At 67.7% G+C, this 55,187-nt stretch carries 48 protein-coding genes (1 of these 48 only partly in view); 17 read left to right on the top strand and 31 right to left on the bottom strand.

Annotated features, from left to right (window positions below):
* Nucleotides 1-72 precede the first annotated feature (72 nt).
* Nucleotides 73-822, bottom strand: a complete 750-nt coding sequence (locus IFT58_RS14690; RefSeq protein ID WP_192095736.1) for an FAD-binding oxidoreductase — start codon at nucleotides 820-822, stop codon at nucleotides 73-75.
* A gap of 103 nt (nucleotides 823-925) precedes the next feature.
* On the opposite strand from IFT58_RS14690, the gene IFT58_RS14685 reads away from it, so the two are divergent.
* Together IFT58_RS14685 and IFT58_RS14680 are read left to right on the top strand one after the other, a co-directional pair.
* Nucleotides 926-1,873 carry an ABC transporter ATP-binding protein gene (locus tag IFT58_RS14685; protein ID WP_192082394.1) on the top strand — a complete coding sequence of 316 codons (948 nt, stop codon included), beginning with the start codon at nucleotides 926-928 and terminating at the stop codon, nucleotides 1,871-1,873.
* A complete protein-coding gene (locus IFT58_RS14680; protein ID WP_188325377.1) occupies nucleotides 1,870-2,670 on the top strand; it encodes an ABC transporter permease in 801 nt (266 codons plus the stop codon). The genes IFT58_RS14685 and IFT58_RS14680 overlap by 4 nt, the downstream gene beginning before the upstream one ends.
* A gap of 105 nt (nucleotides 2,671-2,775) precedes the next feature.
* On the opposite strand, the gene IFT58_RS14675 is transcribed toward IFT58_RS14680, so the two are convergent.
* The gene (locus tag IFT58_RS14675) at nucleotides 2,776-3,216 is read right to left on the bottom strand and encodes a hypothetical protein (protein ID WP_192095734.1); all 441 of its coding nucleotides are present in this window, start codon (nucleotides 3,214-3,216) and stop codon (nucleotides 2,776-2,778) included.
* Nucleotides 3,217-3,513: 297 nt separating this feature from the next.
* Here IFT58_RS14675 and panE point away from each other — a divergent pair, with 297 nt between their 5' ends.
* Together panE and IFT58_RS14665 are read left to right on the top strand one after the other, a co-directional pair.
* Entirely contained in the window at nucleotides 3,514-4,452 is a 939-nt protein-coding gene (gene panE, locus IFT58_RS14670; RefSeq protein ID WP_192095732.1) for a 2-dehydropantoate 2-reductase, read from the top strand.
* 5 nt (nucleotides 4,453-4,457) lie between these two features.
* A complete protein-coding gene (locus IFT58_RS14665) occupies nucleotides 4,458-5,351 on the top strand; it encodes an NAD-dependent epimerase/dehydratase family protein (RefSeq protein ID WP_192095730.1) in 894 nt (297 codons plus the stop codon).
* Between the two features lie 31 nt (nucleotides 5,352-5,382).
* Here IFT58_RS14665 and IFT58_RS14660 read toward each other — a convergent pair whose 3' ends face one another.
* Nucleotides 5,383-6,192 carry a TatD family hydrolase gene (locus IFT58_RS14660; RefSeq protein WP_192095728.1) on the bottom strand — a complete coding sequence of 270 codons (810 nt, stop codon included), beginning with the start codon at nucleotides 6,190-6,192 and terminating at the stop codon, nucleotides 5,383-5,385.
* A gap of 67 nt (nucleotides 6,193-6,259) precedes the next feature.
* Here IFT58_RS14660 and hrpB point away from each other — a divergent pair, with 67 nt between their 5' ends.
* Both hrpB and IFT58_RS14650 read left to right on the top strand, forming a co-directional pair.
* Nucleotides 6,260-8,767, top strand: a complete 2,508-nt coding sequence (hrpB, locus tag IFT58_RS14655; protein WP_192095725.1) for an ATP-dependent helicase HrpB — start codon at nucleotides 6,260-6,262, stop codon at nucleotides 8,765-8,767.
* Nucleotides 8,768-8,895: 128 nt separating this feature from the next.
* Nucleotides 8,896-9,297: a hypothetical protein gene (locus IFT58_RS14650; protein ID WP_188325382.1), complete on the top strand. Its 402-nt coding sequence runs from the start codon at nucleotides 8,896-8,898 to the stop codon at nucleotides 9,295-9,297.
* A 94-nt stretch (nucleotides 9,298-9,391) separates the two neighbouring features.
* Here IFT58_RS14650 and IFT58_RS14645 read toward each other — a convergent pair whose 3' ends face one another.
* A complete protein-coding gene (locus IFT58_RS14645; RefSeq protein ID WP_192095723.1) occupies nucleotides 9,392-9,931 on the bottom strand; it encodes a pseudouridine synthase in 540 nt (179 codons plus the stop codon).
* Between the two features lie 186 nt (nucleotides 9,932-10,117).
* Nucleotides 10,118-10,936, bottom strand: a complete 819-nt coding sequence (locus tag IFT58_RS14640) for a methyltransferase (RefSeq protein WP_249405720.1) — start codon at nucleotides 10,934-10,936, stop codon at nucleotides 10,118-10,120.
* A gap of 214 nt (nucleotides 10,937-11,150) precedes the next feature.
* On the opposite strand from IFT58_RS14640, the gene IFT58_RS14635 reads away from it, so the two are divergent.
* Nucleotides 11,151-12,107, top strand: coding sequence for an aldo/keto reductase (locus IFT58_RS14635; RefSeq protein ID WP_192095719.1), 957 nt, complete (start codon nucleotides 11,151-11,153; stop codon nucleotides 12,105-12,107).
* A 99-nt stretch (nucleotides 12,108-12,206) separates the two neighbouring features.
* Here the strand turns inward: IFT58_RS14635 and IFT58_RS14630 are convergent, their stop codons facing one another.
* From IFT58_RS14630 to IFT58_RS14620, 3 genes are all read right to left on the bottom strand, one after another.
* A complete protein-coding gene (locus tag IFT58_RS14630; RefSeq protein WP_192095717.1) occupies nucleotides 12,207-14,900 on the bottom strand; it encodes a hypothetical protein in 2,694 nt (897 codons plus the stop codon).
* 77 nt (nucleotides 14,901-14,977) lie between these two features.
* Nucleotides 14,978-15,895, bottom strand: coding sequence for an NAD(P)/FAD-dependent oxidoreductase (locus IFT58_RS14625; RefSeq protein ID WP_192095715.1), 918 nt, complete (start codon nucleotides 15,893-15,895; stop codon nucleotides 14,978-14,980).
* Entirely contained in the window at nucleotides 15,885-16,337 is a 453-nt protein-coding gene (locus tag IFT58_RS14620) for an Rrf2 family transcriptional regulator (protein ID WP_192095713.1), read from the bottom strand. Before IFT58_RS14620 ends, IFT58_RS14625 begins: the two co-directional genes overlap by 11 nt.
* 183 nt (nucleotides 16,338-16,520) lie before the next feature.
* On the opposite strand from IFT58_RS14620, the gene IFT58_RS14615 reads away from it, so the two are divergent.
* Nucleotides 16,521-18,644 (top strand): methyl-accepting chemotaxis protein, encoded by a 2,124-nt coding sequence (locus IFT58_RS14615; RefSeq protein WP_192095711.1) that lies wholly within the window; start codon nucleotides 16,521-16,523, stop codon nucleotides 18,642-18,644.
* 32 nt (nucleotides 18,645-18,676) lie between these two features.
* Here the strand turns inward: IFT58_RS14615 and IFT58_RS14610 are convergent, their stop codons facing one another.
* On the bottom strand, nucleotides 18,677-19,585 hold the full coding sequence (locus IFT58_RS14610; RefSeq protein ID WP_192095709.1) for a LysR substrate-binding domain-containing protein: 909 nt from the start codon (nucleotides 19,583-19,585) through the stop codon (nucleotides 18,677-18,679).
* Nucleotides 19,586-19,690: 105 nt separating this feature from the next.
* Between IFT58_RS14610 and IFT58_RS14605 the strand changes: the two genes are divergently transcribed.
* A complete protein-coding gene (locus IFT58_RS14605) occupies nucleotides 19,691-20,905 on the top strand; it encodes an MFS transporter (RefSeq protein WP_192082366.1) in 1,215 nt (404 codons plus the stop codon).
* A gap of 89 nt (nucleotides 20,906-20,994) precedes the next feature.
* Nucleotides 20,995-21,798 carry a 2,5-didehydrogluconate reductase DkgB gene (gene dkgB, locus IFT58_RS14600; protein ID WP_192082364.1) on the top strand — a complete coding sequence of 268 codons (804 nt, stop codon included), beginning with the start codon at nucleotides 20,995-20,997 and terminating at the stop codon, nucleotides 21,796-21,798.
* A gap of 66 nt (nucleotides 21,799-21,864) precedes the next feature.
* Here dkgB and IFT58_RS14595 read toward each other — a convergent pair whose 3' ends face one another.
* From IFT58_RS14595 to mgtE, 3 genes are all read right to left on the bottom strand, one after another.
* A complete protein-coding gene (locus IFT58_RS14595) occupies nucleotides 21,865-22,566 on the bottom strand; it encodes an alpha/beta hydrolase (RefSeq protein ID WP_192095708.1) in 702 nt (233 codons plus the stop codon).
* A 25-nt stretch (nucleotides 22,567-22,591) separates the two neighbouring features.
* Complete coding sequence (locus tag IFT58_RS14590; protein WP_188325394.1) at nucleotides 22,592-25,306, bottom strand: bifunctional acetate--CoA ligase family protein/GNAT family N-acetyltransferase; 2,715 nt, start codon at nucleotides 25,304-25,306, stop codon at nucleotides 22,592-22,594.
* 99 nt (nucleotides 25,307-25,405) lie between these two features.
* Nucleotides 25,406-26,776: a magnesium transporter gene (gene mgtE, locus IFT58_RS14585; RefSeq protein ID WP_192082360.1), complete on the bottom strand. Its 1,371-nt coding sequence runs from the start codon at nucleotides 26,774-26,776 to the stop codon at nucleotides 25,406-25,408.
* Nucleotides 26,777-27,103: 327 nt separating this feature from the next.
* Between mgtE and IFT58_RS14580 the strand changes: the two genes are divergently transcribed.
* A complete protein-coding gene (locus tag IFT58_RS14580; protein WP_192095706.1) occupies nucleotides 27,104-28,900 on the top strand; it encodes a monovalent cation:proton antiporter-2 (CPA2) family protein in 1,797 nt (598 codons plus the stop codon).
* 46 nt (nucleotides 28,901-28,946) lie between these two features.
* Here IFT58_RS14580 and IFT58_RS14575 read toward each other — a convergent pair whose 3' ends face one another.
* The 19 genes from IFT58_RS14575 to IFT58_RS14485 all read right to left on the bottom strand — a co-directional run bounded on the left by IFT58_RS14575 (nucleotide 28,947) and on the right by IFT58_RS14485 (nucleotide 47,822).
* Complete coding sequence (locus tag IFT58_RS14575; RefSeq protein ID WP_192095704.1) at nucleotides 28,947-32,282, bottom strand: ankyrin repeat domain-containing protein; 3,336 nt, start codon at nucleotides 32,280-32,282, stop codon at nucleotides 28,947-28,949.
* The gene (locus IFT58_RS14570) at nucleotides 32,275-32,535 is read right to left on the bottom strand and encodes a YcgL domain-containing protein (RefSeq protein ID WP_188325398.1); all 261 of its coding nucleotides are present in this window, start codon (nucleotides 32,533-32,535) and stop codon (nucleotides 32,275-32,277) included. Before IFT58_RS14570 ends, IFT58_RS14575 begins: the two co-directional genes overlap by 8 nt.
* Nucleotides 32,536-32,663: 128 nt before the next feature.
* Nucleotides 32,664-33,914, bottom strand: a complete 1,251-nt coding sequence (locus IFT58_RS14565) for a beta-ketoacyl-ACP synthase (RefSeq protein ID WP_192082354.1) — start codon at nucleotides 33,912-33,914, stop codon at nucleotides 32,664-32,666.
* Nucleotides 33,914-34,645 (bottom strand): 3-ketoacyl-ACP reductase FabG2, encoded by a 732-nt coding sequence (locus IFT58_RS14560; protein WP_192082352.1) that lies wholly within the window; start codon nucleotides 34,643-34,645, stop codon nucleotides 33,914-33,916. Before IFT58_RS14560 ends, IFT58_RS14565 begins: the two co-directional genes overlap by 1 nt.
* Nucleotides 34,642-35,094, bottom strand: a complete 453-nt coding sequence (locus IFT58_RS14555) for a hotdog family protein (protein ID WP_192095702.1) — start codon at nucleotides 35,092-35,094, stop codon at nucleotides 34,642-34,644. Before IFT58_RS14555 ends, IFT58_RS14560 begins: the two co-directional genes overlap by 4 nt.
* Nucleotides 35,091-36,284: a beta-ketoacyl-ACP synthase gene (locus IFT58_RS14550; RefSeq protein WP_192095700.1), complete on the bottom strand. Its 1,194-nt coding sequence runs from the start codon at nucleotides 36,282-36,284 to the stop codon at nucleotides 35,091-35,093. The genes IFT58_RS14555 and IFT58_RS14550 overlap by 4 nt, the downstream gene beginning before the upstream one ends.
* On the bottom strand, nucleotides 36,281-36,871 hold the full coding sequence (locus tag IFT58_RS14545) for a DUF3261 domain-containing protein (protein WP_249405714.1): 591 nt from the start codon (nucleotides 36,869-36,871) through the stop codon (nucleotides 36,281-36,283). Before IFT58_RS14545 ends, IFT58_RS14550 begins: the two co-directional genes overlap by 4 nt.
* On the bottom strand, nucleotides 36,871-39,222 hold the full coding sequence (locus tag IFT58_RS14540) for an MMPL family transporter (protein WP_192095746.1): 2,352 nt from the start codon (nucleotides 39,220-39,222) through the stop codon (nucleotides 36,871-36,873). Before IFT58_RS14540 ends, IFT58_RS14545 begins: the two co-directional genes overlap by 1 nt.
* 1 nt (nucleotide 39,223) lies before the next feature.
* The gene (locus IFT58_RS14535; RefSeq protein WP_192095698.1) at nucleotides 39,224-39,850 is read right to left on the bottom strand and encodes an outer membrane lipoprotein carrier protein LolA; all 627 of its coding nucleotides are present in this window, start codon (nucleotides 39,848-39,850) and stop codon (nucleotides 39,224-39,226) included.
* On the bottom strand, nucleotides 39,847-40,269 hold the full coding sequence (locus tag IFT58_RS14530; protein WP_192095696.1) for an acyl-CoA thioesterase: 423 nt from the start codon (nucleotides 40,267-40,269) through the stop codon (nucleotides 39,847-39,849). Before IFT58_RS14530 ends, IFT58_RS14535 begins: the two co-directional genes overlap by 4 nt.
* Entirely contained in the window at nucleotides 40,256-41,806 is a 1,551-nt protein-coding gene (locus IFT58_RS14525; protein ID WP_192095694.1) for an aromatic amino acid ammonia-lyase, read from the bottom strand. The genes IFT58_RS14530 and IFT58_RS14525 overlap by 14 nt, the downstream gene beginning before the upstream one ends.
* Entirely contained in the window at nucleotides 41,796-42,737 is a 942-nt protein-coding gene (locus IFT58_RS14520) for an acyltransferase (RefSeq protein ID WP_192082404.1), read from the bottom strand. Before IFT58_RS14520 ends, IFT58_RS14525 begins: the two co-directional genes overlap by 11 nt.
* Nucleotides 42,734-43,504, bottom strand: a complete 771-nt coding sequence (locus IFT58_RS14515) for a glycosyltransferase family 2 protein (protein ID WP_192095692.1) — start codon at nucleotides 43,502-43,504, stop codon at nucleotides 42,734-42,736. The genes IFT58_RS14520 and IFT58_RS14515 overlap by 4 nt, the downstream gene beginning before the upstream one ends.
* A complete protein-coding gene (locus IFT58_RS14510) occupies nucleotides 43,494-45,200 on the bottom strand; it encodes an AMP-binding protein (RefSeq protein ID WP_192095691.1) in 1,707 nt (568 codons plus the stop codon). Before IFT58_RS14510 ends, IFT58_RS14515 begins: the two co-directional genes overlap by 11 nt.
* Nucleotides 45,193-45,744, bottom strand: a complete 552-nt coding sequence (locus IFT58_RS14505; RefSeq protein WP_342029568.1) for a hypothetical protein — start codon at nucleotides 45,742-45,744, stop codon at nucleotides 45,193-45,195. The genes IFT58_RS14510 and IFT58_RS14505 overlap by 8 nt, the downstream gene beginning before the upstream one ends.
* Before the next feature lie 22 nt (nucleotides 45,745-45,766).
* On the bottom strand, nucleotides 45,767-46,024 hold the full coding sequence (locus IFT58_RS14500; RefSeq protein WP_188325408.1) for an acyl carrier protein: 258 nt from the start codon (nucleotides 46,022-46,024) through the stop codon (nucleotides 45,767-45,769).
* Between the two features lie 17 nt (nucleotides 46,025-46,041).
* Nucleotides 46,042-46,299, bottom strand: coding sequence for a phosphopantetheine-binding protein (locus tag IFT58_RS18840; protein ID WP_188325409.1), 258 nt, complete (start codon nucleotides 46,297-46,299; stop codon nucleotides 46,042-46,044).
* Nucleotides 46,286-47,092, bottom strand: coding sequence for a lysophospholipid acyltransferase family protein (locus IFT58_RS18835; protein WP_342029567.1), 807 nt, complete (start codon nucleotides 47,090-47,092; stop codon nucleotides 46,286-46,288). The genes IFT58_RS18840 and IFT58_RS18835 overlap by 14 nt, the downstream gene beginning before the upstream one ends.
* Nucleotides 47,082-47,822 carry a beta-ketoacyl synthase chain length factor gene (locus IFT58_RS14485; protein ID WP_188325411.1) on the bottom strand — a complete coding sequence of 247 codons (741 nt, stop codon included), beginning with the start codon at nucleotides 47,820-47,822 and terminating at the stop codon, nucleotides 47,082-47,084. The genes IFT58_RS18835 and IFT58_RS14485 overlap by 11 nt, the downstream gene beginning before the upstream one ends.
* A gap of 363 nt (nucleotides 47,823-48,185) precedes the next feature.
* Here IFT58_RS14485 and IFT58_RS14480 point away from each other — a divergent pair, with 363 nt between their 5' ends.
* The 6 genes from IFT58_RS14480 to IFT58_RS14455 form a co-directional block, all read left to right on the top strand.
* Nucleotides 48,186-49,583 carry a cytochrome ubiquinol oxidase subunit I gene (locus IFT58_RS14480; protein ID WP_192095687.1) on the top strand — a complete coding sequence of 466 codons (1,398 nt, stop codon included), beginning with the start codon at nucleotides 48,186-48,188 and terminating at the stop codon, nucleotides 49,581-49,583.
* Nucleotide 49,584: 1 nt separating this feature from the next.
* Complete coding sequence (cydB, locus tag IFT58_RS14475) at nucleotides 49,585-50,598, top strand: cytochrome d ubiquinol oxidase subunit II (RefSeq protein WP_188325413.1); 1,014 nt, start codon at nucleotides 49,585-49,587, stop codon at nucleotides 50,596-50,598.
* Nucleotides 50,599-50,888: 290 nt separating this feature from the next.
* Nucleotides 50,889-53,258 (top strand): S9 family peptidase, encoded by a 2,370-nt coding sequence (locus IFT58_RS14470; protein WP_192095685.1) that lies wholly within the window; start codon nucleotides 50,889-50,891, stop codon nucleotides 53,256-53,258.
* Entirely contained in the window at nucleotides 53,255-53,674 is a 420-nt protein-coding gene (locus IFT58_RS14465; protein ID WP_192095684.1) for an NUDIX domain-containing protein, read from the top strand. Before IFT58_RS14470 ends, IFT58_RS14465 begins: the two co-directional genes overlap by 4 nt.
* A gap of 32 nt (nucleotides 53,675-53,706) precedes the next feature.
* Nucleotides 53,707-54,267, top strand: coding sequence for a hypothetical protein (locus tag IFT58_RS14460; protein ID WP_192082330.1), 561 nt, complete (start codon nucleotides 53,707-53,709; stop codon nucleotides 54,265-54,267).
* 48 nt (nucleotides 54,268-54,315) lie between these two features.
* Nucleotides 54,316-55,187, top strand: the 5' portion of a protein-coding gene (locus tag IFT58_RS14455) for a hypothetical protein (protein WP_192095683.1). 412 nt of this gene lie beyond the right edge of the window; only the first 872 of its 1,284 coding nucleotides appear in the window; the start codon lies at nucleotides 54,316-54,318; its stop codon lies beyond the right edge, outside the window.

The raw sequence follows: 55,187 nt of genomic DNA, 5'->3' as shown, positions 1-55,187 counted from the left end.
CCGCCCGGCCCCCAACACGTAATCCGCTTTTCGCAGCAGCCACCCGCGAGGGGGTCTCACCCGTTCGCCGACCTACTTGCTGGAAACGTATTTCTCGCGGCGGATCTGCGGGTTGCCCAGGCCGGCTGCCTTCAGCGCGTCGACACAGGTGTCCACCATGTCCGGGTTGCCGCACAGATAGGCGATGTCCGTGGCCGCATCCGGCGCGATGTCCGCCAGCTGCTGCTGCACATAGCCATGGCGCACGTCCGGCCCCGGCGCAGCCGGCAACTCGCGCGACAGGCACGGCACATAGCGGAAGTTCGGGTGCGCCGCCGCGAAGGCTTCGAAATCCTCGCTGTACAACAGCTCGGCCGGCGTCCGCGCACCCTGCAGCAGCACGACCTTCACCCCGCGCTCGGCCATCGCCGTTGCCAGCAGGGGCAGCATGGAGCGGTACGGGGTGACGCCGGTGCCGGTGGCGATCAGCAGGTAGCGGCCGTTATGGTCACCCGGCTGCAGGCAGAACCGGCCGTATGGGCCGCTGGCACTGAGCTGGCCGCCGATATCCAGGCCCTCGAACAGGGCCGTGGCGGCCCCGCCGGGCACGAAACTCACCGCGATATCCACCGCCTCGCCCGGCCCGAGGGCATGGTCGTGGATCGTCGCCAGCGAGTAGCTGCGCTTGGTCTCGGTGCCATCGGCGTACTGGAAGTGGACCTGGATGAACTGGCCGGGCTGGAAATCCAGCGGCTGGCCGTCATCGCGGAGGAACTGGTAATGGCCGACGGTGGGCGCCAGCATGCGGCGGTCGACCAGCTTGATGGGAAATTGGACAGGCACGGCGATGGGAACAGTGTGTAGCCGGGGCGAGCCCGTGGGGGGATCTATAATAGCCCCCCCTGAACCCCTCCATGCGCCACCTGCCGGCGCAAAGGCTTCGAGCTTGGCTTCCCTGAACAACAACGCGCCCGCCCTGCGCGTGCGCGACCTGCGCAAGACCTACGACAACGGCACCGTGGCGCTGAAGGGCGTTTCCCTGGAAGTGGCCCCGGGCGACTTCTTCGCCCTGTTGGGCCCGAACGGCGCCGGCAAGTCGACCCTGATCGGCATCGTCAGCTCACTGGTGAACCTCAGCGATGGCCAGGTGGAGGTGTTCGGCACCGACCTGGTGCGTGAGCGCAGTGCCTCGATGCGGTTGATCGGCCTGGTCCCGCAGGAGATCAACTTCAACCTGTTCGAAAAGCCGTTCGACATCCTGGTGAACTACGCCGGCTTCTACGGCGTGGACCGGGCCGAAGCGGAAAAGCGCGCCGAGGAAGAGCTCAAGCGCGCCCATCTGTGGGGCAAGGCACAGGTGATGAGCCGCACCCTGTCCGGCGGCATGAAGCGCAGGCTGATGATCGCCCGCGCGATGATGACCCGCCCGCGCCTGCTGATCCTGGATGAGCCGACCGCCGGCGTGGACATCGAGATCCGCCGCGACATGTGGCGGGTGCTGCAGGAGATCAACGTCGCCGGTACCACCATCATCCTCACCACCCACTATCTGGAAGAAGCCGAGCACCTGTGCCGCAACCTGGCCATCATCAACCACGGCCAGATCGTCACCCAGGGCCCGATGCGTGAGCTGCTGGCCAAGCTGGACGTGGAAGGCTTCCTGTTCGACATCGACGGCGTGCTGCCGGCGGAGCTGCCGCAGATCGAGGGTGCGACGCTGACCGCCACCGACGGCCACACGCTGGACATCGACATGCCACGGGCGATGGACCTCAACCGCGTGTTCGCCGCACTCAATGCGTCGGGTATCCGCGTGCGATCCATGCGCACCAAGAGCAACCGCCTGGAGGAGCTGTTCGTACGGCTCACCGGCAACCAGGAGAACGTGGCATGAGCACCACCCCGACCCCCGTACTGACCGACGGGCAACGCAACCGCATCGCGCTGGCCACCGTGGTCCGCCGCGAAGTGGCGCGCATCCTGCGCATCTGGGGTCAGACCCTGGTGCCGCCGGCAATCACCATGACCCTGTACTTCCTGATCTTCGGCGGCCTGATCGGCTCGCGCGTCGGGGAGATGGGCGGCTACAGCTACATGCAGTTCATCGTGCCAGGCCTGGTGATGATGAGCGTGATCCAGAACAGCTACGGCAACATCAGCTCGTCGTTCTTCGGGGCCAAGTTCGGCCGCCACGTGGAAGAGCTGCTGGTCAGTCCAATGCCGAACTGGGTGATCCTGTGGGGCTATGTGGCCGGTGCGGTGCTGCGCGGACTGATGGTGGGCGTGATCGTGCTGATCATCGCCATGTTCTTCACCCCCGTGCGTATCCCGCACCCGCTGGTGACGCTGACCACAGTGCTGTTGGGCGCGACGATCTTCTCGCTGGCCGGCTTCATCAATGCCGTGTACGCGAAGAAGTTCGATGACGTGGCCATCGTGCCGACCTTCATCCTGACCCCGCTGACCTACCTGGGTGGCGTGTTCTATTCGGTGAAGCTGCTGCCGGGCTGGGCCGAAGCCGCCACGCATGCCAACCCGATCTTCTACATGGTCAACGCGTTCCGCTATGGCCTGCTGGGCACCAGCGATGTGCCGCTGTGGGTGGCCTATGCGTTGATGATCGGCTTCGTGGTGGCGCTGACCTTCGTGGCCCTGTGGCTGCTGCGCCGGGGCGTCGGCCTGCGGAGCTGACGTGATGCGGTTCAGCGAACCGCATCGTATTCGATGATGAGCGTGGCGATCACGGCAGGGACAGCATGGATGACGGGTACCCGTTGTTCGTGCTGTCCTGTTGTCCTAAACGTGTCGTATGAGGATGCTCGCTACAGACAGGCTGTTGATCGCGATGTGGTGAACTACCGATATCCAGTAGCCCTCAGACCTTGTCTGTGGGGAAAGCGCCAACATTGACATGACAAAGAATCCAGGAATTACCGCTGCATAGGCTATTTGCCCCGAAAGCAACATGTGAGCTGAGGCAGCCAAGAGTGCGGTAATCAAGGAGGCCATCACGTCGCTGACGACCAGCCTCTTCACGACAAGCAGTGCGCCAAGGAGAAGCAGATTCTCCAATAGAGGAGCTGCTGTAAGCCCATAAATCATTGCGCCTACAGTGATACCGTCTTCCACGCTGCGCCACCCCCCTTCGGGAAGCGTGTGCGCGAACAGAAATTCAATTGCAGAAACTATTCCACTTGAGACTGCAAAAGAAATCGGCGCCAAAAGAATAGCGATCAATACCAATCTCCGGATGTCCCGTCTCGCAGCCAAGTGCTCGCGCCCCGCAATTGCAAAAGAAGGATGATTACAGCGACTTCTGCCATAGCTACCAAGCTCGACCGCAATGCAGAAGTCCGCTACACAGGCTACGGTCTCAAATCCTTCCCGTGAAAAACAAAAGGCCCCAGCGAATCCGCCGAGGCCCAATGCCGACCGGGAATCCCCGATCCAGGCTTCATCATAGCAACACGGCTGCGTGCACAATAGGCCAGCCAATAACATTTTCATGTTTCCCGAACCTGGAGTGACCTGCAGATGCGCATCCTGATCCTCGGCGCCGGTGGTACGGGCGGCTATTTCGGCGGACGCCTGGCCCAGGCCGGCGTGGACGTCACCTTCCTGGTGCGCCCGGCGCGTGCGGCCCAACTGCAGCGCGACGGGCTGGTGATCCGCAGCCCGCTGGGCGATGCCGCGTTCCCGGTACAGCACGTCACCGCCGAGACCCTGCCGGCGCTGGTCGCCGAGCGCCCCTTCGACCTGGTGGTGCTGAGCTGCAAGGCCTACGATCTGGACAGTGCGATCGAGGCCATCGCGCCGGCGGTCGGCACGCGCGCCAGCGTGCTGCCGATTCTCAACGGCCTGCGCCATTACGCCGCGTTGGATGCACGCTTCGGCCGCGATGCGGTGCTGGGCGGCCTGTGCTTCATCAGCGCCACCAAGGATGAAGACGGCGCCATACGGCACCTGGCCAAGGCCGCAAAGCTGACCTTCGGCGAGCGCGACGACGTCGGGCTCAGTGCGCGCGTGCTGGCGCTGGCGGCGGCCTGTGTGCAGGCCGACGTAGACCATGTCGCGAGCGAGGATATCGCCCAGGAGCAGTGGATCAAGTACACCTTCCTGACCGCGTTGGCGGCGGCCACCTGCCTGCGGCGCGCCGACATCGGCACGATCGTGGCCGGCGATGGCGGCGATGCGTTTCTGCGTGGCCTGTACGCCGAGTGCGTGGCGGTCGCCGAGGCGTCGGGTGAGCCGATCCCGGCCGCCGCGCAGGAGACCGCACTGGGCGCGTTGACCCAGCCGGGCTCCGCCCTGAAGGCGTCGATGCTGCGTGACCTGGAAGCCGGACAGCAGGTGGAAGCCGATCACATCGTGGGCGACATGGTGGCGCGTGCTCAGGCCTTCGGCCAGCCCGCGCCCCTGCTGGCAGAGGCGTACGCGCAACTGCAGGCCTATCAGGCAGAGCGCGCAGGCTGACGGCGATGCACCACGTGCGCGCCCTGCCCCGCCGGGTGCTGATCCTGGGCATGGGCTACAGCGGGCGGTTGCTGGCCACCCGGCTGCAGTCGCTTGGGGTACAGGTCAGCGGCACGGTGCGCGATCCTGCCGCCGCGCCGCTGGACGGGTTGACCCGCCATGCGCTGGTCGCTGGCCGTGATCCGGACGCGGCGCTGTTGGCCGCCGTGGATCAGGCCGACGCCGTGCTGAGCAGCGTGCCGCCCGATGCCGACGGCGACCCGGCGCTGCGCGTGCTCCACGATGCCCTGCAGGCCAGTTCGGCCCTGCGCTGGGTCGGTTATCTGTCATCGACGGGCGTGTATGCCAACCGCGATGGCGGCTGGGTCGACGCGCGGTCCGAGGCCGATGGCCGCAGCAGCGCTGCGCTGCACCGACTGCGTGCTGAAGCGCAGTGGCAGGCGTTGGCCACCGCGCGCACGCTCGATTCGGCGGTATTCCGCCTGCCTGCGTTGTATGGGCGCGGCCGCAATGCACTGGTCCAGCTGGCCGAAGGCCGCGCACGGCAGGTGCTGCGACCGGGGCTGGTGTTCAACCGCCTGCACATCGAAGATCTGGCCGCCGTCATCATCGCAGCGTTGCGGCAGCCAAGCGGGCATACGCTGTACCTGCCTGCAGACGATGAACCTTCCCCACCCCAGGACGTGCTGGCCTACGCCGCACGTCTGAGCGGGCGGTCCATGCCGCCGGCGCAGGCGTGGGACGATGCCTCGGTCAGCCCGACACTGCGCCGCTTCTACGAAAGCAACAAGCGCATCGACAGCCGCGAAACGCGTGCCCTGCTGCAGTGGCAACCCCGTTTCCCCAGCTACCGGGAAGGGCTGCGGGACGCCTGGGCACATGGCGACGGGCGTCAGTAACGCCCCGCCACGCTCGGCGGAACCTCCGCCATCACCCCGGCAGGCGGAAGAACGCCCGCGCGGCCGCCGTGGCATTCGCTGCGACGACCTCCACCGCTTCACCGCGATCCCGCGCAAGCTCTTCGACGATGTGGGCCAGATACATCGGCTCGTTGCGACGGTCCTTCGGCAACGGCTTCAGTGAACGCGGCAGAAGGTAGGGCGCGTCGGTTTCAATCATCAAGCGATTGGCCGGGATGTGCTTGACCAGATCGCGCAGGTGCGCGCCACGGCGCTCGTCGCACAGCCAGCCGGTGATGCCGATGTACCAGTCCTGGTCCAGGTAGTCGAACATTTCCTGGCGTTCGCCGGTGAAGCAATGCACTACCGCCGCGCCGATGCGGCCCTCGAAGTTCTTCATCTGCGCCATGAAATCGTCGTGCGCATCACGCTGATGCAGGAACAGCGGCTTGCGTCCGCCGTCCGCAGCGCTGACCTCCGAGGCCAGCTGCAGCTGCCGCTCGAAGGCGCGGTGCTGGGCCGGGCGCGGGGCGAAATCGCGGAAGTAATCCAGCCCGCACTCGCCCACGGCTACGACCTCGGCGTACGCGTGCAGCGCGCGCATCTCGGCATCGCATTCGTCGGTGTATTCCACCGCATGGTGGGGATGCACGCCGGCCGTGGCGTACAGGAAACCGGGATGCTGGCGGGCCAGCTGCAGGGCCAGCGGCGAGTGCTCGCGGCTGGCACCGGTGATGACCATCTGTGCCACGCCCGCCTCGCGCGCACGCGCCAGCACGGCATCGCGGTCACGGTCGAAGGAGTCATGGGTCAGGTTGGCGCCGATATCGATCAGTTGCATGGTCATCGCTGTGGGGAAAACGCCGCGCCATTGTACCCATGGCCCCGTGCGCCCTTATCCTTGCAGGATGAGTACCCCGCACTTCCCGATTTCGTCGCTGTTGCCGCAGGTGCTGGATGCGCTGGCGGCGCACCCCCGGCTGGTGCTGGAGGCCCCCCCCGGGGCCGGCAAGACCACCCAGGTACCGCTGGCGCTGCTTGATGCCCCGTGGCTGCAGGGCAGGAAGATCATCCTGCTGGAGCCGCGCCGCGTCGCGGCGCGCAGTGCCGCGCAGTTCATGGCGCGCCAACGCGGCGAGGACGTCGGTGACACGGTGGGCTACCGCATCCGCTTCGACAACAAAGTGTCGGCGCGGACGCGCATCGAGGTGGTGACCGAGGGCATCCTGACCCGCATGCTGCAGGACGACCCGATGCTGGAGGGCGTCGGCGCGATCCTGTTCGACGAATTTCATGAGCGGCATCTCAGTGGTGACCTGGGCCTGGCGCTGGCGCTGGATGTGCAGGCACAGCTGCGCGAAGACCTGCGCCTGGTGGTGATGTCGGCAACGCTGGATGGCGAACGGCTTGCCCAGTTCCTCGATGCGCCGCGTCTGTCCAGCGAGGGGCGCAGCTTTCCGGTGGAGGTCAGCCATTTCCCGGCACGCCGCGACGAACTGCTGGAACTGCAGGTCCGCCGCGCGGTGCAGCAGGCGTTGGCCAGCCATCCCGGCGATGTGCTGGTGTTCCTGCCCGGACAGCGCGAAATCCAGCGCGTACTGGCGGGTCTGCAGGACAGCGTGGACAACGGCACCGAGGTGCTGCCGCTGCACGGTGAGCTGCCGGTGGAACAACAAGGGCGCGTGCTGCAGCCCGCCACCGATGGCCGACGACGCGTGGTGCTGGCCACCAACGTAGCCGAATCATCGGTCACCCTGCCCGGGGTGCGCGTGGTGATCGACAGCGGCCTCGCACGCGAGCCGCAGTACGATCCCAACAGCGGCTTCACCCGTCTGGACGTGGTGCACATCGCGCAGGCCTCGGCCGATCAGCGCGCCGGTCGCGCCGGTCGCGTCGCCAGCGGCTGGGCGTGGCGGCTGTGGCCGCAGTCGCAGCGGCTGGAGCCCCAGCGCCGGGCAGAGATCGAACAGGTGGAACTGGCCGGCCTGGCGCTGGAGCTGGCGGCGTGGGGCAGCAGCGACCTGCGCTTCGTCGACGCGCCGCCGGCCGGACCGTTGGCCGCCGCGCGGGAGCTGCTGCAGCGCCTGGGGGCGTTGTCGTCCGGCAACGCGATCACGGCGCAGGGCCGTCGCATCCTGGCATTGGGCACACACCCGCGATTGGCCTCGATGCTGCTGGCGGCCGATACGGCAGGCGAGCAGGCGCTGGCTGCCGACGTCGCCGCGCTGCTGGAGGCGCGCGATCCGCTGCGCCAGGGCGGTGACGGGCTGGCCGCGCGCTGGCGTGCCTTGGCCGCATTCCGCGCCGGCCGCGCGCCCCACGACGCGAACCGCAGTGGGCTGGCCGCCATCGATGCGGCCGCGAAGCAATGGCGCCGACGCCTGCGCTGCAATGCCGTGCCGCCCACCAGCATCGAAGCGCATCAACTGGGCGACCTGCTGGCCCATGCGTTCCCCGACCGCATCGCGTACCGACATCCCAACGACCCGCTGCGTTACCTGCTGGCCAACGGCCGCAGCGCGCGCCTGCACGAACTCAGCGACCTGCGCGGCGAGCCGTGGCTGGTGGCCAGCGAGCTGCGCTTCGAGGCACGCGGTGATGCGTTGCTGCTGCGCGCTGCACCGGTGGATGAGCAGTACCTGCGCCGCGCATTTCCGGCGGGCTTCGTCACCGAGGACATCGTGCGCTGGGACGCCGATCGACGCGCGCTGGTCGCGCTGCGGGAAAGCCGTTTCGACCGCATCGTCTTCGACAGCCGGTCGGCGGGGCGCGTCGATCCCGCCCATGCCGCCGCCGCGCTGACCGAGGCAGTTGCCGAACTCGGGCTGCAGGCCCTGCCGTGGACCGACGGCCTGCGCCAATGGCAGGCGCGCGTGCAGGGGCTGCGCCGCTGGATGCCCGAACTCGGCTTGCCGGATGTCGGCGATGCCGCGCTGCTGGCCAGTCGCGCCACGTGGCTGCAGCCTGCCTTTCGCGGTAAGACCCGGCTGGATGCTCTGGATGAGGCCAGCTTTGGCGAGGCACTGAAAACGCCGATGGACTGGTCGCAGCGCCAGCTGGTGGAGCGCCATGCACCGACCCGCATCCGTGTGCCGTCCGGGCAGGAGCGCGCGATCAGCTACACCCTGGACAGCGAGACCGGTGAACCCGTGCCCCCGGTGCTGGCGGTGAAGCTGCAGGAGCTGTTCGGCTTGGCAGATACGCCACGGATGGCCGACAACCGTGTCGCCCTTACCTTGCATCTGCTGTCGCCGGGCGGACGTCCGCTGCAGGTCACCCAGGATCTGCGCAACTTCTGGGCGAACACCTATGCGGAGGTGAAAAAGGAGATGAAGGGACGGTATCCCCGGCATCCCTGGCCGGAGGACCCGTGGACGGCCACGGCAACGCACCGCGCCAAACCCCGCGGAACGTAACCCAGTCATCAGGAGGTGCGGGATTCCTGAATGGCGGCCATGGAGTCACGCCATCGGCCCGCTTGCCTGACATGCCGTTTACAGCGACCGCGCGACACTGGAGTCCGACCCGAGGCAAAGGACCCTACATGAGCAGACTGACCGTAATCACCGACCGTGCACTGGAACGCGCCCTTGACCTGGCCCACAGCGCCGGCGACGGCATCAAGCACGCAGGCGGCAACCTGGGCGGCAGCCTGCGTCATTTCGGGCCGACCGCTGCAGATTGGCTGAAGACCGGCGCCGCGCTGGGTGCCGTAAAGACCGGTGGCCGGATCGCGACCAAGGCCGTGCGCCGTAACCCCGCGGTGACGATCGCGGCAGCAGCGGTGGGCGTGGGCCTGCTGGGCTATGCGCTGTACCGCAAGCAGCAGAAGAAGAAGCTGGAAGGCGGTCATGTCGTCAACAGCCAGGCCAAGCGCGTGGCCGCCCGTGACCGTCGTGCCAACACGGTGGTAGACGAGCACAGCGATATCGGCAGCGATGCCTGAGCCGACGGGGTGGATCGATGATCCGCCTCCCGTTGTCCGCAACATCGCAGTGACGAAGGGCGTGGTGAAAACCGCGCCCTTCGTCATTTGCGCGTCAGTCCACCTGCCGCCATTGGCCAGGCTGCAGGTCATCCAGCCGATACGGCCCAATAGCCGCCCGCACCAGCCGCAGGGTCGGCAGACCGACCGCTGCGGTCATCCGACGAACCTGACGGTTGCGCCCTTCGCGCAGGGTCACGGCCAGCCACGCGTCGGGCACGCTCTTGCGGAAACGTACCGGCGGATCGCGCGGCCACAGGGCGGGGGTGGGTATGGATACGGCGCTGGCAGGTAGCGACGGGCCATCATTGAGCACCACGCCACGCCGCAACTGGTCGAGCTGGTCGTCGGTCGGCTCCCCTTCCACCTGCACCCAGTAGGTCTTGTCGGCCTTGTGCCGTGGGTCGGTCAACCGATGCGCCAGGCCACCATCGTCGGTCAGCAGCAGCAGGCCTTCACTGTCATGGTCCAGGCGACCGGCGGCATATACCTGCGGCGGCAGGCCGAACCCGGCGAGGGTCGGGCGCGGCGGTACGCTGCGGTCAGTGAACTGGCAGAGCACGTTGAAAGGTTTGTTGAAAAGGATCAGGGCCATCGGTGCAGGGCTCGGTCCTGGCCGGCAGTGCGATGCGTGCCCGGACGGACAGCACATCCACCGGGCAGGCGTGGCAGGAGGAAAGTACGTCAAGTCTGACGCATGCCGTCCCATCCGTCACAGGGCCTGCCGGCGGAGTGCCGCGGGTGCCCGTGCAAGGCACCCGCCACATCGCGTCACCCTGGATCAGCTACGCGGCTTGATGAAGCGCAGCGTCATGCGGTCGCTCTCACCGATTGCCTTGTACTTCGCGGCGTCGGCGGCATCATGGTTGTTGGACGGTGGCAAGGTCCACACGCCGTTGGGATGATCCTTGGTGTCGCGCGGGTTGGCGTTGATCTCGCTGCTCGCGTCCAGCGTGAACCCTGCGGCCTTGGCCATGGCGATCACCTGCTGCTGTCCCACATAGCCGGTGTCATCGTCATCACCGACGTCGGCCTTCGCACGGTGCTCCACCACGCCCAGCACGCCACCCGGCTTCAGTACCTCGTAGAAGCCCTTGAACATGCCAGGCGCCTGGCCCGACTTGCGCCAGTTGTGCACGTTGCGGAAGGTCAGCACCACGTCGGCCGAACCCGGCTTGCCGAACACCGGGGCGGCCGGGTTGTAGGCGACCTCGGATGCCTTGTCGAACTGCGCCGGCGCGGCGCCGAACTTTTTCTGCAGGCCCTCGCGGCTGCGCTGCTGGTAGTCCCGTCCACGTCCTTCCGGTACGGACATCGGATCCACGACGGCGGCCACGTACTGGCCCTGCTGGCGCACCAGCGGTGCCAGGATCTCGCTGTACCAGCCGTTGCCCGGGGTGATTTCGATGACGGTGCTGGTCGGCGTCACCTTGAAGAAGGACAGCGTCTGCGCCGGATGGCGGTAGGCGTCGCGGGTGATGTTGGCCGGATCGCGCGTAGCGGACTTCACCGCCGCCTCGATCGCCGGGGATGCCTGCATATCCGCTGCGCCGGGGTTGGCAACAGGCGACAGGGCGTACGCCGGCGCGGCGAGCACCATGGCCAGGGCAAGGCAACAGGCAGATGCGTTCAACAGGGTTTTCATGGATCGGCTCCCGCGGATGGTGGGCGCAGACTAGCAGCCGAGGCGCTCATGGTGTTCACATAGCGTTATCGCGGCGCACGCGTGCGCAACACAGTTTTGTGGTCACTGCCGCAGCGCGGTCATGCAACACGATCTATGCTGGATGCTCGGTTATCCAGGAGACCTTCGCATGACAGCAACCCGCGAACTCGGCCGCTCCGGCCTGCAGGTGCATCCCATCGCGTTCGGCGGCAATGTATTCGGATGGAGTGCGGATGAGAAGCAGACCTTCGCCCTGCTGGATGCGTTCGTCGATGCAGGGTTCAATCTGGTCGATACCGCCGATGCCTATTCCGCGTGGGTGCCCGGCAACCAGGGCGGTGAGTCGGAGACACTGATCGGCAGGTGGTTCGCCCGCAGCGGCAAGCGCGACAACGTCGTGCTGGCCACCAAGGTGGCGAAGTGGTCCGAGCGTCCCGGTCTGTCCCCGGACAACATCAATGCCGCGGTGGAAGACTCCCTGCGCCGCCTGCAGACCGATCACATCGACCTGTACCAGGCGCACGAGGATGACGAGTCCACACCGCTGGAATCCACGCTGGGTGCGTTCGCCCGGTTGATCGAGCAGGGCAAAGTGCATGCGATCGGTGCCTCCAACTACAGTGCATCGCGCCTTGCGGACGCCCTGGAGGTCTCGGCGAACTACCACCTGCCCCGTTATGAAAGCCTGCAGCCGGAGTACAACCTGTACGACCGGGTCGGCTACGAATCGGAACTGGAAGCGCTGGTGGAGCGCGAACAGATCGGGGTGATCAGCTATTACTCGCTGGCCAGTGGTTTCCTCAGTGGCAAGTACCGCCGCGCCGAGGATGCCGCCAAGAGCCCTGCCCGTGGCAAGAGCGTGGTTGAGAAGTATCTCAATCCGCGCGGCCAACGCATCCTGACTGCGCTGGATGACATTGCCAGTCGACATGCCGCGACGGCATCCCAGGTGGCACTGGCGTGGCTGATCGCACGCCCGTCGATCACCGCGCCGATCGTCAGCGCGACCAGCGTGGAGCAGCTGCACGACGTGCTGGCGGCGGCCCGCGTTGCCTTGTCCGTACAGGATGTCGCCGAGCTGGATCAGGCCAGCGCGCAGGGCTGAAACGCCCGCTGCAGGCCATCGCACCGCAGGCGAACCGGTGCGTGGCTCATGCTGGTTCCTCGTAGCGGGGTTGAATGGCGGCGATCTCGATCATGACCATCAAGCCGCTTCCTGCGATTGGTCATCGGCGTCCGCTGAGGTCTCCGCACGGATGAGCTCGAAGCCCTCGCCTTTCAGCAGCCAGAGCACTTCATCTTCGGCGTATCGCGTGTGGGGCCGCAGGTCATTGCGTCGCGCGAAGTCAAGGGTGTCCTCATCGTTCTCTGGCGCGAGCACCAGATTGCGCGCTCTCATGCCGCTGCGCAGGAAGTAAAGCGTGCCCGGTGTTCCATCGTGATCCACGTAGCGGACCTCATCATCCGCCCATACAAAGAGGGATCGGGGCGGCGGCGCAGGGGGTGATGCCGGCCTGTCGGTAGTGGCGGGCATCAGAGCGCAGGCGATGGCTTGCCCGCTCACCTCAACGTCGTCCTGCTGTCGGCAGGGGGCGGCCATGGCGCCGGGAATCCAGCTCATGCCGCCGCGTTCAAACCGCTCGATCAGGTCCAGAAGCAGGTATTGATCGCCGTCGTGCAGGTCGTGCAGACCCATGAGGCGACGGGTGACGGCACTCTCCGGCGACCTCAGCATCACCCTTCCCGGCACCGACGTTGAGAGTTGCAGCGGTAGCGCGCCCACCTGGCCATGCTCGTCCATGTGCACCAGGATGTCAGTGCCCAATGAAAAGCTGTTCCGGTAGAGGATGGTCGGGTCGGCCTGCCCCGGCACGTGCACGCTCCTGGCGATGAAGAAGGGCAGATCGTCGTTCAGCACCTGCGGCATGTAGCGCGCATTGCCGCACCATGTGGACTGCTCGCGAACGAAGAGGTGGCGCGCGGGCACGGCCAGTTCGGCCTCTTCACTCCCGCTGGACCCAGCGGCCGGCAAGGGCGTCGCCTCGAAACGGCAGCCGGACATCTTCTGCGCACCTTCCACCAGCGCATCGAGCGAGCTGCCCGACAGGCCGAACCCTGCGACTTCATCGTGCACGGCGTACTCGCCATCGGCCGCCGCGGTCACCTCCAGGAAACCCGCCCGCGCGCCCCGACACGGCAACGCGGCCGCGTTGATGAAGAACACGAGGAATGTTTTCTGCAGGCCGGACGGCGCGCGGTGCAGCAGCAGACGGAAACTGTTGCGGGCAAGTACCTGCTCAGAGCTGACCTGCCGCCGCTGAAGCTCGCCATCCTTGAGCACCGATACCGTCATCAGCGCGTACAGCGCATCGTCACCGAGCGCGGTGGCGTCGCGGGGCTCGCCGCGCTCGATCTGGCCCAGGCCAGTGTACTTGCTGGCCCCTGCGCGGCACTGCGCGGCGGTCAGGTCCTCATGCACCGCATGGGACTTCATCCAGCTTGCCGCCGCGTCGCGTGACGAGGGCGCGGCGTCGAACCCATCCAGGAAGTCCGCGCGCGTGCCGGGCGGCACGCAGAAAGCCGGCTGCAGCGGCAGGAAGCGCATCTTGCCAACCTGCAGGCGCGCCTCGTCGGTGTCGTGGAAGCGCAGGCAGGAAAGGGGCTCGGCTGATGGCTCGGCGGCCGGCGTGGTGTCCTGCCAAGCGGGTGGCGCGGCGGTATCGGGGGGTGCCAGCGGCATGCTGGCGTTGGTCGGCAGGATGGCCCGCAGGCCGGCGGACGGCGGCGCAGGGGTGAGGCGCGCGTTGCGGTTCATGGCGGGATGGCCTGACTTCGTGCCATGGGCGATCGCCTGCTTGGCCACTGCCGTGCTTTCCTTTGCGTGCGGGGGCTGTTGGCCGACGAGGCCCTGCGGGCGCCACGGCGGAAGCTGAGGATCGACCGCGCCGCGGCCGTCGCTGCCCAAGCGGCCATCCGGCCGCGCATGCCACCGGCGGTGGTGGGTGGTCCGGCTGCGGCCCGGAGGCGCAGCCGCACCGGTCCGGCCGCTACCCGCCTGCGACGCCGGTCGCGGTAGCTTTACCGGTACTTTCACCTTGACCTTCGCTACGCCGGCCTCGACGCCCTGCAGCGGCCAAGCACTTGCTGCGGTCGACGTCGGCGGGGCCGGCCCCCCTGCCAGCGATAGCAGGGCAGGCCAGCCCGTCGTTCCGACGCGCAGCAGGCCGGTGGCGTTGTGGTGTGCAGGGACGAACGCGACCGGCCTGCCCGCGGCCCGTGCGCGGCCAGACGCGATGACAGGCGGTAGTGCAGCATGCAGGCCTGCGAGCACACGCAGCCAGCGGATCCCCGCCACCAGGGCGCATCCGGAGGCCGTCCGCGGTGGCGACATGGCGGGGCGTTGGCTGGCGCACAGCAGCGCACAGGCGGCCAGGCCCAGCACGATCGGTGCGATGTCGCCGTGCGCCGGCAGCCGTTCTCCCGTGATTCGGCGCAGGCTCTCCGCCAGCGCCTGGAGCACCTGCGCAGGCACCAGCGCGGAGAACGGCAGCTGCTGCAGCGCGCTCAGTATCTGTCCCCTGCCGGCCGCAGACAGCGCCGAGAACAGCTGATACGCCTGGTAGGGCAGACTGACACCGGGAATCAGCCGTTCAGCCTGCTGCACGGCACGGGAGAAACCGAGCACGGTTCCCCAGTGGATCAGTTCGCGGCCTGCGCCGTGCAACACCGCGCGCATTTCGTTCTGCAGCGCGGCGGGCAGCACCGGCAGCGGCAGGTTGCCGACGCCGGAGACCGCACGTCCCGCCAAGCCGCCCAGCCCGTCGTGCAACGCGCGAGAGACGCTGAAGGTCATCTGCGAAGCGCAGCGGGCCTGCGCCAGCGGTGCTTCGGAACGCATGGGGGAACCCTGCCGTCGATCAACTGACGATGATGGTGCTCGCTGACGCGGCAGCGGACCACCAGGAATCGCGCGCGTCAGCCGGCGGTGTGGCGGGGCCGGCTGTCTTCGGCTACCAAGGCATGGTGGATGCCGATGCCGGCACGCACGCCCTCGGCGCTGGCCAAGGTGATGTTGCCGATCACGCTAGCGTCCCCGGCGGCATAGACGTCCGGGACACTGGTCTGCTTCTGCGCATCGACGTCGATCAGTACGCCCAGCGGGCTGTCGACCAACCGGCAGCCCAGTTGCTCGACCAGCGGCGTTGCCATGGCCTGCAGTGCAGGGGCGAACAGTGCCCGCTGGGCGCTGTGTCGGCCGTCGGCCAGCACCAGTTCGAGCCATTGCGGTTGCTCGCCCTGCACAGCGACCACCGGCGTGGTTTCGATCTGAACGCCGCGCTGCTGCAGGCTGGCCGCTTCGTCGTCGCTGATCGGCAGGCCCTGGCTGAAGAACGTGATCGTGCCCCAGTCGGCCAGCAACGCCGCCTTTGCGGCAGCACCCTCCACGCCACCCAGTACGCCGATCGCCCCGCCGCCTACTTCGTAGCCATGGCAGTAGGGGCAGTGCAGCACGGTGCTGCCCCAGCGCTCGGCCAGGCCCGGGATGTCGGGCAGCTGGTCACTGATGCCCGTCGCAAGCAGCAGCTTGCGCGCGGTGGCGAGGGTGCCGTCTGCCAAGCCCACCTGCACGCCGTCGGCGCCGACGGCAGCCTCCACCGCTTCACCGCTGAGCCAGCGCACGCTGGGGTAATCGAGCAATTGCTGGCGCGCGGTCTTCAGCAGGTCGCTGCCGGCGATGCCATCCATCCCCAGCACGCCATGCGAATGGCTGGCAAAGCGATTGCGCGGCTTGCCGGCATCGATCACCAGCACATCGCGGCGGGCACGGGCGAGCATGAGCGCGGCGGACAGGCCAGCGAAGCTACCGCCAACGATGATGACTTCAGTCTGCATGGTGCGCTCCGTGGTGGTGGTGCTGCAGGTGGCGGGCAAATTCCGCCCCCAGCGTGTCAAGCGTGGTCGAGCGCAGGCGTGCTTCCAGCAGGCGTTGTGCCTGCACGGCGCCCTCGTGCAGCGCCTGATCGACGAGCTGGCGGATCGGGCAGCCGATGCCCTCGTGCTGCACCTGGCCCTGCACCAGCGAGGGCGCGCCGACGGCAAGGTAGATGTCATGCAGCGAGATCGTTGCGGGCGGTCGGGCCAGCAGGCTGCCGCCGCCGTGGCCGCGTGCGCTGTGCACCAGGCCTGCCTGCTGCATCTGCGAAAGCAGCCGCCGGATCACCACCGGATGGGTGGGAAGGCACGTGGCCAGCTGCGTGGAGGTCATCGGCAGGGTCTGGCCCACCAGATGGGCCATGACGTGCAGGGCGTCGGACAATGGGTTGGCGGCTTTCATGTAACTACCATAGTTACATTTAATGCTGATGTCTATGGTCTTGATTCGTTCCATATACGCAGACTCAAGCGCTATCACGAAGCTTTCATCTCATTGAATGCAACACGAACCGTGACCGAATTGGCACTTAAGCGCGGCGCTGTTTGACCGATACCGAAATTCCCTTCCCGGATCAGACAGCTCATGCGCACCGCCAGCCCGGCTTCCTCCCTCCCTGCGCGTGGCATCCAGTTCAAGCTGGTCGGTGCCACGGCGCTGGGCCTGTTGCTCCTGGTCGCCAGTGCCCTGGCCGGCCTGGCGTCGGCCTGGTTTGACCTGGGTACCGCGATGCCTGCCTCTTATGCGGTGAACCGCGATGCGGAGAAGCTGCAGCGCGAGTTCCGCCTGCAGGTGCAGGAATGGAAGAACGTGCTGCTGCGCGGCAGCGACGATGCGCTGCGCGAGAAGCACACGGCCGCGCTGGTCGAAGAAGGCCGCAAGGTGCGCGATCTGGCGGCCACCGTTGGCCGTGCTGAAGATGCGACGACCCGCGAAAAGGTGGCCGCCTTCATGGCCGATCAGGACACGCTGGAGCGCGACTACCAGAGTGCACTCCAGGCCTACATTGCATCGGGTTACGACCCGACTGCCGGCGATGCGCCGGTGCGCGGGCGCGACCGGCCTTTGGCCCAGGCGCTGGATGCGCTCGCCGCACATACCGCAAAGGTCGCCGATGCGGCCATCGCCCAGCGCGCTACGGATGCGCGCGAACTTCTGGTAACCAGCGCCGTCGTGACCGTCGTCGCCGCGCTGTTGCTGCTGCTTGCCTTGGCTTGGTGGCTGCGCCGCGCCGTGGTACGCCCGGTGGCGGCGGTGGAAGCGGCCGCACGTGCAGTGGCGGCCGGCGACCTTGATTACCGGGTGCAGGTGCAGGGCAATGATGAAATCGGTCGACTGGCCAAGGCGATGCAGGACGTGCAGAGCACGCTGCGTGGCGTGCTCGCCGCGCAGGCGGAGATGGCCCGTACCCACGACGCCGGGCAGATCAGCTACCGCATGCAGGCCGACGCCTTCCCCGGCGCGTATGGGCGCATGGTCGCCGATTGCAACGCACTGGTTGCGGCCCATATCCAGGTGAAGATGCGGGTGATCGACATCGTCAGCCGCTACGCGGTGGGTGACCTGTCCGAAGACATGGACCGCCTGCCGGGCGAAAAGCAGGTGATCACCGATACGCTGGATCGGGCGAAGGTGAATCTGGGCGCGATCAATGCGCAGATCAAGCAGCTTGCCGGTGCAGCGGCGTCGGGCGACTTCAGCCAGCGGGGCGACGTGGCACGCTTCGATCATGACTTCGCCGACATGGTCGCTGGCCTCAACCAGTTGATGCAGGTGACCGACGGCAATCTGGGCCAGGTGTCGACCATGCTGCGCGCCATCGCCGATGGTGACCTGCGTGCGCGCATGCATGGCGAATTCCACGGCGTGTTCGCGCGCATCGCCGGCGATGCGAACACGACGGCGGCGCAGCTGGCCACCATCGTCGCCGACATCAAGCAGGTGGCGAACAGCGTGCAGGATGCGGCCGCCGAGATCGCCACGGGCAACAACGATCTATCGCAGCGCACCGAACAGCAGGCGGCCAATCTGGAAGAAACCGCCGCCTCGATGGAGGAACTGACGTCCACCGTTCGCCAGAACGCTGACCATGCGCGCACCGCGAACGAGCTGGCACACCGCGCCGCGACGGTCGCCTCGGAGGGCGGCGAGGTGGTTGGCCAGGTAGTGGCCACGATGAGTGGCATCGAAGCCGCTTCGCGACGCATCGCCGATATCATCACGGTGATCGACGGCATCGCGTTCCAGACCAACATCCTGGCGTTGAACGCAGCCGTGGAAGCCGCGCGCGCCGGTGACCAGGGTCGCGGCTTCGCGGTGGTGGCCAGCGAAGTACGCACGCTGGCACAACGCTCCGCTGCCGCCGCGAAGGAGATCAAAGACCTGATCGCGACCTCGGTGGACACCGTGGCCGAGGGGTCCGCACTGGTGCGTCAGGCCGGCGCCACGATGGGCGACATCGTCGCATCGGTGCAGCGGGTCACCGACATCATGGCCGACATCTCCGCAGCGTCCCAGGAACAGAGTGCCGGCATCGAACAGGTCAACCAGACCATCGTGCAGATGGACGGTGCGACCCAGCAGAATGCCGCACTGGTGGAAGAGGCCTCGGCCGCCGCCCGCAGCATGGAACAGCAGGCAGCGCGGCTGACGGACGCGGTCGGCGTGTTCACGCTGGATGCGGCGCGTCGTCCGATGGCCACCGCATAACGGCCATCGCGTCTGCTGGTCGTGCGGAGGGGTCAGGCAACGGGTACGAACGGCGCCCGTTGCATTTCCGCGGCCAGCACGTCCAGGAACGAGCGTACGCGCGCTGACACCGCCGTGTTGCGGTAGTACACCGCGTGGATGGACTGGAAGACATCAAGGGTCTGCGCCGACAACACCGGTACCAGGCTGCCGGCAGCGCGGTCGCTGTGGGTCAGGAAATCGGACAGGCAGGTGATGCCGGCGCCTTCCACCGCCAGCCGGCGCAACGTTTCGCCGCTCGACGCGGCGATGTCCGGGCGGATCCGCAGCTGCCCCTCATCATCACCGGGCACTGGCCAACGGTTGAGCGATTCAGGCTCGTTGAATCCCAGCAGGGTATGCCGCTGCAGGGCCGATAGGCTGTCCGGCATGCCGTGCCGCTGCAGATATCCCGGGCCCGCCACCAGCTGCAACCTGCACCGGCCCAGCAAGCGCGCATGCAGAGTCGAGTCGGCCAGTGGGCCGATGCGGATGGCCAGGTCGGTTCGTCGTTCCAACAGATCGATGTAGCGCTCCGAGCTGTTGACCTCCAGGGCGACGTCGGGGAATTGATCGCGATAACGGGCCACCAAGGGGGCGATGACATGCAGCACGAAGGGCATCGCCGCGTCCACGCGCAGGCGGCCGGCCGGACGCTGGCGACGCAGCGCCATCTGCTCTTCGGCCGTCTCCACCGCCTCCACGATGTGCCGCGCCTGGCGGACGAATGCCTCGCCTTCGGCGGTCAGGTGCAGCCGCCGCGTCGTGCGGGTCAGCAGCGTGGTGCCGAGCTTTTGTTCCAGGCGCGCCAGTGCGCGGCTTACCCCTGACGTGGTCTGGCCAAGCTGCTCCGCTGCCGCACTGAGGGTGCCGCAGTCGATGACCGCCAGCAGCGCCTGCATCTCATCAAGGGTCGTCTTCATGGGGCCATTATTGACCATGGCGCAAGAGTGATTGGCGTGAAGATGGCTTCCGGCGCAAAGGTACGCGGCGCAGACTGCGCTCCTTCCTCCCCGCTGGACCCTGTCATGACCCGTGGCATTCCCCTCGCCCTTCTGGCTTTGACTCTCGGCGCCTTTGCCATCGGCACCACGGAGTTCGTCATTGTCGGGCTGCTGCCCACCATCGCCGCCGACCTGCAGGTCAGCCTGCCCTCGGCAGGGCTGCTGGTGTCCCTCTACGCATTGGGGGTGGCGATCGGTGCCCCGGTGCTTACCGCGCTCACCGGCCGCGTACCGCGCAAAACCCTCCTGGTCGCCCTGATGGTGGTGTTCACCCTTGGCAACCTGGTCGCCTTCCTGGCCCCCGGTTACAGCTCACTGATCGTCGCGCGCATCCTCACGGGCCTGGCGCATGGCGTGTTCTTCTCCATCGGCTCGATCATCGCCACCTCGGTCGTGCCGAAGGAGAAGGCCGCCAGCGCGATCGCGATCATGTTCACCGGCCTGACTGTCGCCCTGGTGACCGGCGTGCCGCTGGGCACCTTCATCGGCCAGCACATGGGATGGCGTGCGACGTTCCTTGCGGTCTCCGCGCTGGGTGTCGTGGCCCTGCTGGGCAGCCTGTTGTTCGTCCCACGCAACCTGGCGCAGAGCGCGCCGGCGACGTTCCGGCAACAACTGGGGGTGCTCGCACAGCCGCGCCTGCTGCTGGTGTACGCCATGACCGCGCTGGGCTACGGCGGCACGTTCCTTTCCTTCACCTATCTCGCCCCGATCCTGCAGGATGTCACCGGCTTCTCGGCCAATGCCGTGAGCGGCGTGCTGCTGGTGTATGGCATCTCGGTGGCATTCGGCAATGTGTGGGGCGGCCGACTGGCCGACCGGCTGGGCCCGATTCCCGCGCTGAAGCGCATCTTCGCGCTGCTTGCGCTGGTGCTGCTGGTGCTGACGTTCACCGCGTACAACACCTGGCTGGTCCTGCTGACCGTGCTGGCACTGGGTGCGGTGGCGTTCGGCAACGTGCCCGGCCTGCAGGTCTACGTGGTCAAGCAGGCGCAGCGTTACGCACCGCAGGCAACGGATGTGGCGTCCGGCCTGAACATCGCCGCCTTCAACATCGGTATCGCCCTCGGCGCCTCGCTGGGCGGCCTGGTGGTGGAACACGTCGGCTTGATGCACACGCCCTGGTTGGGGGCCGTGGTGGTCCTGGGCGCGCTCGGGTTGACGGCGCTGAGCGGCCGCCTGGATCGACGTGATGGCATCGATGAGCAGGCCAACGGCATTGCCGTGGCCGCGCATTGAGCACCATCCCGCTGCCACGACGCAGCGTTGCCCGCATGCACACACCCCCTGCCCTACCCTCTTTCCATCCCCTGCTGGAGTCCTCCCCCATGACCCTTCCTGCTCTCGGCCTCGGCACCTTCCGCCTGAAAGGCCAAGCGGTGATCGATTCGGTGCGCAACGCACTCGACGTCGGCTACCGCGCCATCGATACCGCGCAGATCTACGGCAATGAAGCGGAGGTCGGTCAGGCGCTCGCCGAATCCGATGTGTCGCGCGATGACGTGTACCTGACCACCAAGATCTGGATCAGCGAGTTCCAGCCCGATGCGCTGATCGCCAGCCTGGAGGCCAGCGTGCAGAAGCTGCGCACCGATCGGGTCGACCTGACCCTGATCCACTGGCCGTCACCGGACGACGCGGTGCCGATGGAGACCTACCTGCCCGCCCTCGCTGACGCGAAGGCACGCGGGTTGACGCGCGCCATCGGCATCTCCAACTTCACCATCGCCCAGACCCGCCGCGCCATCGGCATCCTCGGTGCGGACCAGATCGCGACCAATCAGGTGGAAATCCATCCTTACCTGCAGAACCGCCTGCTGGTGCCGTTCCTGCAGGAACAGGGCATCCACATCACGGCGTACATGAGCCTGGCCTACGGTGAGGTGATCAAGGATCCGGTGATCCAGGCCATCGCAGGGCGCCATCAGGCGACGGCTGCCCAGGTCGCGCTGGCCTGGGCCCTGCAGCAGGGCTTCGCGGTGATTCCCTCTTCGACCAAGCGCGCGAACCTGGCCGGCAACCTGGAAGCGGCCCGCCTGCGGCTGACCGACGAGGACCTGGCGCAGATCGCCAAGCTGGACCGCGGTCATCGACTCGCCAATCCCGAGGGCATCGCCCCGGCGTGGGACTGATCGGACCGGTTCGGCGGGCCCCTTTGTCGCGCTTTGGTAGCGCCGAGCCATGCTCGGCGGATTGCGTCAGTCCCGCAGCAACCACGCGCGCAGCGCCGCGCTGACCTCGGCCGGTTTCTCCATCGGCACCAGATGTCCGCTGCCAGGCACGACGACCAGCGTGGAATGCGGCACCAGCGCCTGCATTTCCTCGCTGATCGACACGGGGGTGATGCGGTCATTCGCCCCACAGACGATCAACAACGGGTCCTGATAGCCGGACAGCACATCGTGCCCGTCCACCCGCTGCAGCGCGCTCTGCTGCAGGAACACCTCCGCGCCCAGCCGGGCCGTCATCGTCCGCACGCGCTGTATCAGCACCTCGTCATCCAGCCGCGAGGCATCGATGTAACTGCGCATCAGTGTGTCACCGAACCCATTGAACCGGCCCGGAAGACGCACGCTGGCCACCTGCGTTGCGCGCTGCGCAGCGCGTTCGGGCGAATCAGCACGCATCGAGGTGCCGATCAGGGCCAGCCGGAGAACCCGCTCGGGTGCAGTGCGAACAATCTGTTGGGCGACAAAACCGCCCATCGAGAATCCGGCCAGTGCAAAACGCGGTGGCGCCTGCGCCAGTACGGCGTCGGTCACCGCCTGCATCGTATCGCCCCGGGTCAGATCGCCGACGTTGCACGCCGCGATATCCTCGAGTGCGGTCAACTGGTCGCGCCACAGCTCTGCATCATTGAGCAGGCCGGGGAGCAGCAGCAGCGGGATGCGTTCGGTCATTCGTGCATTATCGCCGGTCCATGCATCACGCCAACAAGGTAGACGCCACCTGCTGCACCGGCAGGCTGACCATCATCACCGTGGAGTCGTCCGGGTCCAGCCGGGTAGTGAAGCCCAAGCTCTGGCACATCGCGATCATCGTGCTGTTCTCGCGCAGCACCTGGCCTTCCACGGTGTCCAGGCCCAGCCACTTCGCGTACTCGATCATGATCGTCATCAGACGCCAGCCGATGCCGTGGCCCTTCAGGTCCGACCGGATCAGGATGCCGTACTCGCCGCTGTGGTAATCGGCATCGGCATGCAGGCGGACCGCGCCGAGCATCTCGCCCGATCGCGGATCAAGGGCGACCAGCGCAATGGAGCGTGCGTAATCGAGCTGGGTCAGGCGCGCGATGAACTCATGGCTGAAGTGCTTCACCGACTGGAAGAAACGCAATCGCAGATCTTCGTCACTGACCCGGGCGAAGAACGCACGGAACAGCGCATCGTCCTCCGGACGGACGGGCCGCACGAAGGCGGTGCTGCCATCGGACAGCACCAGTTCGCGCTCCCATTCCTTGGGATACGGGAACACCGCGAACCGCGGGTGGCCGCGTCCCTTGTGCAGGATGCGCGATGGCGCGACGGCCACGCGGGCATCCAGTGCAAGGATGCCTTCGCGATCGGCCAGCAGGGGATTGATATCCAGGGTGCGGATCTCGGGGATGTCCGCGGCGAGCTGCGCAAGCTTGACCAGTACCAGCGCCACGGCGCGCTCGTCGGCCGCCGGGAAATCACTGTAGGGCTTGAGGATGCGCGACACGCGCGTGCGGCCGATCAGCTCGTGGGCCAGCCGTAGATCCAGCGGCGGTAGCGCCAGGGCCTTGTCATTGATCACTTCGACGGCGGTACCGCCGCGACCGAACACGATCACCGGCCCGAACGTCGCATCGTCGGCGATGCCGGCAATCAGTTCGCGCGCTTTCGGGCGCACGATGGTGGGCTGCACCAGCAGGCCGTCGATGCGAGCATCGGGACGCAGTTCGCGCGCGCGTGACAGGATGCTGATCGCTGCGGCCTGCACCGCCGCGAGGGTGGACAGATTCAGGCGTACACCGTCCACCTCGGACTTGTGCGGAATATCGGGCGACAGGATCTTCAAGGCCACGCTGGCACCCTGCTCCAGCAAGGGCTGGGCCAGGTCCATCGCCTCGTGGGCGTCGCGGGCATGCAGCACGGGTGCGGACGGAATGCCATAGGCCTTCAGCAGCGCATGCGTCGCCAAGGGGTCCAGCCAGCGCTGGCCGGCAGCCAGCGCCGCCTCGACGATCGCGCGCGCCGCGCCGGCATCGACGACGAAATCCTGCGGCAGGCTGGGCGGGGTCTCCATCAGCGCACTCTGCGCATCGCGATAGCGCACCAGGTGCTGGAAGCCGCGCACGGCCTCGGCTTCGGTGGGATAAGTCGGTACGCGCGCGGCGTTCAACGTGGCCGTGGCGCGCTCGTCGTTGCCCAGCCAGACGGCGAACACCGGCTTGTCCCGCTGATGCCGTGGCCGCAGGCCCAAGGTGCGGGTGAGTGCCTGCGCGGCGTCGGCCGATGAGGTGAACGCCGTGGGCACGTTGACCACCAGCAGGGCGTCGTTTTCGTTGTCGGCCAGCAGCGCTTCGATGGCGGCGGCATACCGATCGCCATCGGCGTCGACCACGATGTCCACCGGGTTGGAGCGTGACCACCCGCGCGGCAGCACCGCATCGAGCTGCTTGACGGTGCTGTCGGACAGGCCGGCCAGCGTGCCGCGCAGTGCCGACAATTGATCTACCGCGAGCCTGCCCACACCGCCCCCGTTGCTCAGGATGGCCAACCGGCGGCCGGGGAATGCGCCCAACCGGCCCAGGGTCTCTGCCGCGGTGAACAGCTCGTCCAGCGCGCTCACCCGCAACAGGCCCGCGCGGTTGAACGCCGCGCCGTAGACATCATCGGCACGTGCCAGCGCCTGCACGTGGGTGTCATTGCCCGGCATGATCCGCTCGGCACGTCCCGACTTCACCACCATCACCGGCTTGGAGCGCGCGGCTGCACGCGCAGCGGACATGAACTTGCGCGCGTCCTTGATCTGTTCGACATACAACAGGATCGCGCGCGTGCGGTAGTCGGTGGCGAAGTAATCCAGCAGGTCGCCGAAGTCGACGTCCATCGTGTCACCCAGCGACACCACGGCGGAGAACCCGACCGAGCGCGCCACGCCCCACTCCACCAGGGCAGCGGCGATGGCGCTGGATTCGGAGATCAAGGCAAGGTCGCCGGCCTGCGGCACGTGCGCGGCGATGCTGGCATTCAACCGTGCATGGGGCGCGATCACGCCCAGGCAGTGCGGGCCGAGGATGCGCAGGCCCTTGGCGCGCGCGCTGGCTTCGACCTGCGCCGCCAACGAACCGGGCCCCTCCCCCAGATGCGCGGTAAGGATGATGGCCGCCGCAACGCCCAGCGCCGCCGCATCGGCGATCACCTGCGGCACGATGCTGGCCGGCGCGGTCACCACCACCAGCTCCGGCACCCAGTCCAGGTCTTTAAGGCGCTTGACGGTGCGCGTGCCATCGATCTCCGCATGGCGTGGATTGACCCACGCCACCTTGCCGGCGAAGCCCGCCCCGCGCAGGTTGCGCATCACCGCACGGCCCGCCGAACGATCACGCGGACTGCCCCCGATAACGGCAACGGACTGCGGGCGGAACACGGACTGCAGGTTGTAGGTGCTCATGGCCGTAGTAGAGCAAAAAAAGGGGACGGAGGGGATTAAGTCGTAATCGGCTCGCTACGCAGCGGTCGATTGCGACTTAATCCCCTCCGTCCCCTTTTTTTACAGCAGGGTGCCGTGGAGGATCGTGGCGGCAATGCTGAAGTAGATGACCAGTCCGGTGACGTCGACCAGGGTGGCGACGAACGGGGCCGAGGCGCTGGCCGGGTCGAAGCCCAGCCGCTTTAGGGCGAACGGCAGCATCGAGCCGGACAATGAGCCGAAGGTGACGATGCCGACCAGTGCTGCCGCGACGGTGAAGCCGAGCAGCAGCCAGTGTTCGCCGTAATCGTGCAGTCCGCCCAGCTGCCACACCGTGATGCGGGTCATCGCCAGCGTGCCCAGGATGACACCCAGCACGATGCCCGTGGGCAGTTCACGCAGGGCCACTTTCCACCAGTCGCGCAGGCGCAGTTCGCGCAGTGCCAGACTGCGGATCAGCAGCGAGGTCGCCTGCGAACCGGAATTGCCGCCGGAGCTCATGATCAGCGGGATGAACAGCGTCAGCACCACCGCACGGGCGAGCTCGTGTTCGTAGTGCTGCATCGCGCTGGCGGTCAGCATCTCGCCGAGGAACAACACGCTCAGCCAGCCGCCGCGCTTGCGCAGCATCTCCAGGAAACCGATCTGCATGTACGGCTTTTCCAACGCCTCCATGCCGCCGAACTTATGCGCGTCCTCGGTGGACTCTTCGATCAGCGCATCCAGGATGTCGTCCACGGTGACGATGCCCAGCACGCGCTGCCCTGCATCCACCACCGGGATCGCCAACAGATCGTGGCGCCGGATCAGCTGCGCAACTTCTTCCTGGTCCATCTGCACGTCCACGGTGACCGGTGCGTTGACCTGCGCCACGTCGAGGATGGCGTCCTCCGCCCGGCCGGTGATCAAGCGGCGCATCGTCACCACCTGCTGCAGGCGCTGGCTGGTCGGGTCGAGCACATAGATCGCGTACACGGTCTCGCGCGTGCGCTCCACATCACGGATGTGCTGCAGGGTCTGCCCGACCGTCCACGTGGCAGGCACGCTGACGAATTCGGTCGTCATCAGTGCACCGGCGGTATGCGGTGGATAGCTCAACAGCTGCTGGATCACCTGCCGTGCGTCGGCACTGATCAGGGGCACCAGCCGGGCGCGCTCTTCTTCATCCAGCTGATGGACGATATCGGTGGCGCGGTCATCGGCCATCAACCCAAGCAGCGCGGCGGCGCGGGCCGGCGGCAATGCAGCCACGAGGTCGCCGGCGCGCTGTAGCTCCGGCGCTTCCAGTAGCTTCACCGCGCGCGGCAACGGAAGCGCGCCCAGCAGTTCCACTGCGCGGGACAGCAACAAGGTGTTGAGGTATTCGACCGCATCGGCCGTGTTGAAACCGGCCAGGGGTGCGGCAAGGGTGGCGGCGTCGGCAGCGGGACGCAGCATCTGCTTCTGGTTCATCGTGGTTCGCCTTCGTGGTTGCAAGCGCAACGCCAACGCAGGCGAACCGTCCCTGTCAGGCGGTCGCCGTCGCTGGCGTCGAACGAGGTCGACTTCTACTGTCGCTGGACATGGGGGGTTGGACTCCGGAAGGGTGTGCCGACGGGCATGCCGTGGCGGGGGGCAGGATGGACCTGTCGGCAGGGTGGGTCAACCCCATCGCGGCGCCGGGTAGGGTCGCACTCAGTTTCCGCGCTGCGCCGTGGGCAACACGCGGCGCATAATGACCGCCGAGGGTCCGGTGCTTCGCATTCGGCCCGTTCCTCCGCATCCCAGACGTTCATCCCCATGCATAGCGGTGTGCTTGAACTCGCGTTGGTCCTGCTGCTTGCGGCGGTGATTGCCGTCCCCGTGTTCCGCCGCCTCGGCTTCGGGGCAGTGCTGGGCTACCTGGCCGCTGGCGTGGTGCTGGGGCCCGATGGCCTGGGCTTCGTGCAGGATGCAGACCGCATCCTCGGCGCGGCTGAGATCGGCGTGGTGATGCTGCTGTTCGTCATCGGCCTGGAACTATCGCCGTCGCGACTGAAGGTGATGCGACGTTCGGTGTTCGGCGCCGGCGCGCTGCAGGTCGCCAGTTGCGGACTCGTGCTGGGCGGCCTGTTGATGCTTGATCATTTCCAATGGAAGAGCGCGTTGGTCGTGGGCATCGCCCTGGCCCTGTCATCCACGGCGGTGGGCCTGCAGTTGTTGTCCGAGCACAAGGCGCTGAACAGCAACCATGGCCGACTGGCCTTCGCGATCCTGCTGTTCCAGGACCTCATCGCCATCCCGCTGTTGGCCGCGATTCCGCTGCTGGGCGGCGCGCGCAACCAGACCCTGCACTGGCAGGATGCCGCCATCGCGATCGGTGCGCTGGCGGTGGTCATCCTGTGCGGACGCCCGCTGCTGCGCCGCGTGTTCGGCGTGGTCGCACGCAGCCGCAGCCCGGAGGTATTCACCGCCACGGCGTTGCTGGTGGTGCTGGGCACGGCGTGGTTCATGCAGGAAGCGGGGCTGAGTGCCAGCCTTGGCGCGTTCCTGGCCGGGGTGCTGCTGTCTGATTCGGAGTTCCGGCACGAGCTGGAAGCGCAGATCGAACCCTTCAAGGGGTTGTTCCTCGGCCTGTTCTTCATTGCCGTCGGCATGGGCATCGATCTGGACCGCATCATCGCCGAGCCGGGCATGATCGCTGCCGGCGTGGGCATCCTGCTGGTGGTCAAGTTCGGCATGCTTTACGCCATCGGCCGCTTGGCCAAGCTGCCGTCGCGACAGGCGCTGCTGCTGGGCAGCGTGCTGTGGCTGGGCGGTGAGTTCGCCTTCGTCGTGTTCAACGAGGCACAGCGCGCGCAGCTGCTGGGCAGTGCCAACCATGATCGGCTGGTCGCCATCGTCGGTCTGTCGATGGCGCTGACACCGCTGCTGATGATCGTGCTCTTGCGGCTGCTGGGGCGCGAAGCCAGCACGACCACCCAGGCCCCGCCGGCTGACGACGTCGCACCGGATAATCGGCCGAAGGTGCTGATTGCCGGCATGGGACGCTTCGGCCAGGTGGTGGCGCGGCTGCTGACGGCGCAGAAGGTGCCTTTCGTCGCACTGGAAGCCAACCCGGATACCGTGGCCGACCTGAGGCGATTCGGTAACCAGCTTTACTACGGTGATCCGACCCGCCCGGAGATGCTGCGCGCAGCCGGCGGCGCCGAGATCGCGGTGTTCGTGGTGACGATGGATGATCCGGAAACCAACCTGCGCGCGACGCGGTTGATACGCAGGCTGTATCCGGACGCGCGCGTGCTGGCGCGTGCGCGTAACCGCCAGCATGCGTGGCGTCTGATGGACATGGCCGCCGAACCGTTCCGCGAAGTCTTCGGGACCAGCCTGGAGCTCAGCGAACGGGTACTGATCGCGCTGGGCATCCCGGGCGACACGGCGAAGCGGCACGTGCAGCGTTTCCGCGAGCACGACGAGAAGCTGCTGCGTGACCAGTACCTGGTGTACGACGATGAGACCGCCGTGATCCAGACCTCGCGTGACGCCCGCGCCGATCTGATGCATCTGTTCGAGGCCGACGCAGGCCACGATGGGGACCGGTCGCGGGAGGACCCGTGACGCCCCGTGACGCCCCGGGACCGTCACGAGCCAGCGGCGCAGCGCTTCATTCGCGCAGGAAACGCGCCATCGATGACACGCCCGGGACCCGGGGCGCGAACTCACCTGCCACGTCGATGAAACCGCGCATCACCGCGATCTCGCGCGGGCTGCGGTTGAGCGTATCGCGTGCCTCGGGGTCCGCTCCTGCACGCAACAGGCGCTGGACCAGCAGCGGCAGTCCGTGCAACGCGGCCAGGTGCAGCGGCCCGAACCCGCGTGGATCGCGGACGTCCAGCGATACGTCTTCATCCAGCAGGCGTTCGACGCCGGCCAGCACCACCTGCTCGTCGCAGGCCGTGCCCGGTTCGGCACGCGCGCCCAGCAGCAACAGCAGCGGGGTTACGTCACCTGCAGCGGACTGATCCGGTTCGGCCCCTGCCAGCAGCAGGGTGTCGAGCAGCGCCAGCAGGCGCGAACGATCACGCGCGGAGAATCCGTACAGCGCAGCGCAATGCAGCGGCGCCAGCTGCTGTGCATCGCACGCGTGGACGTCGGCACCGGCGCTGAGCAGACGCGCCACGATGTCGGGCAGGCCCAGTGCCGAGGCCAGCATCAGCACCGTGACGCCGCCCGGCAGCCGGTGTTCCAGCTGCGCACCGGCGTCCAGCAGGGCCGACACGATGTCCATCTGGCGCATGCTGACCGCCGCTGACAACGGCGTGGCACCGCTGGCCGAGGCATGTTGCGGATCCGCCTTGCGGGCCAGCAGCAGGTCCACCACGGCCAGGTGCCCGCCGCCTGCGGCACGCAGCAGGGCGGTACAGCCCTGCGCATCGACGCTGTCGACGGCGAAACCCAGGTCGATCAGGCGACGCACGGCATCGACATCGCCGGTGGTGGCCGCCGCGGCCACGTCCGACTCGCGCAAGGTGCGGCGCGGCAGGGTCCATACCCGCCAGTCCAGCCAATCGGCCAGATCGCGGCGGCCACTGGACAGCGCCACGCCCAGCGGCGTCTGGCCGTCGGCGGCACGGGCTTCCGGCGATGCGCCATGGCGGACGAGTGTCTTCAATGCGGCTTCGCGACCCAGTGCGGTCGCCAGATGCAGGGCCGTCATGCCATGGCTGTCGCGTGCTTCGCGGTCCACGCCCAGGCTCAACAGGCCCGTCTGCAGGCGCAGCCAGCCCAAGCGCACGGCCAGCGACAGCGGCGGATCGCCTGCCGGGGACGCCGCGAACGGATCCGCGCCCCGCTCCAGCAGCTCCAGCGCCAGTTGTTCAAGTCCGCGACTGGCGTGGTCATGCTGTGCACACGCCGCCAGGAAGCGTGCCAGGCCGCCGGCGCCGGCGGGCGAAACGCCCTGCTCCAGCATGGCCTGCAAGGCAGGCACGGCGTCCACGCCACGCGCGAGCAACGCGAACATCGGCGTGTCGGTGCAGGCATCGAGCGCGTCATGCGAGGCTCCGTGCTGCAGCAGCCAACTGACCGCGCGCGGATCCAGTGCCAGTTCCGGATCGTGCAGCAGCGCGCCCAGTTCGTCAGGGCGACACAACCGGACCAGCGCCTCCAGGCCGTCCAGATTGCCGAAGCCCAATGACTCGCGCAGCAGTTCCAACGGCGGACGGTCAGGCAGCAGCGACGCCCCGCCTTCGCTGCCTTCGGCGGCCGCGAGGCCGTCGCTGACCGCAGCGGGCAGCGGATACGCGGGGTCAAGCATGCTGACGATGGCCCAACGGCCCGCTTCGGCAGCGCTGTCCACCGCGCGTCGTGCCACGGGATCTGCCAGGTCGGCGACCAGACCCAGGTCCAGCAGGCGACGGACCAGCTGCGGCGGGACGTCCGTCGCCATCGCGGCCAGCATCAGCGCGTTGCGGCCGTCACCGTCCACCGCCGCCAGGTCGGGCTTGTGCGGCAGCAGGTGTTCCAGCACGGCGGCACGACCGCCTGCGGCAGCCTCCAGCAGCGGGGTGCGGCCCAGGGCATCACGCGCTTCCAGGTTGGCTCCGGCCGCCAACAGCGCATCGATGATGGCCGAGTGGCCTGCCAGCGCCGCTTCATGCAGCGCGCTGCGACGCTGGGCGTCACGCGCATCAGCGCGCGCCTTGTGCTTGAGCAGCAGCTGGACGCCCGCGGGATCATCATCGTCGGTGGCCGCAGCGGCCAGCAGCACCGGAATGCCTTCCACGGGCTCGGCCCGCGCGCCGCGTTCCAGCAGGAAACGCGCCAGCCGCCAGTTGCCGACCTGACAGGCCACGGCCAGCGGTGACCAGCCTTCATTGTTCAGTGCGTCGATTTCGGCGGCGGCGTCGCGCAGCAGCGCGGCCACCCCGGGATCCGAGCTGCGCGCGGCATGGTGCAGGGGCGTATTGCCATCGGCGTCGGTGGCGCGCGAATCCGCGCCATTGGCGAGCAGCGTCATCACCGCTTCGGGACGACCGTGCCAGCTGTCACGGGTCGCCGCCAGCAGCGGCGTCATTCCCTTGTGCGGTGCATTGACGTCGACGCCACGGGCGATCAGTTCGCGCAGCAGCCGCAGGTCTGGCAGCACCGCGGCCAGCACCGGAAGATTGCGTTGGTCGCGCCATTGCGGGTCCGGCGCAGCACGCGGGTCCGCGCCGGCCTGCAGCAGCTGCAGCGCGCGCTCGATGCGGCCATGTCGCGCCGCTTCGTAGAGGGCCGGGCCCAAGGCATCGGCCTGCATGGGCTCCAACGCCGTGGGCACGGGGTCGACCCTGGACTCGTTTGCTTCCCACGCGGTACGCAGCGCATCCGTGTGGGTCGCCGGGGCCACGCGCCCCGCGCCGGCCGGCGCGATCCGCTGCAGCATCAGGTGAAGCAGCGGCGACAGCAGCACGATGGCAGCGACGGCAGGCCAGCGCAGCGCCGCCGGCAACAGGGCCGGCCACGCTGGCAACACGACAAGCGCACTGATCGCCAGTACCAGGGCCGCAACGGCCAGTCCGCGCCACGCGCCAAGGTCGCGGCCGGACAGGCCTGCCCCATGCCGCTGCAGGCCACCGGCCAGACGCTCCACGTCGCTCCACAACGGCCAGGTACGCCAGACCGCAAGCAACGCGACCCCCAGCAGCACCGCCAGTCCCAGCGCGGCGGCCAGGCTGCCGCTTTCACGCAGCGCAGCCAGGGGCCAGGCCATCAGCAGCGCCAACACCGCAGGGCCGGCCAACCACAGCGCCAACAGCGCGGGAACCTCTTCGCGCAGCACCTGCGGCACGGCGCGCGGTACGCGGCTGCGACGGGCCCATGACACACCCAGCGCATACACCGGCTGCGCCAGCGCCGCCAGCACCGCGCCGGGGATACCCCCGATGGCGGCACCCAGCGACAGCAGCGCGCCCAGCCCCAGGGCGCCGTATACCTCGCGCGGCCTGCGGTCAGTCATTGTGGCGCGGCATCATGCTGGTGATGCTGGGCGGCACCTGCAGGTAGAACCCGCGACTGGCCAGCTCGGCACGCACCAGCGCCGCGTCGGCGCGGGCAAGGCGGCGATCTTCGGTCAGCGCGACTTCCATCACCAGATCGAGTTTTCCCAGCGAGGCAGCCAGCGGTGCAGGCAGCACAGCGAAGCCATCACGCTCGGCGAGATAGACGTAGGTGTCGTCTTTACGGTGGCTTTTGTAGACGTAGGCTTGCATGCTTTCAGGTTTTACCCTTTAAGACATGATTGTGTCGGAAACCCGTCACGGGCGGAAGGCGTCACAGCCCCGACAGCGCCACCGCGGCGAACTTTCGTGCACCGGGTTCATCATTGTCCGCAGGCCGTTCAGGCTGCCGAGGCGTCGAAACGCGCAAACACCAGCGACGTATTGATGCCGCCGAAGGCGAAGTTGTTGCTCATCACGTGGTCCACCTGCAACGTACGGCCGTCGCCGATGATGTGGTCCAGCGCCGCACAGCGGGGATCCGGGTCTTCCAGATTCAGGGTGGGGGCGAACCAGCCGCTGCGCATCATCTCGATGCTCACCCACGCCTCGAACGCGCCGCACGCGCCCAGCATGTGGCCGACGTAACTCTTCAGCGAACTGATCGGTACGGCGCTGCCGAATACCTCGGCGGTCGCCTGGCTTTCGGCGATGTCCCCGTGCTCGGTCGCCGTACCGTGCGCGTTGATATAGCCGATCCGTGCAGCGTCCAGCCCCGCATCCTCCAGCGCCAGGCGCATCGCCTGGGCCATGGTCGGGCTGCTGGGCTGGGTGACATGCTGGCCATCGCTGTTGCTGGCATAGCCGCGCACCTCGGCCAGGATCGTGGCACCGCGTTCAAGCGCGTGCTGCAGATCCTCCAGCACCAGGGTGCAGGCGCCTTCACCCAGCACCAGGCCATCGCGCCCGGCATCGAACGGACGCGGCGTGGTGGCTGGGGCCGCGTTGCGTACGCTGGTGGCGAACAGGGTGTCGAACACCGCCGCGGCGGTCGCATCAAGTTGTTCGGCACCGCCGGCCAGCATCACGGTCTGTCGCCCCGCGCGAATGGTTTCGTACGCTTCGCCCACCCCTTGGCTGCCGGATGTGCAGGCACTGGAGGTGGTATGGATGCGCCCACTGAGACCGAAGAACACGCCGATGTTGACCGGCGCGGTGTGGCTCATCATCTTCAGGTAGGTGGTGGCGGTGATGCCCTCGGTGCTGAAGCTGCTGAGCATCCGGCCGAACTCGCCCACCGCTTCATGGCTGCCGGAAGACGAACCGTAGGACACCCCGGTGCGTCCACCCCGCAGCACCGGGTGGTCGATCAGTCCGGCCTGCTGCAGGGCCAGCTCGCTGGCGCGCACCGCCATCAAGGCGACCCGTCCCATCGAACGGGTGGTCTTGCGGTTGTAGTGCGGTGGCAGCTCGAAAGGCGCGGCAGGCGCAGCCAGCCGGGTATTCAGCCCTTCATAGACATCCCACTCCGGCATCGCGCGTACGGCATTGCGCAGTGCGCGCAGCCGCGCGTGGATGGTCGCCCAGTCGTGGCCCAACGGACTGATGGCAGCCGCACCGGTCACCACGACGCGGCGCCCGTCACGTGCCATCAGGCAAGCCCGCCATTGACCGAGATCACCTGCCGGGTGATATAGGCAGCGTCAGGGGACAGCAGGAATGCGACGGTGGCAGCGACCTCGTCGGGCGTCCCGACACGACCGGCCGGGATGCCCTTCAAGGCGTGTTCCAGCACGCCGGCATCCAGCATGTCGGTGTCGATCAGGCCAGGGGCCACGCAGTTGACCGTGATGCGGCGGCTGGCCAGCTCGACCGCCAGCGCCTTGCTGGCGCCGATGATGCCGGCCTTGGCCGCGCTGTAATTGACCTGGCCGCGGTTGCCGATCAGGCCGGATACCGATGCCAGCGTCACGATGCGGCCGGGCTGGCGACGGCGCACCATCGGCATCACCAGCGGGTGCAGCACGTTGTAGAAGCCGTCCAGGTTGGTGTGCAGTACCTGGTCCCAGTCGTCTTCACTGAGCGCAGGGAACGCGCCATCGCGGGCGATGCCGGCATTGCAGACGACACCGTAGTAGGCGCCGTGCGCTTCGACATCGGCTTCCAGGGCGGCACGTGCCGCGGCGCGATCGGCGATATCGAACGGGAGTACCCGCGCCTGCCGTCCCATCGCGGTTATCTCATCGGCCACGGCCTGCGCTTCGTCCACGCGGCTGCGGCAATGTACGGTCACGTCGAAGCCGTCGCGCGCGGCGCGCAGCGCGATTGCACGGCCGATGCCCCGGCTTGCGCCGGTCACCAGCACCGCCAGGTTGGCTGTCATGCGGTTCCACTCTCCAGATAGGCCTGCGCGTCAGCGGGCTCGAACACCGATACATTTGCTTCCACCCATGTCTCCCCGCCCGCGTCGATCCGGCAGGCGAACATGCCCAGGCCATTGTCACCCATCAGTTCGCGGCGCGCGTACACCTCCAGCCGGGCGCCGGCGGGAAACAGATCACGCTGGCTGCTGTAGCGGCGGCTGCCGAGCAGGAACCCGATCTTCGGTTCGCCGCCATCACGGCGCGCACGGCAGCCGGCCCAGGCCGCGATGGCCTGCGCCATGTACTCGATGCCGATCCACGCCGGCACGCCGTCAGGCCCGGCGAATGCACCCTCCGACGGCACCACCAGGGCGGCATGGATGCTGTCATCGTCCCAGTGCACCAGCTCGTCCAACAGCAGCAGGCTGGCCCGGTGCGGCACGACATGCCGGATGGGATACACGGTCATGCCGCTGTGTTCCGCTGCAGGGCAAGCACGGCGTTGCTGCCGCCGAAAGCAAACGAGCTGCTGAGCATCCGCTGCAGGGGGACCGGTGAACAGTCGCCCGGGGTGACCAGCCTGAGTGCCGGCAGGTCCGGATCGATATCGCCGTCATACCAGTGCGGCGGCAGGCGATTATCGGGATTGTCGACCAGCGCGATCCAGCACAGGGCGGCTTCAATGGCACCGGAGGCACCCAGCGCGTGGCCGGTGAGTGGCTTGGTCGAGCTGGCCGGCACCGTGCTGCCCAGCACGCCGGCCACTGCCCGGGATTCCATCGCATCGTTGTGCCGCGTGGCGGTGCCATGCAGGTTGATGTAGTCCACCTCGTCCGGTGACCACCCTGCACGTTGCAGTGCCTCGAGCAGCGCAGCCGTGGCGCCGGCGCCGCTGGGGTCAGGCGCGGACATGTGGTGGGCATCGGAGCTCTCCCCCCACCCGGCCAGCTGCACCGGGCCCGGCTCACGGCTGAGCAGGAACAACGCCGCCCCTTCGCCGATGTTGATGCCCGTGCGGTTGCGCGAGAACGGCAGGCAGCGCGTGGCCGAGATCGACTCCAATGCGCTGAAACCGGCGACGGTGAAGTGGCACAGCGAGTCGGCCCCACCGGCAATCACCGCATCGACGACCCCGGCGCGCAGCAGCCGCGCCGCCGAAGCCAACGCTTTCGCACTGGACGAACAGGCCGTGGACAAGGTCCATGCCGGGCCGCCGGCCCCGCTGCGATGGCGCACGAACGATGCCGCACTGCCCATCTCCTGCTGCCCGTAAGAGAAGCCGGCAGGCCATTGGCCATCAGACTGCAGCGCACGAAGCGCAGGTTCGGTCTCACCAATGCCGGATGTGCTGGTGCCGATGATCACGGCGACCCGCTCGGCACCATGTCGGCTGATGGCCTGCTTCACCAGCGGTGCGATCTGCACCAGCGCCGCATCCAGCAGGGCATTGTTGCGACCACGAAGCGAGATCGGCAGCGCCGAGAGGTCTGGCAGCACGTCCCGTACGCGCCCCAGCGCGAGGGTGCGCCCGCGCACCACGTCATCGCAGTCGGACAGCCCGCCAGGGGCCGCGGCAAACAGCCCCTTGGCCACGCTGTTGCGGTCTGCGCCCAGGGCGCACACCACACCCAGTCCATTGAGATACACCGCGGCGGTCACGGCAGCGTCTCCTGCGCCGGTGCAGCCGCGCCATCCACCGAACGGATGGTCAATGAGTATCCTTCGCGCAGGTTGTCCAACTGCAGGCTGCCATCGGCATGGCGCTGCAGATGCAGTGCCTCCTGGCCGGCGTGCTGCAGGCGGCGATGTTCACCATCGTCGGTGACCGTCCACTCGGCCGGCAATACGGCGGCGATGGCGGCGGTGGGCCAGAGTGCGAACTGCAGATCATCCAGCACCCGTTCGGCACGCACCTGGCGTGGCAGCCACGGGGCGCGCTGTTCGTCCAGGTGCTGGCCATCCCAGCGCACGCGGAAGCCGGTCTGGCCCATTGCCTGCACCAGCAGTTGCACCTGCGCGTCGTCGGCCTCCAGCAACGCATCCAGATCACGCTCCACCCGGCCGAAGCGGAAGTGGAGTTGCTGCTGCAGCGCGAGGGTGCCCTGCAGGCTGGCCGGCGACAGCCGCAGCGGCGGCAGATCGCCACCGGGCCGCGTGGGCCGGCCGGCGCACGCGGCAAGCGCGGCGAGTACGGTCATTGCCGCCAACAGGCGCAGGGCCGGGCGAACGCAGCGCATCCAACGCATCAGGTGGACTCCTTTGTTTCATGCACACCGGCGGGCCGGAACAGCGGTGACAACAGCCAGACCAGGCCGATACCCAGCAGCAGGGTAAGGCCGAAGGCACGCAGCGCCGGCGTGGCCGACAGCCCGAGCAGTCCGAAGGACAGCCACGTACTGGCCGCACCCACGCAGACCGCCACCCACGCACTGGGGTCACCCCGATGCTCCAGCAGGAAGATGCCGTAATCGATGCCCATGCCCAGCAGCAGCATCAGGGCGAGCACATTGAACAGCTGCACGGGCTGGCCGATCAAAGACAGCAGGGCGACGGTGAGCGTCCCCGCCAACAACGTCGGCACCATCACCCGCCACGCATCGCGACGATAGCGCCACCACAACGCGGCGAACACCAGCGCAATGCCTGCCAGCAGCATGACGCTCATCAGACTGCGGTAATGACCGAGCAAGCGCGAGAAATCATCGGTGCGATCAACCCAGCGCACGCCGTCCAGTCCCGCTCCGGCACCCTGCAGGTCGCGCAGCGCCTGCGGCTGCGACAGGTCATCCACCAGCACCACGCTGGCGACCCCGTCGCCCAGCCGGCCCAACCACAAGGGGCGGACCGGCAACGACGCCGGAGAGGCCACGAAGCCTTCGATGGTCATCGGCGCCGCAGTGAACGCCGGGCGCTCCAGCGTTTCGCCACTGACCTCCGCCACGGCCCGCAGCACGCCCGCCTCGATGCCACGCGTCAGTGCGGCATCGGCGTGCTGCTGCGCCGCTGAAGGCAACCAGTCGCTGATCGCGCGATGACTGCCGATGCGGCCGTCGTGCTCCAGCGCGCGCAGCCGCCGGGTCAGGGCCTCTTCGCGTTGCAGCAGCTGTTCGGCATCTCCCCCCTGCACCAGGAAGAACTGCGCGGGGCTGGGCATCCCCAGCAGCCGCGAGATACGGATCTGCTGCTCCATCAATGCCGGAGGCGAGGACTGCAGGCTGCGCAGGTCATCGTCCACCTTCAACCGGGTCATGCCCGCAGCGGACAGCACCACCAGACCGACCAGCACCAGCAGCAGGCGTCGCCCGGCAAGCCGTGGCCAGCGCTGCAGCGTGCCGCCAAGCCAGCGCGAAAAACCGGTCTGCCGCACTTGGCCACCGTCCAGCCACGGAAACCACAAGATCACCGTCACGAACGCAGCGGACAATCCGACCACCGAGAACAGTGCCATCTGCCGCAGCCCCGGGAACGGCGCCATGGCCAGCGCCAGGTAAGCCAGCGCACTCGTCAGCAGGGCCAGCCACAGGCCCGGCAGCAGGTGCCGCAGCAGGGTCCAACGGCTCTCACGTGGGGCCGCCTGGCGCGACGCGAACCAGTGGATGCCGTAGTCCTCGGCAACGCCGACCAGCGAGGCACCGAACACCAGCGTGAGCAGGTGCACCTTGCCGAACACCAGCACGGTCACGGCCAAGGCGACGCCACACCCCACCAGCAGCGACACCGCCACCAGCAGGATCGGCCGCAGCGAGCGGAACGCCAGCCAGACCAGCAACAGCACGGCCGCCAACGAGCCCCAGCCGATCGTATTGATCTCCCGGTTGGCCTGCACGGCGGCTGCTTCAGCATGCAACGGAACACCGGCATGCAGGATTTCCAGCCCGGGCGCCGCCCCACGTGCTGCCGTGCCCGCGCGCTCCAGCAGCGCGTCGATATGCGGCTCGCCATCCAGCTGGAAGGCGGAATCACGGGTATCGAAACGGAGCACCGCCCAGTGCTTGCCATCGGCCTGCACCAAGCCATCGTCGCCCAGGCGCAGGCCTGCCGCCTTGGCCTGCTGTTGCCACCATGCCGGCCACAGCGCCAAAGGGTCCTGCAGCCACGCCGTCAAACGCGGACCGCCCATCGGCCCGTACAGGGACGCAAGCGCCTGCCCTGCCAGATCGTCGGCGCCGGTCTGCTGCAGCTGATCGCGCTGGGCTGGCGTCAGCAGGCGATCCCGGTACGGGGCGTAGAACCCGCGTGCCTGGTCGAACCACCCGTCCATCGCACCGGCAGGCCGCAGCAGGCCGCTGTCCGCATCGTCGGCCATGGCCTGCGCGAATGCCTCCTGCGCACGCAGAGCGGCTGCGCTGTCATCGCTGCCCAGCAGCACCACCACGTCGCGCGAGTTCGCATCGGCGATGCGCCGGGTGGCATCGGACAGCAGGCGATCGTGGGCGTCCTGCGGGAGCATCGCCAGAATGTCGGTGTCGATCGGTGGCTGCTGGCGCCACTGCAGAGCCTGCTGCACACCCAGCGCCAGCAGCACCAGCAGCCACGCCAGGGCCAGCCAGCGCCAGGCGCGGTGTGGGCTGGCGGCCGCGGCCGCGCCAGGGCGCATGTCAGTCAAGGCGCGCGGCCTCTTCAGCGCTCAGCGTGGCCGGCGTTTCGGTCAATGCGCTGAAGGTGATCAGGGTGCGGTCATTGCCCGCTTCCACGATCTCCACGTCACGTACGTAGCGGTCACCGCGCAGCCGCAGCGAGGTGAATGCCTTCGCCAGCATCGCCGACTTCGGCGTGAGCTGCAGCGTCCAGCCCGCCCCTTCGCGCCGCGCATCGACATTGAACTGGCTGGACAGTGCCTGCACGTCACCGCTCATCAGCGCGAACAGCGTGGCGTTCACCGAGCGCATTGCCGGTTGCTCGCGTGCATCGAGTTCCACGCGGGTGCTGCCATCGGCCTGCCGGCTGAGGATGCGGTCGGCGGTGATGACCATCTCCGAGGGGAACGGCTTCAGGGTGGACCAGATGACACCGCGCTGGTGCGCCACCACGAAGCGCCCCTGCGACTGCAATGGATTGCGGAATCCCGCCACCTGCTTCTGCTGGCTGAAGCTGCCACGCAGCACGGCAGGACGCGCGACATCCCGGGTGATCGATTCGATGACCGCGTCGGCCGCGCTGGTTGCCGACGCCAGTAGACACAGCGACACCACCGCCAACAGACGGAGCGGAGCGAACAGTTTCATGGTGCGGATACTCCCAGCTTCTGCCACAGGATCGGGGGACACAGGTACTGCATCTCACCGCTGTCAGCGGCGACGGCGACCTGGATGGTATGGGCGCGGGTCAGGCGCTCACCGCTGAGCGCATCGAAAATCTCGTAGGTGATCTTCAAGCGGTTCTCCCACTCCACGATGCGTGCCACCACGCGCAGCGCCTGCTGGAAACGCAACGGCCGGATGTACTTGACCCGCGCGTCCACCACCGGCCACAGGAAGCCGGACGCCTGCATCTGCGGGTAGTCGTAATCATGCCGCTGCAGCAGCGCGCAGCGGGCGATCTCGAAGTACTTGAAATAGTTTCCGTGCCAGACCACCTGCATCGGGTCGCAGTCGTGGAACGCGGGCGACAGGGCGATTTCTTCCGTCAGATCATGCATCGGCATAGATCGCCCACGCGCGTCCGCGGATGTCCTGCAGCAGCTGGCGCAGCTCGCCGTCCAACGCGCGATCTTCTTCGACCAGCGCGATGCGCCCGACGAGATCGGTATTCATCGCATCCAGCGCACCCTGCAGCTGCGCCTGCAGGCCGACCCGCTGGCGCAGCGCCACCGCCTGACGCGCCGCGATCAGCATTGCCGCCACCACCTGCTCCACCAACTCGATCACGCGCAGGCAGTCACGCGCGGCGATGGTGCCCATGCTGACCTTGTCCTGGTTGTGGCATTCCGTGGAACGCGAGAACACCGAGGCAGGCAGGGTATTTTTCAGCGCCTCGGCCGTCCACGCCGAGACACTGATCTGCAGCGCCTTCAGCCCGTGGTTGATGGCCGCGCGCGGCCCCGTGGCGGCAGACAGGTTGGCCGGCAGGCCATGGCTGTAGCGTGCATCGACCAGCAGCGCCAGCTGCCGGTCCAGCAGGTCGGCGATGTTGGCCACGGTGTTCTTCAAGGTATCCATGGCCAGCGCGATGTGACCGCCATAGAAGTGGCCACCGTGCAGCACGCGCTCTTCGTCCGGGTCGATCAGCGGGTTGTCGTTGGCGCTGTTGAGTTCGGTTTCGATCAACTGCCGCAGGAATGGCAACGTATCCTCCAATACGCCGATCACATGCGGGGCACAGCGCAACGAATAGCGATCCTGCAGTCGCTGCGCGTTGCGCGGCGGCCGCTCGCTGTGCAGGTCCGCGCGCAGGCGGGCGGCGATGCGTGCCTGGCCCGGATGCGGCTTGGCCGCGAACAGGGTCTCGTCGAAATGATGGGCGTTGCCATCACTGGCCAACACGTTGAATGCCGTCAAGCGGGTCGCCAGGCGGCTGAGATAGTCTGCACGGTGCCAGGCCAGGCAGGCCAGCCCGGTCATCACCGCAGTGCCATTCATCAACGCCAGGCCTTCCTTCGGTCGCAGCCGCAGCGGCACCATGCCGATCCGCGGCAGCACTTCGGCCGCAGGCTGCACGCGTCCTTCGAACAGGACGTCGCGCTCCCCGCACAGCACGGCCGCCACGTAGGACAGCGGGGTCAAGTCACCGCTTGCGCCGACCGATCCTTCCGCCGGGATGCGCGGCAGCACGTCGTGCTGGAGCAGCGAAGTGAGCCCTTCCAGCAGCGCCACGCTGGTGCCGGACATACCTTGTGACAGCGAGGCGAGGCGAGCCGCCAATACGGCCCGGGTTTCCTGTGCATCCAGGAAACGACCCAGCCCGCAGCCGTGGTAGGTGTACAGGTGATGCGGCAGCTCGGCGACCAACGAGGGCGGGATCACCGTCGTGCACGAGTCGCCGTAGCCGGTGGTGACGCCATAGATGACCCCGTCCTCGCGCAGCAGGCGGTCGAGGAAATCGGCACCGCGCTGGATGCGCGCACGGAAAGCCGGTGCATCGCTGAGCTCGGCACGTGCACGCCGGTCTGCCAGCGCGACCACGTCTTCGATGGTCAGCGCAGCGGCGCCGAAGTGGCAGGAAGGGGAAAGATCAGTCGGCATCAGGTGCCTGGTCCCAGAAAGGAAAGAAGTTGAACCAATCCAGCGGTGACTGGGTCACCTGCTGTTCCAGCCACTGCGCATAGCGGTGGGCGCAGTCCTGCAGTGCGGCGTCGCGTGCCCCGCGGGGCAGGCTGATGCGCTCGGCGAACAGATCGAAGCGAACGCGATAACCGTCGCCGTGGTGCAGGCACGACAGGGTATAGACCGGGCAACCCAGCGCCGACGCCATGACATAACCGCCCACCGGGAAGGGCGCGCGGTGTCCCAGGAAATCGGCATGCGCCACCCGCTCGCTGTTTACCGGCACCCGGTCACCCACGATGGCGACGAAGCCACCCGCGGCGACCCGACGACCGAGCGCCATTGCCATTGCCGGGCCCACCTCGGTCACCTGCAGCAGTTCTACCGATGCCAACGGATCCAGGCGCGCCAACAGGCTGTTGAAGCGCTGCGCATGCTTGGTGTGGACCAGCACGGTGAGGTGCAGTCCCGGCACCTTTTCGGCCAATACCTGGCACAGCTCCAGGCAGCCTACGTGCGCGGTCAGGAACACGCCTCCTTCGGCACGGCCGATGCGCTGCAGCGCCGCGTTGTCATGCAACTGCAGCTGCTGCGCCGGATAACGGCGTCCCAGCGCCAGCAGCTTGTCCAGCATGGTGTCGCCGAACAGGGCGAAGTGGCGCAGGCTGTCACGCCAGCCGGGCGTGTGGCCCAATGCCCCGGTGTGGGCCTGCAGGCGCTGCAGGTACTGCATCGAGGCACGCCGCGCCAGGCCGTTTCCCAGCCAGTGGCAGGCCACCGCTGGCCATGCGCCCATCCGGTAGGGCCAGCGTCCGAGCCAGCGGTGCACCCAGCACAGCAGCAGCACGCCGCTGACGGATGTGCGCTCGCCGATGTCCGCCCAGTGCGGCGCCGGTCGGGCGGCCATCAGCGCGTGCCTCGCAGGCGGCGACGCAGCAATCGCGGCGCACGCCGCAGCATGCCGCCGAACAGCCGCGCGTGCATGCCACTGATACGCACGTTGTCGCGCCATACATCGAAATGTGAAACGCCGTCGCGTGGGTAGGTCACCGGCGTCGCCAGGTGCAGCACCGCGATGTCACGCCAATACAGCCGCACCAGGATCTCGGTATCGAAATCCATGCGGCGGCCAATGGTTTCCTCGGCCATCAGGCGGATGACAGGCGGCAGCGGGTACACCCGGAAGCCACACATCGAATCACGCAGATGCAGCGAAAGCGTGTTGATCCACACCCACACATGGGTGGCGTAGCGGCCGTACAGGCGGATCTTCGGCACCGTTTCATCGTAGGCCGGAATGCCACAGATCACGGCGTGGGGATGCGCCTGCGACAAGGCCACGAAGCGTTCGAGCTCCTTGGTGTCGTGCTGGCCATCGGCGTCGATCTGCAGCACGTGGCTGTAGCCCAGCCGTGATGCCTCGCGGAAGCCGGCCAGCATGGCGCCGCCCTTGCCTTCGTTGCGCGGCAACCGCAGCAACCCCACTCCATCGCCCGCGCTGAGCGCACGCAGCACGGAAGCACAGGCGTCGTGCGAGCCGTCATCGACCAGCAGGCAAGGCAGGCCGGCAGCGCGGATGCCTGCCACCACCTCGACGATGGCGTGTTCGTGGTCGTACACCGGCACCACCACCAGCAGGGCATGGTCAATGGCAGCGGACGGGGATTCAATCGGCATCGGCGAACACTACTTTGCCACTGGCATGGATGCCGTGACCGGAGCTGAACCGGAATGCGAGCATACGGCGCGACGCGTCCCAGTCCAGTTGCAGCAGGAGGGTGTCACCCGGGCGCGCCACCCGCTGGAACTTCAGCGCGTCGATACGCACGAAGCGCGCCGGCAGGGCGAACACCGTCTGGGCCAAGCGGATCGCCCAGTCGACCTGGGCCACTCCGGGCAGCACCGGCACCCCGGGGAAGTGCCCATCGAACGCACGCAGATCGGGTTGCAGGGTCAACTGCGCGCTGGCCGAGGCCGGTCCACGCTGCAGCCACTGCACCGGCGGCAGGTCCACCTGCTCCGGCTGCTCCGGCTGGAACAACGACAGCAGGGCGGCCTGGGTCGTCTTGCCCTGCGCATTGAGGGGCAGTGCATCGACGAAGCGCCAGCGCCGTGGCCGCGCGACGGCGTCGTGGGCATCGGCAAGGGCGTTGGACAACTGACGGCCGGCGGCACGGCGGCCGGCCTCGTCAGCCTGCAGCAGGCGGGTATCGCGCGGCACCACCACGGCGGCCAGCTGTTCGCGTTGGCCCGGCAGCAGCAGCACGCGGACGTCGGCGACGGCGGGGTGGGCGCGGAGCGCATGTTCCAGCGCGTCCAGCGACACACGCCGCTCTTCCACCTTGACGATGCGGTCGGCGCGACCCAACAGGCGGAAGCCGCCCTGCGCGTCAGCCTCGGCACGATCCTCGCTGCGCCACCAGCCGCCATCGGGCAGGTGCGCGGAGGCAACCGCCAACTGGCCCTCGTCGATCCGCCACTGCACGCCCGGCAGCGGCTGCCACGCGCTGGTCGATGCATCACCGCCACGCCAGGCAATGCCGCCGGTCTCACTGCTGCCGAACACCTCGATCGGCACACGGTCCAGCAGCGCGCGGACATCGACGGCCGCCTGCGCAGGTAGCGGCCCACCGGAGGAGAACACCGCGCGCAGATGCGTGCGCGCAGCGCGCCAGTCCAGTTGCGCCGGCAGCCGTTTCAGGTGGGCAGGCGTGGCAACGAGCACGCTCGGCCCGGTCGACAGCGCCGCCACCAGGTCTTCGTGAAAGAAGCGCCGTGGCAGGATCGCCCGGCCCGCCGACAAGGGCCACAACACCCGGAACAGCAGGCCGTAGATGTGTTGGTGTGACACGGTGCCGTGTACCTGCGCACCCTCCAGGAGCGCACCAAAGGCCTGCTCCAGCGCACCCACTTCGCAGGCCAGCTGGTCCAGGCGTTTCTCGATCGCAACCGGCGCCCCGGTGCTGCCGGAGGTGAACACCACCAGCCGACAGGCGCGTTCGTCCAGGATGATCGGCGCGATGGCGTCGGCCCCCACCGCAGACTGGGCCAGCGGTTGCCAGTGCAGGTCGACGTCACCGGCAACGCCGTCGACCTGCGGCCGCAGCGCCTGCAGCGTGGCCGGCAGGTTGTCGGAAGGCAGGTATACGCGCTTGCCCGCTGACCACGCGCCCAGCAGGGCAGCGGCGAACGCAAGGCTGTCATCGAAGTACAGGGCCCAGTCGCGTCCTCCCGCCTGCGAGAACGCCACGCGCCACGCCGCCACCCGGGCCAGCAGCCCGGCGTGGTCGATACGATCCGCACCGGCACCGCCAATCGAGCGGTCCGGCCGCGCCGGGCCCAGCAGCTGGTGCAGCGGGATCCACTCAGCCATGGCCATGTGCCGCCTTCACCCGGCGCCTCACCGTCCACTCCACCGCATGCAGCACGCCCATCAGCAGATAGGCCAGCAGGCCGTTGTACAGCGCCCAGGTCGCATCGGACGCCCACAGCGCGGTGGCCAGCGCCAGACCGCCATTGATGACGAAGAAACCGCACCACACCTGGGTGACCCGCCGGGTGTAGACGATGGCAAACGGGGGCAGCTGGGGTTCCTGCATGCGCGCAAAGCGCTCGGCCATGCTCGGTGGCCAGCGCAGGCTGGCCAGGAACACCGCCAACAGCACCGCATTGACCAGGGCCGGATACAGCTTCAGCGGCAAGGCCTGGTTGCCCAGCAACGCCACCGCGGCCAGCAGCCCGGTGCCCGCAGCGGCCCACATCCACACCGCTTCACGGCTGCCGAGCGCGCGCAACACGGCCAACGCGAACAGCAACAACGACAGCCAGCGCGGCTCGAAGCGCCCCATCGCGGCGTACATCAGCAGCGGGTACGCCAGCGATACGGCGACGAAGGCGACTTTGCGGAAGGAGGGCACGGCGGCGGTCCGCAGCGCGCGGTCAGGCGGCGGCCTGGTCGGGCAGCAGGCCATGAACGACATCGACCACGTCCTGCACGGTGCGCACGGCCTTGAAGGCATCGGGCTGCAGGTTGCGGCCAAGCAGTGGCTTCAGCTGCACGATCAGGTCCACCGCGTCGATGCTGTCGATGTCCAGGTCTTCATGCAGGCGGGCGCCCGGCACGATGAGCGCCGGCTCGATCTCGAACCCGGCGGTCAGCAGCTGGGCGATGTGGTCGAACAGTTCGGTCTTGGTCATGGCGATACCAGAGAAGGTCACGCGCGGCTGCTGGCGACGAAGGCGGCAAGCGCCTGCACGCTGCCGAAATGGCGGCGGGTTTCTTCGGAGTCGGCAGACAGGCTGACGCCGTACTGCTTCTGCAGGGCCAGGCCCAGTTCCAGTGCATCGATCGAATCCAGGCCGAGGCCTTCGCCGAACAGCGGCGCCGTCGTATCGATGTCGTTGGCGGAGATGTCTTCCAGCGACAACGCGGAAATGATCAGCTCCTTGATCTCGTGCTCAAGTTCCTGCACGGGGCAGCTCTCCACAGGGTTGGAAGTAACGGGTGAGATGGTCGGTGACGCGGCGCGCGGCCAGGGATTCCCCTCCTGCCACAGCGACGTCGTCGACAAACGTACCGATCGGAACGTCCTCACCGACCTCCAGCGAGACATGGAAGCGACGCGGGGGCACACGATACCATTTCCCTCCCTTTTCCAGCGTCGGCGGGGTACAGCGGATCCGTACCGGGGTGATGTCCAGGCCGCCACGCACGGCGATGTTGGCCGCCCCGCGGCGCAGCTGCAGCGGGTGGCCCGGCGTGCTCCGGGTGCCTTCCGGGAAGATCACCAGGCAGCCCCCCTCCCGTACGGCATCGATGCCGGCCTGCACCAGGGCGGGCCCGTCATCGTTGACGATGTAGCCGGCGGCCCTGACCGTCCCGCGCATGAACGGGTTGCGCGCCACCGCCCGTTTGACCACGCAGTCCGCGTCCGGCAGCAGCGCCACCAGCAGCACCACGTCGATCAGGGTGGGGTGGTTGGCGAGCACCAGCAGGCCCTTGCGCTGCAAGCGGTGGGCGCCGGTGACCTCGAAGGTCATCACGCCGAGGCCGCGCATGATCGCCACGTGCAGCGCGAAACTGCGCTGCACCCATGTGCGGGCCAGTCGGCGCCGACGTGCCGGGGGATGCACCAGCACCAGCAAAGCCGGCGCGACCAGGATGCCGGCGATCAGTCCACCGACGCCGAACAGGGCGAAGCTGAAGCCGGTGGCCAGGGTCCGCCACGCCCGGCCCAACGGGCCGGATCCAAGATCAGCCGACACGCTGCCAGCTCCAGCGCTGGCCATCGATCACCCGTTCGTCGTGGCGCTGGCCGGACAGCAGGAAACGATGCAGGTCCAGCGCGTGCGGCAGCGGGCCGGGCGGATCGTCCTGGGCGGTATCGCCCCGCCATGCCAGCCGCAGTCGGGTGCCCTCCGGCGACGCCGCAGCGATCCGCCAGCACCAGGCGTAGTAAGGCGCCGGCTCGTCGATGAACTCGGCATACAGCTCAGGCAACGGGGGATCGTAGGCAATGATGCGCACCTCTGCCGCGCCGTCGGCCAGCAGGCCAACGGCTTCCAGGCAAGCGGCTTCGACCGTCGCCTTGCCGGCGGCCAGTGCCAGATTGTTGCCGCGGTGACCGCGGGTGATTGAATACAGCGCACCAATGGCGTTGTGCACCGAGAGACCAAAGGTGGTGGGCGACAGGGCCTCATCGGCGACCAGCGAGCGCAGCAGCTCCATCGACCGCTCCACGTCACCATGGCGGCTGGCGAAGATCAACGGCACCGTACTGTCCGCGCCCTGTTCCGGCTCACACCAGCACGCGGCCTGGATCGCCATCCGCCCCAGGCGCTCGATTCGCCGCCGCTGCATGGCGGGCACTTCGGAGAGACCCGGCGTGCCCTCGCCTTCCGGCGGCCACGGCGCCCGCGCCCAGGCCTGCCAGTCACTGCGGGTAGTCAGGCCCGGGGCCCAGGCGGCCCAGTCGACGACGGAAAACTCGATCATTGCGGAAGCGGCAGTCACACGGAGCCGCGCACGCTAGCACGCCCGCTGTCTGCAGACGGTGGCTGGGCCCCGGATCGGACGGGTTCCGGCACCGCTGCGCTCGCCGAGCGTGGCTCGGCGCTACCTGGGGGCCAGCATCGCCTCGCCTGCCGAGAGGATCGCCGCGCATGCCGAAGGGGGTTGCGTGCCGACGGGGTAGCGCCGAGCCATGCTCGGCGAGCGCAGCGGCAAGAAGGCAGGCCGATGGCGACGCCTGCCCCTGCGTCAAAGTGAAGCACAGCGTCATCGGGTCGCATCCCTTCTTAACGGAAACCCACCCAGACTGGTCCGGTATCCCCACCCGCGCCCGGCAGGAGGCGTCACTTGGACGCATTGTTGTTGTCCCGTTTCCAGTTCGGATTCGTGGTCAGTTTCCACGTGCTGTTCCCCGCCTTCACCATCGGCACGGCCAGCTGGCTGGCCTTCATCGAGTGGCGCTGGCTGCGCACGCGCGATCCGATCTGGCGCGAACTTTATTTCTTCTGGCAGAAGATCTTCGCCGTTTCCTTCGGCATGGGCGTGGTCAGCGGCATCGTCATGGCCTTCCAGTTCGGCACCAACTGGCCGCGGCTGACCCAGTTCGCCGGCTCGGTGATCGGCCCCCTCCTGACCTACGAAGTGCTGACCGCCTTCTTCCTTGAAGCCAGCTTCCTCGGGGTGATGATGTTCGGCTGGGGCCGTGTATCTCCCCGCCTGCATTTCTTTTCCACCTGCATGGTGGCGCTGGGCACGCTGGTGTCCACGTTCTGGATCCTGGCGTCCAACAGCTGGCTGCACACCCCGGCCGGCTATGAAATCGTCAATGGCATCGTGCACCCCAGCGACTGGTGGCAGGTGGTGTTCAATCCTTCATTCCCCTACCGCCTCGCACACATGGCGCTGGGCTCGTTCATCACCACCTGCTTCGTGATCGGCGGCATCGGTGCCTGGTACCTGCGGCGTGGCAAGCACGTCGAGGAAGGCCGCCGCATGCTGGTGGCCGCCGTGATTTTCGCGGCGATCACGGTGCCTGCGCAGATCTTCGTCGGCGACATGCACGGCCTCAACACGCTCAAACACCAGCCGATGAAGATCGCCGCCATGGAAGCGCACTGGCACCCGAGCGCGGAAGGCGAAGGCGTGCCGCTGGTGGTGTTCGCGCTGCCCAACGAAAAGGAAGAGCGCAACGATTTCGAGGTGGCGATACCGCGAATGGGCAGCGTCATCCTGACCCATTCGCTGGACGGCACCTTCGAGCCCCTGACGTCGGTCCCGGCCAGCGAGCGACCGCCGGTGACGCCGGTGTTCTTTGCGTTCCGCATCATGGTCGGGCTGGGCACGCTGATGCTGGTGCTGGCATGGTTGTCAGCCATCGCGCTGTGGCGCGGCAAACTACTGCAGTCTGCGTGGCTGCTGCGGGGATGGAACTGGATGCTGCCGGCCGGCTTCATCGCCCTGGTATCGGGGTGGTTCGTCACCGAAATGGGGCGCCAGCCATGGGTGGTCTACGGGCTGCTGCGCACCGCCGATGCGGTGGGACCACAGAGTGCGTGGATGACCGCGCTGTCGCTCGGCGTGTACATCGTGGGCTACGCCTTCGTGTTCGGCTGGGGCATCTGGTACCTGGTGAAGATCCTGCGCCAAGGGCCCAGGCCGTACGAGGACGGGCCGGCGCTGGACGGTGGCAGCCATACCCCGGCGCGTCCGCTGTCGGCCGCTGATGAACCGCTGGAGGAGCGCTGAGATGGAGATGACAACCTGGCTGCCGGTGGCATGGTTCGCGGTGATCGGCTTCGGCGTGCTGATGTACGTGTTGCTGGACGGCTTCGTGCTGGGCATCGGCATCCTGGCCCCGTTCGCCCACAGCGAGGACGAGCTGGACCAGATGATGAACACCGCCGCGCCGATCTGGGACGGCAACGAAACGTGGCTGGTGCTGGGCGGCGCGGGTCTGCTGGCGGCGTTCCCGAAGGCCTATTCTGCGCTGCTGTCGGCGTTGTACCTGCCGGTGCTGCTGCTGGTGATGGCGCTGGTGTTCCGCGGCGTGGCGTTCGAGTTCCGCTTCAAGGCGCACCGTTCACGGCGCCTGTGGAGCGTGGCGTTTGCCGTCGGCTCGGTGCTGGCCACCTTCGCGCAGGGCGTGATCCTGGGGGCCTTGGTGCAGGGACTGGATATCGTCGATGGTGTCTACCAGGGCGGCGCGTTCGGCTGGTTGAGCCCGTTCGCGCTGGTCACCGGCGTCGCCTTGATCGCCGGGTACGCGCTGCTGGGCAGTACCTGGCTGCTGTTGAAGACCAATGGCCCGGTGCAGGCACTGGCACGGAAGATGACGCGGCCGTTGGTGGTGGCCGTGATCGTGGCCATGGGCGTGGTCAGCTGCTGGCTTCCGTTCCTGCAGTCGCGCCTGATGGCACGGTGGTTCAGTGACGGCAATTTCTGGTGGCTGTCCCCCGTGCCGCTGCTGACGCTCGGGGTCGCTTTTGCACTGTGGCGCAGCGCCATCCATCCAAAGCGGGACCTGCCGCCCTTCCTGCTCAGCATGGCGCTGTTCGTGCTCGGCTTTGCCGGGCTGGTGCTGGGCATGTGGCCCTACCTGCTGCCGCCGACGATGACCCTATGGGATGCCGCCGCCCCCGCCTCGTCGTTGGGCTTCAGCCTGGTCGGGTTGGTGGTGCTGTTGCCGGTGATTCTGGGGTACACCGCGTGGTCGTATCGCGTGTTCCGCGGCAAGGTGGAAGCAGGGGCGGGCTACCACTGACCCGGCATCGCGATGCGGAACACAGCCCGCGCTGCGCGCTCGCCGAGCACGGCTCGGCGCTACCGTGCTCGCAGTATCCCGTTGTAGCGCCGAGCCACGCTCGGCGGAATCCCTCCGGCACCGCAATGCCGGACACAGCCCGCGCTGCGCGCTCGCCGAGCATGGCTCGGCGCTACCGTGCCGGCGGCAGGAAGGCTTTGCCTGCCGCGGTGGCATGACCTGTGGGCCAGCCGCCGCGGGAAGCGGGCTGCTACCCTTGGCCGGTTTTCCATCCTTGGTGCCGTCCGCCCATGTTCCGAGTGCTGCCTCTTTCCCTGTTGTTGTCCGCCGCACTTGCTGCGCCGGCGGCGTACGCCGCGCCCACCCCGATCACCATCGAACAGGCCATGGCCGATCCGGACTGGATCGGACCACCGGTCGAGCGGGCATGGTGGTCGTGGAACAGCCAGCAGGTGGAATACCAGCTCAAGCGCAAGGGCAGCGCGGTCCGCGACACCTTCCGCCAGCCGCTTGCCGGTGGCGTGGCGACCCAGGTCGCCGACGACCAGCGCGGCACCCTCGATGTCGCCAACCCGATCTACGACAGCCGCCGCACGCGCATGGCGTTCGTGCGCAACGGCGATGTGTTCGTCCGTGACCTGCGCAGTGGTGCGCTGACCCAGCTGACCCGTGGCAACGAGCGTGCCGCCGGGGTCGACTTCGCCGTCGATGGCGGCGTGATCTGGCGCACCGGGCAGAACTGGTTCCACTGGACCGCCGCCAGCGGCGTCGCCCAGGTGGCCAGCCTGAAGGCAGAGAAAAACCCGACCGATCCCCCCAAGGCCGATACCCTGCGCGAGCAGCAGCTGCGTACGCTGGAAACCCTGCGTCGCGACCGCGAACAGCGCGAAGCCCTGAAAGAACAGGACCAGCGTTGGCGCGAAGCGGACAGCACCCGCGCGCCGGGCCCGGTGTTCCTCGGGGCCGACGTGGAGATCGTCGACAGCGTGCTGTCGCCGGACCTGGTGCACCTGCTGGTGGTGACCAAGCCGAAGGATTTCGAGGAAGGCCGCACCAGCAAGATGCCGCTGTATGTGACCGAATCCGGTTACGAGGAAACCGAAGATACCCGCACCCGCGTTGGCCGCAACGATCCGGAGCCGCATACGCTCTGGCGTGTCGATGCGCGTAGCGGCAAGGTGGAAAAAGTGTCGCTGGATGCACTTCCCGGCATCGGCACCGACCCGCTGGCTGCGCTGCGCAAGAAGGCGGGCAAGGACGCGCTGAAGGGCAACCGTGCGCTGGAGGTGATGAGCGACTTCATGGGCGGCGGCATCCGCTGGAGCGCGGATGGCCAGCAGGTTGCGATCATGCTGCGCGCCAACGACAACAAGGACCGCTGGATCGTCAGCCTGGCCGCTGCCGATGGCCGCCTGCAGACCCGCGACCGGCTGACCGATGAGGCGTGGATCAACTGGGGCTTCAATGATTTCGGCTGGATGGCCGATGGCCGCACGCTGTGGCTGCTGTCCGAAGCATCCGGTTTCTCGCACCTGTACACCCAGTCCGGCAACGGCAAGCCGCAGGCACTGACCGGCGGCAAGTGGGAGACCTCCGCGCCGACGCTGTCCGCCGATGGCAAGGGGTTCTACTTCCTGTGCAACCAGCAGGCCCCGCACGATTACGAAGTGTGCAGCGTGGACGTGGCCAGCCGCCAAGTGCGCGAGCTGACCAGCCTCAACGGCGTGGAAGACTTCACGGTGTCGCCGGATGGCCAGCAGCTGCTGGTGCGTTACTCCGCAGCCTACCTGCCTGCGCAGCTTGCTGTGGTGCCGGCCGGCGGTGGCCAGCCACGCGTACTGACCGATACCCGCAGCGCCGAGTTCAAGGCACGTGAGTGGATCCAGCCGAAGCTGGTGGCGGTGCCGTCCCAGCACGGTGCCGGCGTGGTCTGGGCGAAGTACTACGAGCCGGAGAACAAGGAACCCGGCAAGAAGTATCCGATCGTGATGTTCGTGCACGGTGCCGGCTACCTGCAGAACGTGCACCAGCGCTACCCCGCCTATTTCCGTGAGCAGATGTTCCATAACCTGCTGGTGCAGCAGGGCTACATCGTGCTGGACATGGATTACCGCGGCAGCGAAGGCTACGGCCGCGACTGGCGTACGGCGATCTACCGCAACATGGGCCACCCGGAACTGGAAGATTACAAGGATGGGCTGGATTGGCTGGTGGACACGCAGCAGGGCGACCGTGATCGCGCCGGCATCTACGGCGGTTCGTACGGCGGCTTCATGACCTTCATGGCGCTGTTCCGTTCGCCAGGTACGTTCAAGGCCGGTGCCGCGCTGCGCCCGGTGGTGGATTGGCACAACTACAACCACGCGTACACCGCCAACATCCTCAATACGCCGGACATCGACCCGGAGGCCTACCGCGTTTCCTCACCCATCGAATATGCGCAGAACCTGCAGGACCACCTGCTGATCGGCCACGGCATGATGGATGACAACGTGTTCTTCCAGGATTCGGTGAACCTGAGCCAGCGCCTGATCGAACTGCACAAGGACAACTGGTCCATCGCACCGTATCCGCTGGAACGCCACGGCTACACCCGCGCCGATTCGTGGCTGGACCAGTACAAGCGCATCCTCAAGCTGTTCAACGAGAACGTGAAGTGACCCCCGCCGCGGCGACGATACGGATCGTCGCCGCGGTGATCGATGATGGGCGTGGCAACGTGCTGGTGGTGCGCAAGCACGGTGCCACCGCCTTCATGCAGCCCGGTGGAAAGCCGGAGCCGGGAGAGACGCCGCTGCAGACGCTGGCGCGTGAACTGCGCGAGGAACTTGGCGTGCAGCTGCTCGCCGACTCCGCTATCGCGCTGGGCCAGTTCAGTGCGTGGGCAGTCAACGAGCCCGGGCAGCGTGTACAGGCCGACGTCTGGTGGGTCCGTGTGGAGGGCGTGCCGCTCGCACAGGCCGAGATCGCCGAGCTGATCTGGATTCCCCTGCACCCACCTCACGGGGTGTGCTTGGCAGCACTGAGCGAAGGCCATATCCTGCCCGCCGCACGTACCCTCTTCGCCACGCGCTGATTTCCAGCGCGCGCCTGCCGCAAGGACACCGGATGTCATCAGCCCCTCCTACCCTCGGCGCTCCCCGCATGACGCCGCCGCGCACGGATTTCGTGCGTCCGCTGGCGCTGACCACGTTGCTGGTCTGCGCGGCGATGGTGCTGTGGTTTCTGTTCCAGGCGCTGCTGGCCTGGCCGCTGGGTGCCAGCCATCCGTGGCAGCTGCTGGTGGACGCCGCGACCGAACATGACTGGCCACGCAGCCTGCGCTGGATGCTGGCACACCCTGTGTTGACCAGCCTGCTGATGGGCGCCGTATGCGTGCCTTCGCTGGTCTCCAGCTGGGGCCTTTACAAAGGCACCCGATGGGGACTGATCAGTTACGTCTGGCTGCTGGTCATCACCGGCATCGGCAATATCGGCGTGGCGTGGTGGCTTGACCGCGTGGCGGCCGCGCTGATCATGAAGCTGGGTGACGCGCCAGTGGTCGAAGAGCTGCAGGCCCAGCGCCTGCTGTTCACCTTCACCGTGCTCGGCAGCTGCGTGCTGTTCGCCGCGCTGCAGGGCTGGCTGGCGTGGCGATTGATGCGTCCGGATATCCGCTCGCGCTACTGACGCCGTTGCTGTTGCCGTTTCCTTTTCTGTTTTTTCCTGGAGTCCCCCATGTCACTGAAGACGCCTGTGCGCCTGCTGCGCGCGTTGCTCCCCTTTGCCCTGCTGGCCGCCACGGGCAGCGTCGCTGCGCAGGACTGCGCGGTGTATGACGACGCCACCTGCGGTAACCAGATGTATACCGCCGAAGCACCGCAACTGCAGCGCTGGTGCGAGCAGGGCACGATGGCCGCGTGCAGCGGGCTGCTGCGCGAGTGGACCAGTGAGGCGCGCAGTGCCGACACGCGCCCGCAGAATGACGACCCGGTGCTGCAGGAACCCGCTGTGTGCAAGGAAGCGGATCCTGCCTTCGATGAGCAGGCGTGCGAGGAGGCAGCCAAGGCGGCCCTGTCCAAGGCGATGGGGATGGCCCTTGTCGGTATCTTCGACCAGCGGCAGATCGTGCTGCCGGCTGCACGCCGGCAGACACTGCAGAAGCTCTGCCTGGCGCATCCGAAAGGGGAGTTCTGCCGCGAGGTCGCGCAGGCGCAGTGGACGGCCGGCAGCTACGACACGGCGCTGGTCGCGCTGAAAGCCGGCTGCGCGGGTGGCGATGAAAGCGCCTGTGAACTGCACGCACCACTGCAGTCACTGGGCACCGCGCCGCAGCCGCTGCCTGCCACTGCGGTCCCCTGCGGCGAGTACCGCAGCGAAGGCGGCCTGCTGGACACGCTGGAGTTCGCTGATGGCGGGCTGGTGGGGTTTGGCCTCGGCGACCACGCCCGGGCCCGGCTGGAAGACGGCGCGATCCGGATCCGCCACGACAAGGGCGGCGACTTCGTGTTCAAGGTGCTGGCCGGTGGGCATCTGGTCGGCATGGACGATTGGACGCAGATGCGGGTCTACCGCCGCGTCGGCGGTGCTGCGCAGTGCAGCCCGGCCGT

This window comes from Stenotrophomonas sp. CFBP 13718 (assembly GCF_014842145.1).
In the GTDB taxonomy this organism is placed as follows: domain Bacteria; phylum Pseudomonadota; class Gammaproteobacteria; order Xanthomonadales; family Xanthomonadaceae; genus Stenotrophomonas.
The sequence above is the reverse complement of the archived record's forward strand: the minus strand, read 5'-3'. Positions and strand labels throughout refer to the sequence as shown.

What these genes read in the sequence shown, in the direction of transcription:
- IFT58_RS14650 (WP_188325382.1), top strand. Translation starts at nt 8,896, where the DNA reads ATGAGCAGACTGACCGTAATCACCGACCGTGCACTGGAACGCGCCCTT.
- IFT58_RS14565 (WP_192082354.1), bottom strand. Translation starts at nt 33,914, where the DNA reads ATGGCACGTGACGGGCGCCGCGTCGTGGTGACCGGTGCGGCTGCCATC.
- panE (WP_192095732.1), top strand. Translation starts at nt 3,514, where the DNA reads ATGCGCATCCTGATCCTCGGCGCCGGTGGTACGGGCGGCTATTTCGGC.
- IFT58_RS14630 (WP_192095717.1), bottom strand. Translation starts at nt 14,900, where the DNA reads ATGCGTTCCGAAGCACCGCTGGCGCAGGCCCGCTGCGCTTCGCAGATG.
- IFT58_RS14510 (WP_192095691.1), bottom strand. Translation starts at nt 45,200, where the DNA reads ATGGCTGAGTGGATCCCGCTGCACCAGCTGCTGGGCCCGGCGCGGCCG.
- IFT58_RS14645 (WP_192095723.1), bottom strand. Translation starts at nt 9,931, where the DNA reads ATGGCCCTGATCCTTTTCAACAAACCTTTCAACGTGCTCTGCCAGTTC.
- IFT58_RS14500 (WP_188325408.1), bottom strand. Translation starts at nt 46,024, where the DNA reads ATGACCAAGACCGAACTGTTCGACCACATCGCCCAGCTGCTGACCGCC.
- IFT58_RS14530 (WP_192095696.1), bottom strand. Translation starts at nt 40,269, where the DNA reads ATGCCGATGCATGATCTGACGGAAGAAATCGCCCTGTCGCCCGCGTTC.
- IFT58_RS14470 (WP_192095685.1), top strand. Translation starts at nt 50,889, where the DNA reads ATGTTCCGAGTGCTGCCTCTTTCCCTGTTGTTGTCCGCCGCACTTGCT.
- IFT58_RS14460 (WP_192082330.1), top strand. Translation starts at nt 53,707, where the DNA reads ATGTCATCAGCCCCTCCTACCCTCGGCGCTCCCCGCATGACGCCGCCG.
- IFT58_RS14595 (WP_192095708.1), bottom strand. Translation starts at nt 22,566, where the DNA reads ATGACCGAACGCATCCCGCTGCTGCTGCTCCCCGGCCTGCTCAATGAT.
- mgtE (WP_192082360.1), bottom strand. Translation starts at nt 26,776, where the DNA reads ATGAACCAGAAGCAGATGCTGCGTCCCGCTGCCGACGCCGCCACCCTT.
- hrpB (WP_192095725.1), top strand. Translation starts at nt 6,260, where the DNA reads ATGAGTACCCCGCACTTCCCGATTTCGTCGCTGTTGCCGCAGGTGCTG.
- IFT58_RS14620 (WP_192095713.1), bottom strand. Translation starts at nt 16,337, where the DNA reads ATGAAAGCCGCCAACCCATTGTCCGACGCCCTGCACGTCATGGCCCAT.
- IFT58_RS14635 (WP_192095719.1), top strand. Translation starts at nt 11,151, where the DNA reads ATGACAGCAACCCGCGAACTCGGCCGCTCCGGCCTGCAGGTGCATCCC.
- IFT58_RS14575 (WP_192095704.1), bottom strand. Translation starts at nt 32,282, where the DNA reads ATGACTGACCGCAGGCCGCGCGAGGTATACGGCGCCCTGGGGCTGGGC.
- IFT58_RS14535 (WP_192095698.1), bottom strand. Translation starts at nt 39,850, where the DNA reads ATGAAACTGTTCGCTCCGCTCCGTCTGTTGGCGGTGGTGTCGCTGTGT.
- IFT58_RS14545 (WP_249405714.1), bottom strand. Translation starts at nt 36,871, where the DNA reads ATGCGTTGGATGCGCTGCGTTCGCCCGGCCCTGCGCCTGTTGGCGGCA.
- IFT58_RS14660 (WP_192095728.1), bottom strand. Translation starts at nt 6,192, where the DNA reads ATGCAACTGATCGATATCGGCGCCAACCTGACCCATGACTCCTTCGAC.
- IFT58_RS14515 (WP_192095692.1), bottom strand. Translation starts at nt 43,504, where the DNA reads ATGCCGATTGAATCCCCGTCCGCTGCCATTGACCATGCCCTGCTGGTG.
- IFT58_RS14610 (WP_192095709.1), bottom strand. Translation starts at nt 19,585, where the DNA reads ATGAAGACGACCCTTGATGAGATGCAGGCGCTGCTGGCGGTCATCGAC.
- IFT58_RS14570 (WP_188325398.1), bottom strand. Translation starts at nt 32,535, where the DNA reads ATGCAAGCCTACGTCTACAAAAGCCACCGTAAAGACGACACCTACGTC.
- IFT58_RS14590 (WP_188325394.1), bottom strand. Translation starts at nt 25,306, where the DNA reads ATGAGCACCTACAACCTGCAGTCCGTGTTCCGCCCGCAGTCCGTTGCC.
- IFT58_RS14525 (WP_192095694.1), bottom strand. Translation starts at nt 41,806, where the DNA reads ATGCCGACTGATCTTTCCCCTTCCTGCCACTTCGGCGCCGCTGCGCTG.
- IFT58_RS14605 (WP_192082366.1), top strand. Translation starts at nt 19,691, where the DNA reads ATGACCCGTGGCATTCCCCTCGCCCTTCTGGCTTTGACTCTCGGCGCC.
- IFT58_RS14540 (WP_192095746.1), bottom strand. Translation starts at nt 39,222, where the DNA reads ATGCGCCCTGGCGCGGCCGCGGCCGCCAGCCCACACCGCGCCTGGCGC.
- IFT58_RS14640 (WP_249405720.1), bottom strand. Translation starts at nt 10,936, where the DNA reads ATGGTGCTCGCCGCGCCGGCGTACGCCCTGTCGCCTGTTGCCAACCCC.
- IFT58_RS14580 (WP_192095706.1), top strand. Translation starts at nt 27,104, where the DNA reads ATGCATAGCGGTGTGCTTGAACTCGCGTTGGTCCTGCTGCTTGCGGCG.
- dkgB (WP_192082364.1), top strand. Translation starts at nt 20,995, where the DNA reads ATGACCCTTCCTGCTCTCGGCCTCGGCACCTTCCGCCTGAAAGGCCAA.
- IFT58_RS14485 (WP_188325411.1), bottom strand. Translation starts at nt 47,822, where the DNA reads ATGATCGAGTTTTCCGTCGTCGACTGGGCCGCCTGGGCCCCGGGCCTG.
- IFT58_RS14665 (WP_192095730.1), top strand. Translation starts at nt 4,458, where the DNA reads ATGCACCACGTGCGCGCCCTGCCCCGCCGGGTGCTGATCCTGGGCATG.
- IFT58_RS14625 (WP_192095715.1), bottom strand. Translation starts at nt 15,895, where the DNA reads ATGCAGACTGAAGTCATCATCGTTGGCGGTAGCTTCGCTGGCCTGTCC.
- IFT58_RS14680 (WP_188325377.1), top strand. Translation starts at nt 1,870, where the DNA reads ATGAGCACCACCCCGACCCCCGTACTGACCGACGGGCAACGCAACCGC.
- IFT58_RS14560 (WP_192082352.1), bottom strand. Translation starts at nt 34,645, where the DNA reads ATGACAGCCAACCTGGCGGTGCTGGTGACCGGCGCAAGCCGGGGCATC.
- cydB (WP_188325413.1), top strand. Translation starts at nt 49,585, where the DNA reads ATGGAGATGACAACCTGGCTGCCGGTGGCATGGTTCGCGGTGATCGGC.
- IFT58_RS14615 (WP_192095711.1), top strand. Translation starts at nt 16,521, where the DNA reads ATGCGCACCGCCAGCCCGGCTTCCTCCCTCCCTGCGCGTGGCATCCAG.
- IFT58_RS14555 (WP_192095702.1), bottom strand. Translation starts at nt 35,094, where the DNA reads ATGACCGTGTATCCCATCCGGCATGTCGTGCCGCACCGGGCCAGCCTG.